The organism is Streptomyces sp. RG80 (assembly GCF_040446465.1).
In the GTDB taxonomy this organism is placed as follows: domain Bacteria; phylum Actinomycetota; class Actinomycetes; order Streptomycetales; family Streptomycetaceae; genus Streptomyces.
Map to the genome: position 1 here is coordinate 1 of NZ_JBEAAJ010000016.1, position 57,072 is coordinate 57,072.

General features: G+C 68.4%; 46 protein-coding genes and 8 pseudogenes (1 of these 54 only partly in view). 30 read left to right on the plus strand and 24 right to left on the minus strand.

The features are described from left to right. The first annotated feature begins 96 nt into the window (after positions 1–96). Positions 97–276 carry a hypothetical protein gene (locus ABKA17_RS42050; protein WP_353697704.1) on the plus strand — a complete coding sequence of 60 codons (180 nt, stop codon included), beginning with the start codon at positions 97–99 and terminating at the stop codon, positions 274–276. A gap of 74 nt (positions 277–350) precedes the next feature. Here the strand turns inward: ABKA17_RS42050 and ABKA17_RS42055 are convergent, their stop codons facing one another. After that, positions 351–1,106 (minus strand): class I SAM-dependent methyltransferase, encoded by a 756-nt coding sequence (locus ABKA17_RS42055; protein ID WP_353697846.1) that lies wholly within the window; start codon positions 1,104–1,106, stop codon positions 351–353. Positions 1,107–1,237: 131 nt separating this feature from the next. Between ABKA17_RS42055 and ABKA17_RS42060 the strand changes: the two are divergent. Continuing rightward, positions 1,238–1,527: pseudogene (locus tag ABKA17_RS42060) on the plus strand (transposase); the annotation flags it as partial. A 412-nt stretch (positions 1,528–1,939) separates the two neighbouring features. After that, positions 1,940–2,407, plus strand: coding sequence for a hypothetical protein (locus ABKA17_RS42065; RefSeq protein WP_353697705.1), 468 nt, complete (start codon positions 1,940–1,942; stop codon positions 2,405–2,407). 605 nt (positions 2,408–3,012) lie between these two features. Here the strand turns inward: ABKA17_RS42065 and katG are convergent. Continuing rightward, positions 3,013–5,205, minus strand: coding sequence for a catalase/peroxidase HPI (katG, locus tag ABKA17_RS42070; RefSeq protein ID WP_353697706.1), 2,193 nt, complete (start codon positions 5,203–5,205; stop codon positions 3,013–3,015). 437 nt (positions 5,206–5,642) lie between these two features. Further along, positions 5,643–6,293, minus strand: a complete 651-nt coding sequence (locus ABKA17_RS42075; protein WP_353697847.1) for a TetR/AcrR family transcriptional regulator — start codon at positions 6,291–6,293, stop codon at positions 5,643–5,645. A 262-nt stretch (positions 6,294–6,555) separates the two neighbouring features. On the opposite strand from ABKA17_RS42075, the gene ABKA17_RS42080 reads away from it, so the two are divergent. Continuing rightward, positions 6,556–8,016: an MFS transporter gene (locus tag ABKA17_RS42080; protein WP_353697707.1), complete on the plus strand. Its 1,461-nt coding sequence runs from the start codon at positions 6,556–6,558 to the stop codon at positions 8,014–8,016. Positions 8,017–8,204: 188 nt separating this feature from the next. Here ABKA17_RS42080 and ABKA17_RS42085 read toward each other — a convergent pair whose 3' ends face one another. Together ABKA17_RS42085 and atpF are read right to left on the minus strand one after the other, a co-directional pair. Further along, on the minus strand, positions 8,205–8,597 hold the full coding sequence (locus ABKA17_RS42085; protein ID WP_353697708.1) for a hypothetical protein: 393 nt from the start codon (positions 8,595–8,597) through the stop codon (positions 8,205–8,207). Between the two features lie 437 nt (positions 8,598–9,034). Next, the gene (gene atpF, locus ABKA17_RS42090) at positions 9,035–9,556 is read right to left on the minus strand and encodes a F0F1 ATP synthase subunit B (protein ID WP_353697709.1); all 522 of its coding nucleotides are present in this window, start codon (positions 9,554–9,556) and stop codon (positions 9,035–9,037) included. A 391-nt stretch (positions 9,557–9,947) separates the two neighbouring features. Between atpF and ABKA17_RS42095 the strand changes: the two are divergent. Continuing rightward, positions 9,948–10,122 (plus strand): annotated as a pseudogene (locus ABKA17_RS42095) (IS5 family transposase); the annotation flags it as partial. A gap of 109 nt (positions 10,123–10,231) precedes the next feature. Here the strand turns inward: ABKA17_RS42095 and ABKA17_RS42100 are convergent. Beyond that, the gene (locus ABKA17_RS42100; protein ID WP_353697710.1) at positions 10,232–11,068 is read right to left on the minus strand and encodes a class II glutamine amidotransferase; all 837 of its coding nucleotides are present in this window, start codon (positions 11,066–11,068) and stop codon (positions 10,232–10,234) included. Positions 11,069–11,513: 445 nt separating this feature from the next. Here ABKA17_RS42100 and ABKA17_RS48010 point away from each other — a divergent pair. Next, positions 11,514–11,744, plus strand: a pseudogene (locus ABKA17_RS48010) (IS110 family transposase); the annotation flags it as partial. Beyond that, a pseudogene (locus ABKA17_RS48015) lies at positions 11,743–12,334 on the plus strand (winged helix-turn-helix domain-containing protein); the annotation flags it as partial. The pseudogenes ABKA17_RS48010 and ABKA17_RS48015, both read left to right, overlap by 2 nt. 334 nt (positions 12,335–12,668) lie before the next feature. On the opposite strand, the gene ABKA17_RS42120 reads toward ABKA17_RS48015, so the two are convergent. After that, positions 12,669–13,343, minus strand: a complete 675-nt coding sequence (locus tag ABKA17_RS42120; protein ID WP_353697713.1) for a hypothetical protein — start codon at positions 13,341–13,343, stop codon at positions 12,669–12,671. A gap of 257 nt (positions 13,344–13,600) precedes the next feature. Between ABKA17_RS42120 and ABKA17_RS42125 the strand changes: the two genes are divergently transcribed. From ABKA17_RS42125 to ABKA17_RS42135, 3 genes are all read left to right on the plus strand, one after another. After that, positions 13,601–14,794 carry a PP2C family protein-serine/threonine phosphatase gene (locus ABKA17_RS42125; RefSeq protein ID WP_353697714.1) on the plus strand — a complete coding sequence of 398 codons (1,194 nt, stop codon included), beginning with the start codon at positions 13,601–13,603 and terminating at the stop codon, positions 14,792–14,794. 839 nt (positions 14,795–15,633) lie between these two features. Further along, positions 15,634–16,167: a 2,4'-dihydroxyacetophenone dioxygenase family protein gene (locus ABKA17_RS42130; RefSeq protein ID WP_353697715.1), complete on the plus strand. Its 534-nt coding sequence runs from the start codon at positions 15,634–15,636 to the stop codon at positions 16,165–16,167. Positions 16,168–16,224: 57 nt separating this feature from the next. After that, on the plus strand, positions 16,225–17,202 hold the full coding sequence (locus ABKA17_RS42135) for a helix-turn-helix domain-containing protein (protein ID WP_353697716.1): 978 nt from the start codon (positions 16,225–16,227) through the stop codon (positions 17,200–17,202). A gap of 613 nt (positions 17,203–17,815) precedes the next feature. On the opposite strand, the gene ABKA17_RS42140 is transcribed toward ABKA17_RS42135, so the two are convergent. Continuing rightward, positions 17,816–21,208 (minus strand): hypothetical protein, encoded by a 3,393-nt coding sequence (locus ABKA17_RS42140; protein WP_353697717.1) that lies wholly within the window; start codon positions 21,206–21,208, stop codon positions 17,816–17,818. Between the two features lie 454 nt (positions 21,209–21,662). Between ABKA17_RS42140 and ABKA17_RS42145 the strand changes: the two genes are divergently transcribed. Continuing rightward, positions 21,663–21,911 carry a hypothetical protein gene (locus tag ABKA17_RS42145; protein WP_353697718.1) on the plus strand — a complete coding sequence of 83 codons (249 nt, stop codon included), beginning with the start codon at positions 21,663–21,665 and terminating at the stop codon, positions 21,909–21,911. Positions 21,912–22,062: 151 nt separating this feature from the next. Here the strand turns inward: ABKA17_RS42145 and ABKA17_RS42150 are convergent, their stop codons facing one another. Next, positions 22,063–22,800, minus strand: coding sequence for a dienelactone hydrolase family protein (locus ABKA17_RS42150; RefSeq protein WP_353697719.1), 738 nt, complete (start codon positions 22,798–22,800; stop codon positions 22,063–22,065). Between the two features lie 720 nt (positions 22,801–23,520). Between ABKA17_RS42150 and ABKA17_RS42155 the strand changes: the two genes are divergently transcribed. Next, positions 23,521–23,835, plus strand: coding sequence for a hypothetical protein (locus ABKA17_RS42155; protein WP_353697720.1), 315 nt, complete (start codon positions 23,521–23,523; stop codon positions 23,833–23,835). A gap of 103 nt (positions 23,836–23,938) precedes the next feature. Here ABKA17_RS42155 and ABKA17_RS42160 read toward each other — a convergent pair whose 3' ends face one another. Continuing rightward, positions 23,939–24,268 carry a winged helix-turn-helix transcriptional regulator gene (locus ABKA17_RS42160; RefSeq protein WP_353697848.1) on the minus strand — a complete coding sequence of 110 codons (330 nt, stop codon included), beginning with the start codon at positions 24,266–24,268 and terminating at the stop codon, positions 23,939–23,941. Between the two features lie 159 nt (positions 24,269–24,427). Here ABKA17_RS42160 and ABKA17_RS42165 point away from each other — a divergent pair, with 159 nt between their 5' ends. The 4 genes and pseudogenes from ABKA17_RS42165 (at position 24,428) to ABKA17_RS42180 (ending at position 28,848) form a co-directional block, all read left to right on the plus strand. Continuing rightward, positions 24,428–25,318: an NAD(P)-dependent oxidoreductase gene (locus ABKA17_RS42165; RefSeq protein ID WP_353697849.1), complete on the plus strand. Its 891-nt coding sequence runs from the start codon at positions 24,428–24,430 to the stop codon at positions 25,316–25,318. Between the two features lie 257 nt (positions 25,319–25,575). Further along, positions 25,576–26,228 (plus strand): annotated as a pseudogene (locus ABKA17_RS42170) (transposase family protein). Positions 26,229–27,339: 1,111 nt separating this feature from the next. Beyond that, the gene (locus tag ABKA17_RS42175) at positions 27,340–27,789 is read left to right on the plus strand and encodes a hypothetical protein (RefSeq protein WP_353697721.1); all 450 of its coding nucleotides are present in this window, start codon (positions 27,340–27,342) and stop codon (positions 27,787–27,789) included. 504 nt (positions 27,790–28,293) lie between these two features. Then, positions 28,294–28,848: a hypothetical protein gene (locus ABKA17_RS42180; RefSeq protein WP_353697722.1), complete on the plus strand. Its 555-nt coding sequence runs from the start codon at positions 28,294–28,296 to the stop codon at positions 28,846–28,848. A 65-nt stretch (positions 28,849–28,913) separates the two neighbouring features. Here ABKA17_RS42180 and ABKA17_RS42185 read toward each other — a convergent pair whose 3' ends face one another. Both ABKA17_RS42185 and ABKA17_RS42190 read right to left on the minus strand, forming a co-directional pair. Beyond that, positions 28,914–29,045 (minus strand): hypothetical protein, encoded by a 132-nt coding sequence (locus ABKA17_RS42185; protein WP_353697723.1) that lies wholly within the window; start codon positions 29,043–29,045, stop codon positions 28,914–28,916. A gap of 770 nt (positions 29,046–29,815) precedes the next feature. After that, a complete protein-coding gene (locus ABKA17_RS42190) occupies positions 29,816–30,412 on the minus strand; it encodes an NADPH-dependent FMN reductase (RefSeq protein WP_353697724.1) in 597 nt (198 codons plus the stop codon). A 112-nt stretch (positions 30,413–30,524) separates the two neighbouring features. On the opposite strand from ABKA17_RS42190, the gene ABKA17_RS42195 reads away from it, so the two are divergent. Next, complete coding sequence (locus tag ABKA17_RS42195) at positions 30,525–31,364, plus strand: helix-turn-helix domain-containing protein (RefSeq protein ID WP_353697725.1); 840 nt, start codon at positions 30,525–30,527, stop codon at positions 31,362–31,364. A 557-nt stretch (positions 31,365–31,921) separates the two neighbouring features. On the opposite strand, the gene ABKA17_RS42200 is transcribed toward ABKA17_RS42195, so the two are convergent. Continuing rightward, the gene (locus ABKA17_RS42200; protein ID WP_353697726.1) at positions 31,922–32,824 is read right to left on the minus strand and encodes a LysR family transcriptional regulator; all 903 of its coding nucleotides are present in this window, start codon (positions 32,822–32,824) and stop codon (positions 31,922–31,924) included. A gap of 188 nt (positions 32,825–33,012) precedes the next feature. On the opposite strand from ABKA17_RS42200, the gene ABKA17_RS42205 reads away from it, so the two are divergent. Beyond that, the gene (locus ABKA17_RS42205) at positions 33,013–33,318 is read left to right on the plus strand and encodes a DUF1330 domain-containing protein (protein ID WP_353697727.1); all 306 of its coding nucleotides are present in this window, start codon (positions 33,013–33,015) and stop codon (positions 33,316–33,318) included. Between the two features lie 288 nt (positions 33,319–33,606). On the opposite strand, the gene ABKA17_RS42210 is transcribed toward ABKA17_RS42205, so the two are convergent. The 6 genes from ABKA17_RS42210 to ABKA17_RS42235 form a co-directional block, all read right to left on the minus strand. Continuing rightward, positions 33,607–33,993, minus strand: a complete 387-nt coding sequence (locus ABKA17_RS42210) for a fic family toxin-antitoxin system, toxin component (RefSeq protein WP_353697728.1) — start codon at positions 33,991–33,993, stop codon at positions 33,607–33,609. Beyond that, positions 33,990–34,289 (minus strand): type II toxin -antitoxin system TacA 1-like antitoxin, encoded by a 300-nt coding sequence (locus ABKA17_RS42215; protein ID WP_353697729.1) that lies wholly within the window; start codon positions 34,287–34,289, stop codon positions 33,990–33,992. Before ABKA17_RS42215 ends, ABKA17_RS42210 begins: the two co-directional genes overlap by 4 nt. Before the next feature lie 118 nt (positions 34,290–34,407). Then, positions 34,408–34,767 (minus strand): DUF6233 domain-containing protein, encoded by a 360-nt coding sequence (locus ABKA17_RS42220; RefSeq protein WP_353697730.1) that lies wholly within the window; start codon positions 34,765–34,767, stop codon positions 34,408–34,410. Positions 34,768–35,270: 503 nt separating this feature from the next. Beyond that, the gene (locus tag ABKA17_RS42225) at positions 35,271–36,305 is read right to left on the minus strand and encodes an SDR family oxidoreductase (protein ID WP_353697731.1); all 1,035 of its coding nucleotides are present in this window, start codon (positions 36,303–36,305) and stop codon (positions 35,271–35,273) included. A 10-nt stretch (positions 36,306–36,315) separates the two neighbouring features. Continuing rightward, complete coding sequence (locus ABKA17_RS42230; protein ID WP_353697732.1) at positions 36,316–37,035, minus strand: DUF998 domain-containing protein; 720 nt, start codon at positions 37,033–37,035, stop codon at positions 36,316–36,318. Beyond that, positions 37,032–38,081 (minus strand): aldo/keto reductase, encoded by a 1,050-nt coding sequence (locus ABKA17_RS42235; RefSeq protein ID WP_353697733.1) that lies wholly within the window; start codon positions 38,079–38,081, stop codon positions 37,032–37,034. Before ABKA17_RS42235 ends, ABKA17_RS42230 begins: the two co-directional genes overlap by 4 nt. A 73-nt stretch (positions 38,082–38,154) precedes the next feature. Here ABKA17_RS42235 and ABKA17_RS42240 point away from each other — a divergent pair, with 73 nt between their 5' ends. The 4 genes from ABKA17_RS42240 to ABKA17_RS42255 all read left to right on the plus strand — a co-directional run bounded on the left by ABKA17_RS42240 (position 38,155) and on the right by ABKA17_RS42255 (position 42,244). Continuing rightward, entirely contained in the window at positions 38,155–38,691 is a 537-nt protein-coding gene (locus ABKA17_RS42240; RefSeq protein ID WP_353697734.1) for a TetR/AcrR family transcriptional regulator, read from the plus strand. Between the two features lie 70 nt (positions 38,692–38,761). Then, on the plus strand, positions 38,762–39,181 hold the full coding sequence (locus tag ABKA17_RS42245; protein WP_353697735.1) for an SgcJ/EcaC family oxidoreductase: 420 nt from the start codon (positions 38,762–38,764) through the stop codon (positions 39,179–39,181). Between the two features lies 1 nt (position 39,182). Continuing rightward, on the plus strand, positions 39,183–39,677 hold the full coding sequence (locus tag ABKA17_RS42250) for a helix-turn-helix domain-containing protein (RefSeq protein WP_353697850.1): 495 nt from the start codon (positions 39,183–39,185) through the stop codon (positions 39,675–39,677). A gap of 299 nt (positions 39,678–39,976) precedes the next feature. Further along, positions 39,977–42,244, plus strand: a complete 2,268-nt coding sequence (locus tag ABKA17_RS42255) for a M4 family metallopeptidase (RefSeq protein ID WP_353697736.1) — start codon at positions 39,977–39,979, stop codon at positions 42,242–42,244. Positions 42,245–42,771: 527 nt separating this feature from the next. On the opposite strand, the pseudogene ABKA17_RS42260 reads toward ABKA17_RS42255, so the two are convergent. Next, positions 42,772–43,997: pseudogene (locus ABKA17_RS42260) on the minus strand (low temperature requirement protein A). Between the two features lie 152 nt (positions 43,998–44,149). On the opposite strand from ABKA17_RS42260, the pseudogene ABKA17_RS42265 reads away from it, so the two are divergent. Further along, positions 44,150–44,371, plus strand: a pseudogene (locus ABKA17_RS42265) (transposase family protein); the annotation flags it as partial. A gap of 33 nt (positions 44,372–44,404) precedes the next feature. Here ABKA17_RS42265 and ABKA17_RS42270 read toward each other — a convergent pair. From ABKA17_RS42270 to ABKA17_RS42280, 3 genes and pseudogenes are all read right to left on the minus strand, one after another. Further along, a complete protein-coding gene (locus tag ABKA17_RS42270; protein ID WP_353697863.1) occupies positions 44,405–44,533 on the minus strand; it encodes a hypothetical protein in 129 nt (42 codons plus the stop codon). 32 nt (positions 44,534–44,565) lie between these two features. Beyond that, positions 44,566–45,369 (minus strand): SDR family NAD(P)-dependent oxidoreductase, encoded by an 804-nt coding sequence (locus tag ABKA17_RS42275; protein WP_353697737.1) that lies wholly within the window; start codon positions 45,367–45,369, stop codon positions 44,566–44,568. Positions 45,370–45,526: 157 nt separating this feature from the next. Further along, positions 45,527–46,488 (minus strand): annotated as a pseudogene (locus tag ABKA17_RS42280) (oxidoreductase). 171 nt (positions 46,489–46,659) lie between these two features. Here ABKA17_RS42280 and ABKA17_RS42285 point away from each other — a divergent pair. Continuing rightward, on the plus strand, positions 46,660–47,577 hold the full coding sequence (locus tag ABKA17_RS42285; protein WP_353697738.1) for a helix-turn-helix transcriptional regulator: 918 nt from the start codon (positions 46,660–46,662) through the stop codon (positions 47,575–47,577). 519 nt (positions 47,578–48,096) lie between these two features. Beyond that, complete coding sequence (locus ABKA17_RS42290) at positions 48,097–48,492, plus strand: CPCC family cysteine-rich protein (protein ID WP_353697739.1); 396 nt, start codon at positions 48,097–48,099, stop codon at positions 48,490–48,492. 61 nt (positions 48,493–48,553) lie between these two features. Here the strand turns inward: ABKA17_RS42290 and ABKA17_RS42295 are convergent, their stop codons facing one another. After that, positions 48,554–48,895, minus strand: coding sequence for a hypothetical protein (locus tag ABKA17_RS42295; RefSeq protein ID WP_353697740.1), 342 nt, complete (start codon positions 48,893–48,895; stop codon positions 48,554–48,556). A 790-nt stretch (positions 48,896–49,685) separates the two neighbouring features. On the opposite strand from ABKA17_RS42295, the gene ABKA17_RS42305 reads away from it, so the two are divergent. From ABKA17_RS42305 to ABKA17_RS42325, 5 genes are all read left to right on the plus strand, one after another. Beyond that, positions 49,686–50,708 carry a LacI family DNA-binding transcriptional regulator gene (locus ABKA17_RS42305; RefSeq protein ID WP_353697741.1) on the plus strand — a complete coding sequence of 341 codons (1,023 nt, stop codon included), beginning with the start codon at positions 49,686–49,688 and terminating at the stop codon, positions 50,706–50,708. A 265-nt stretch (positions 50,709–50,973) separates the two neighbouring features. Beyond that, positions 50,974–52,107 (plus strand): glycoside hydrolase family 12 protein, encoded by a 1,134-nt coding sequence (locus ABKA17_RS42310; protein WP_353697742.1) that lies wholly within the window; start codon positions 50,974–50,976, stop codon positions 52,105–52,107. 174 nt (positions 52,108–52,281) lie between these two features. Next, entirely contained in the window at positions 52,282–54,486 is a 2,205-nt protein-coding gene (locus tag ABKA17_RS42315; RefSeq protein WP_353697743.1) for a glycoside hydrolase family 3 N-terminal domain-containing protein, read from the plus strand. 42 nt (positions 54,487–54,528) lie between these two features. Beyond that, entirely contained in the window at positions 54,529–56,730 is a 2,202-nt protein-coding gene (locus tag ABKA17_RS42320) for a glycoside hydrolase family 6 protein (protein ID WP_353697744.1), read from the plus strand. 101 nt (positions 56,731–56,831) lie between these two features. Next, on the plus strand, positions 56,832–57,072 hold the 5' portion of the coding sequence (locus ABKA17_RS42325; protein ID WP_353697745.1) for a lytic polysaccharide monooxygenase. It continues 836 nt past the right edge of the window; 241 of the gene's 1,077 nt are visible here — the first part of the coding sequence; its start codon is at positions 56,832–56,834; its stop codon lies beyond the right edge, outside the window.

The window sequence follows — 57,072 nt, forward strand, 5'->3', positions numbered from 1 at the left end:
GCCGTCGACACTCCGCCAACGGCCACCTCAGCCCCAACGAATACGAACACCGACACCACACGGCTAAGCTCACGCTCGCCGCGTGATCAACGAAGCGTGTCCACCATCACGGGGGAAGGCCCGCCGTCGAAGCTGGATCCGTTCACGCCGTTCATCGACGAGATCCTGCTCATTGATCTCGATGCGACCAGGGAGCAGCGTCACGCCGTCACCCCGGATCTACCACGGTCTTATCGGCGAACACTCCTCGTCCGAGGCGTTGCGTTGACCACTTGAACCCGCACCGATGAGAGGGCACAAGCGTCCTGCGAGCAACTGCGTGGTCCGACCAGGGGCTGAGAGTCCGGTGCTCATGCCTTGCTCGCGACCACCATGTAGTTCTCGGCCCCAAGATCGAACGTGCTCAGTTCCGTCTGGAGTCCGACCCGGCCCAGCTCGACTTCGAGTTCCTCGTACCGGTAGGGCCAGCAGGACAGTACTTCCGAGCGGACAAGAACCAACCCGGTCGCTTCAACTTGCGCGATCGCAATCTCGATATGGTGCTCCTCCTCCCAATGCGGCGCAATCTCCCAGCGGTAGACCACGACGGCATCGCGACCGTTCCGCCGGACGAGTCGGTCACTGATCTCGAGCCGGGAACCTCTGGCCCGCACAAGTTCCCAAGTGCGGGATGTGAGTACCAGGCGCCCGCCGGGGCGCAGAAGCCGTGCCATCGACTCCAGGGCAGCACCTCTGCCTGTCGCGCCCGTGGCATGGTGAAGCGAGTTGCCGACGCAGAACACCATGTCGAACGTGTTGTCCTGGAAATGGTCGGGCAACTCTTCCCAGTTCGCCCGTACGGCCCGGACGGATACCCCGAACTCCTTGGACAACTCCGCAGTCCGACGAACCATCGCCTCGCTGGCGTCAGTTGCGACAACCTGCATGCCACGACCGGCGATGCCAACCGCCAACTGTCCGGTTCCGCACGAACAGTCGAGGACGTGAGCGTTCGGCGGCAGGAGGTTTAGGACGTCGTCGAACGACGCAGCGAACTCGGATGGAGGCAACTTTGCATCCGAGATGAGCCATTCGTACACCTCGGCAAGCACGTCATAACCTGTCACCAGCACTACCTCCGTCACGCGGCAGACTCGCGGTAAAACACCAGTCCATCAGCGGAGCAAGCCGGGCACCAATGGCTTTCGCGAGGCTGGGTTTGTGCGGTCAACGGTGGATCTTGAAAGTGGAGTGACACCTGGTGACAGACGTGACTGTGTCGGCTGAGGCCGTGGAGGAAGCCAAGCCGGCGGGATTGAAGCCGGATGCTCTGGGAGACCAGTTGATCAGCCAGCTGGTCGACCAGGCGAGGCCGACGGGATCAAGCTGACCGGCGAGGGCGGGCTGTTGCAGCGGCCGACCAAGCGGATCCTTGAGTCGGACCTTGAGGGCGAGATCACCGATCACCTCGGACAGGAGAAGCACGAGAAGACGACCCCGGGCAACACCCGCAACGGCGCCCGCTCGAAGGCGGTGTTGACCGAGGTCAAGAAGCGGCAGCGTCGGCTGGATCAAACCCACACCTTCGTACGGGACTTCGCTCAGATGCTCGCCCGGCGCACCGGTCCCGACCTGCCGACCTGGATCAGCACCGCCCGCCGCGCGCAGCTGCCGGGGATGACCGGCTTCTCACGGACTCACCACTGACCTCGAAGCCGTGATCGCCGGACTCACCGTCCACTGGAGCTCCGGCGGCACGGAGGGTGCCGTGAACCGCATCAAGAAGATCAAGAGGCAGCTCTACGGCCGTGCCGGATTCGAACTCCTCCGCAATATGATCCTATTGCAATAGCGTCTCACCACAGACTCTGCAGCCAACCCTGGTCACGCCAGCGACTGTGACGGGCTGAGAAGATCACCGCGAGGCAACAGATTCCGTCGAGACCGCGAAGGGACAGGGATGTCGGGGAGACTGCCCATAGATCGGGCCCAGGAGCGACTTCGACATGAGCTGAGCCGTGGACAGCAGCCCCTCGCCGAACTGGACTTGGACGAGGTGTGGCTGCGGTTCGTGCGCTTCGGCTCACAACGCTTCGACACCGCGAACACACCCGACGCAGATGGCCTGCTCTGCCAGTACGGGACCCACACCTTCGATGGCCCGCCTGCCTTCACGCTGGACTTTGCCCGGCAGCTCGAGGTCAACGACGCTTCCGGCGAGCATGATCACTACATCCAGCTCCACTGCGAACTTCGGTACGAACCCGTCCTTCAACTACGGGCATTGGGGCACTTCGAGTCCTGGTTCTTCCATGACATGGACGAGGAACTCGACGGCTGGGCCGACGGCCTTGGGCTTCACGAATTCTGGACGATCGTCCGCAACTTCCACCTCACGGAAATCAGGGTCTACCAGGAACATGTGTGATCACAGCCGCGCATCGGCCTGCCCCGTAACGCTCAGCAACTACTCCACAAGATCTGTGCCAGAGCCCGATGAACGACGTCACACCCACCCGGGTCGGCCGAAGCGCTGCCTTTGGCGTGTGCAGCGTGGCAGCGTGATGGCTCGTCCCCAAGGGAATCGGCGGCGGCCGGGGGCTGCTCAACGGCGTGGGACCTCCACCGTTTCGGCGGTGACCGCAGGGTGGCATCGGCCTGCTCCTCGTCGGTCCCGCCGCGACGGTGGGTGAGCATCCAGACGGTGGCGAGCAGAGCGGTGGAAGAGAGGGCAGGCGTAGGCGCCACGTGTCTGATCCGGCGCTGTCCGCGGTGTGCGCGACGGGGTTTGGGCAGAGCCAGGCGGGCGAGCAGCCTGCCGAGGGCCAGACCGGAGATCAGCAGTGCTCAGGCGTTGCGCACAGTGAAGTGACTGGACACCGGCGATTGGACCGCCAAGGCAGCGCCCTGGAAGCGAGCCGTCGATGATGTGCGACGAGACCATGCGCCCCGTTGGTCCGACAGATTCGAGGGCCCCGGGTTTCGCAGGTCGGGAGCTCGGGGAGTTCCCGACCTGCGGGGCCCTGGAACCTGCTAGGGGCGGACGTCGTACCGGTCGAGGTTCATCACCTTGTCCCAGGCGGCGACGAAGTCCCGTACGAACTTCGCCTTGGCGTCATGGGAGGCGTAGACCTCGCTGAGGGCGCGGAGTTGGGAGTGCGAGCCGAAGACGAGGTCGACGGCGGTCGCCGTCCATTTCACCTCGCCGGTGTCTCGGTCCCGGCCTTCGTACACGTTCTCGTCCGTGACCGAGGTGGACCACTGCGTGCGCATGTCGAGGAGGTTGATGAAGAAGTCGTTGGTCAGGGTCTGGAGCCGGTCGGTGAGAGCGCCGTGTGCGGAGCCCTTGTAACCGGTGTCGAGCGCCCGCATGCCGCCGATCAGGACGGTCATTTCGGGTGCGGTGAGGTTGAGCATGTTCGCGCGGTCGAGCATGAGCGTCTCGGGGGAGAGCTTCTCGCCCGCCCTGAGGTAGTTGCGGAACGCGTCCGCCTTGGGTTCGAGTACGGCGAAGGACTCCACGTCGGTCTGTTCCTGCGTGGCGTCCGTGCGCCCCGGTGTGAAGGGGACGGTCACCTGATGCCCGGCGTCGGACGCGGCCTTCTCGACGGCCGCGCAGCCGCCCAGGACGATCAGGTCGGCGAGGGAGACCTGCGTGCCGCCGGTCTGTGAGTTGTTGAAGTCCTGCTGGATCTGCTCGAGTGCGCGTACCGTGTCGGTCACTTCGGGGAGGTCGTTGGCCTCCCAGTCCTTCTGCGGTGCGAGCCGGATGCGTGCCCCGTTGGCGCCGCCGCGCTTGTCGGTGCCGCGGAAGCTGGCGGCCGAGGCCCAGGCGGTGGTGACGAGCTGGGAGACGGACCGGCCGGAGGCGAGGATGGTTGTCTTGAGGGCGGCGATGTCCGTGTCGTTGATCAGGTCGTGGTCGATGGGGGGAACGGGGTCCTGCCACAGCTGCGGCTCGGGAATCCAGGGTCCGAGGTAGCGCGAACGGGGGCCCATGTCGCGGTGCAGGAGTTTGAACCACGCCTTGGCGAAGGCCAGCGCGAACTGGTCCGGGTTCTCGTGGAAGCGCTGGGCGATCGGTCCGTAGACCGGATCCATCTTCAGTGAGAGGTCCGTCGTCAGCATGATCGGGGCGTGCCGCTTGGACGGATCATGGGCGTCGGGGACCTTGTCCCGGGCGGAGGGGTCGGTGGGAGTCCACTGGTGGGCACCGGCCGGGCTCGTGGTGAGTTCCCAGTCGTAGCCGAACAGATTGTCCAGGTAGCCGTTGTCCCACTTCGTGGGCTCGTACGTCCATGCCCCTTCGAGTCCGCTCGTCAGGGCGTCGCCGCCGACTCCGCTGCCGTGGGTGTTGTGCCAGCCCAGGCCCTGCTGCTCGACGGGGGCGGCCTCGGGCTCGGGTCCGACGTGGCTGGGGTCGACCGCCCCATGACACTTGCCGAAGGTGTGGCCGCCGGCGATGAGCGCCACGGTCTCCTCGTCGTTCATCGCCATCCGCGCGAACGTCTCACGGATGTCCCGGGCGGCGGCGAGCGGGTCCGGGGTGCTGTTGGGGCCTTCGGGGTTGACGTAGATCAGCCCCATCTGTACGGCGCCGAAGGGGCCGGTGAGTTCCCGGTCCCCGCTGTAGCGTTCGTCCCCGAGCCAGGTGTCCTCGGGCCCCCAGAAGATCTCCTCCGGTTCCCACTGGTCCTCGCGCCCGAAGCCGAATCCGAACGTCTTGAACCCCATGGACTCCATGGCGCAGTCGCCGGCGAAGACGAGCAGGTCCGCCCAGGAGATCTGCTGCCCGTACTTCTGCTTGACCGGCCACAGCAGACGGCGCGCCTTGTCCAGGCTCGCGTTGTCCGGCCAGCTGTTCAGCGGAGCGAACCGCTGGGCGCCGGCACCGCCACCGCCGCGGCCGTCCGCGATGCGGTACGTTCCCGCGGAGTGCCAGCTCATACGGATGAAGAGCGGACCGTAGTGACCGTAGTCGGCGGGCCACCAGTCCTGCGATGTGGTCATCACTTCGAAGACGTCGCGCTTGAGCGCTTCCACGTCGAGGGTCGCGAACTCCTTGGCGTAGTCGAAGTCCTCGTCCATCGGGTTCGAACGCGCGGAATGCTGATGGAGGACCTGAAGGTCCAGCTGATCGGGCCACCAGTCGCGGTTGGTCCGGGGGCGATGCGCGGTGGGGGTGGGGGAGGGGATCGCCGGGTTCTCGCTCTCGCTGCCTGGCATGCGCGCAACCTGCTTCCTGGTCGGGTGCGTCCTGTTGCTGTTTGTTCCTCCTGACGTTGTTCGCTTTACCGGAATGGGGCAATCCGACACGCACGCGGAGGGAGCCATGGCGCTCACAGGAGGGAAATCTCGGCCCGTGCCGCGTGTCGGCCCGCTGCGGCTCGCTGTCTGAACGGGAGCGGCGACAGGCAACGGCAAACTCGCGCTGCGGCCGGGGGAGCAGCATGAAGCAGGTTCGGGAAGGAGGCGGCCTCTTGCCGCATGCACGTGACGTCACCGACTGCAGCAGGCAGCCCGGCCCTTGCCGACGCGGGCGTACGAGGTGCGGTTGACGTCCTGTGCCAGCCCCTGCCGAGCCGTTCCGTGCTGATCTGGGGGCGGTGTGAACGGTGTCGGTCAGGGGGCTTGTCGGCCGTCAGGCGCGGTGAGTGCGAGGATCAAGGAGTTTCCGCCTGGAGGCGCAGGCCTGCCAGGGTCAGTTCCAGTGCGGCGAGGAACTGGTCCCTGTCATCGTGCTCGGCGAACTCGTCGGCGATCTCGTGCACGAAGGGGAATTGCGCGGCATCCAGCCTGCGCCAGGACTCGGCGTAGCGGCTGAGGTACTCCACGCGGTTCACCTCGCCGTCGAGCAGTTCCTGCGGGAGTTCCGCGCCGAGGTCGGCGGCTGTGCCGACCACGACGCCCACGATCGCTGAGACGGCGTGGAAGCGCTGCCGCGGTGTGAGGTCGAGGCGCTGGGTCTGCTGGCCGAGCCTCTCGTACAGCCGCAGTGAGTGGCCTTGGACATCGGTGTTGCGCATGAAGTAGGCCGACAGCCATGGCCGGTCGATCATCGCGTCGAAGAGGGTGATGGCCATCTCGCGCAGATCGGCGATCGGGTCGTCGCTGTGCGGCTGTTCTTCGACGGCGGTCAGGATGGCGCCGACCGCGTGGTCGGTGGCGCGGTCGAACAGTTCGTCCTTGTTGGAGACGTACCAGTAGATGGTCCCGACGCCCGTGCCGAGCCGGGTGGCGAGGGCGCGGAAGGTCAGGGCCGACGCGCCCGCCTCGTCGAGCAGGGCCACGGCTGCGGTGAGGACGGCCTCCATGGAGTGCGAGGCACGTTGGCGGCCTCGGGGCGAGGTCTCGGTGGCGGTACGTGGTCGCGGGCGTGGCATGCAGCCATCCAATCACAGACTTGCGCTTTCATCGAACGGCGTTCTACTGTCGAACGTCGTTCCAGTATCGAACGTCGTTCGTTAATCGAATCCCGTTCTCACGCTTCCGCTCTCACGCTTCCGCTCTCACGCATCCCGTTCCCACGCCGCGCGTCCTTGCGACGACCGGCAACGTTCCGACAGGAGGCCGGCCATGACCGCGACCACCACCACCGAGTCAGATTCGACCCGTACCTACTCATCCCTGCGCACGGCCTGGATTCCGCTGACCGCGCTCTGCCTGGCCTTCTTCGTCGAGATGGTCGACAACACCCTGCTCTCCATCGCGCTGCCGACCATCGGCCGTGACCTCGGCAGCGGCACCACCGCCCTCCAGTGGGTCACCGGCGCCTACTCGCTCACGTTCGGCGGTCTCCTGCTGACGGCCGGCTCCCTGGCCGACCGAGTCGGACGCCGACGCGTGCTGCTGATCGGCCTCGCCGTGTTCGGCCTGCTGAGCCTGTGCGTCATCGCCGTCGACTCCGCCGGGCAGCTCATAGCCCTGCGCGCCGGACTCGGCATCGCCGCCGCAGCCATGGCACCCATCACCAACTCGCTCGTCTTCAGACTGTTCGACGAACAGGCGCTGCGGATGCGCGCGATGACCCTGATGATCGTCGTCGGCATGTCCGGGTTCGTGCTCGGCCCGCTGCTGGGCGGTACGGCGCTCGCCCACGTGAGCTGGCAGTGGCTCCTGCTGATCAACGCGCCGATCGCCCTGATCGCCGGCATCGGAGTGCGGCTCGGAGTCGCCGGCGACCGTCCTCAGGACCTGACGAACGACAAGCTCGACCTGCCGGGCGCCGCCCTGAGCGTCCTCGCCATCGGCCTGGCCTGCTACGCGCTGACCAGCGGCGTCGAGCACGGCTGGCTCTCCACGATCACGCTCGCGTCGATCGGCGGAGCCGTGGCCGCGGGCATCGGGTTCGTACGGCACGAGCGCCACAGCGCGGCGCCCATGCTGGACCTCACCATCTTCTCCAGCGGGACCGTCCGCGGCGCCGCCATCGCCCAGATCGGTACGTCCATCGCGATGGCCGGCGTGATGTTCGGGCTCATCCTCCATTTCCAGTACGCCTACGGATGGAGCCCCGTGCGGGCCGGCCTGGCGAACCTGCCGATCATCGTGACGATGATCGTCGCGACCCCCCTGTCGGAAGGGCTCGCCAAGAAGTTCGGCCACCGCATCGCCTGTCTGGTCGGCGCGGTCTGCCTGGCCGGTGCGCTCGCCGGGCTCGCCTGGGGCATCGACCGCGGGTACGCCGCCATCGCCGTCTCCATGGTCGTGATGACCATCGGGCTGCGCACCGTCATGACGATCTGCGCCATCGCCCTGGTCGACGCGATGCCCGAGAACCGCACCTCGATCGGCGCGGCGCTCAACGACACCGCCCAGGAAGTCGGCACCAGCGTCGGCACCGCCGTCGTCGGCACCTTGATCGCGGCACTGGTCACCACCCAGCTGCCTGCGGGCGCCTGGAGCAGCGGCCTCGTGCAGTCCTTCTTCCACGGTGAGCGGATCATCTACGGCGTCCTGGCCGTGCTCGTCGGTCTGATCGCGGCAGGCGGCGCACTTACCCTCACCGACTCGCACACGGTCGAGGAGCCGGCCTGAGGCATCCGGGCCGGGGCCGGACGGCCCTGCACGGCGACGAAAGAGCGCCTGCGGGCAGGAGCCGGCCGCACGTCACCGACCGGGAACTCGCGCCACGCGCAAGTCCGGCGGGGAGGGGTCCGTGCCCGCTTTTGGGAGTAATGGCGTTCGATGTGCCAATCGTCGCCCTGCGCTGAAACGCACGGCTGTCAGCTTGAGGGGCAGGCGGACTGGGTGTCGATGCGGATGCCGCTCACCCTGAAGTCGTCGTTGAAGTGGTAGGTGCTGTTCGGGGGCAGGCACCGGTAGTAGGTCACGCTGTACTTGTCGTGGACGCGCAGGTAGACCCGGTCGTCGTTGCGGGTGTTCCTGACGTAGTTGGCGCCGTAGCTCTTGGATCCGAGGTCCTGGTAGGAGCTGGTGACGTCCTGGTACGCGGCCGTGGGCTTGCTGTTGTTCCAGTCACTGTCGGTCAGGTAGAAGCAGACGCGGGGCCAGCCGCAACCGTTGTAGTCGCCGGCCGAGGCGGTGGGGGCCGTGGCCAGCCCGGCGGTGGCGAGCGCGGCGGCCGCTGTCGCCATGACCGCCATCCGCTTGGTCATCTTCACTCCAACGCGCACAACGAATCAGCTCCCCGTTTCTGTCCCAGTGGGTATGTGCCGGTTGGGCAAGCCTGACTGTCTCCTGGACGAAGGTGCTGGGGTACCTGCAACTGTTCAGGTTGCGTCGGGCAGAGTGGCGCAAGTGCGGTATAGGCGACTGCCGAGACACCCATGACACCCGGAACCGGCCTTACCCGCCACCAAGTCCTCGACGCCCTCCAGGACCTCCTGAAGTGTTGGACCGGCACCATCTGCCAGTAGCCCCTGCCCAGCGGTTACTCAAGACCAAGATCGAGAAAGACCCAAGGGAGTCCTTTAGGCGGGTGACGGGAGATGCGAAGAGCGTCGACCCGGTCGGCTCTTGGAGAACCGTTGTATGAGCCCGGACCTCGGTCAGAACCTGCTACTGAAGGCGGCATGCCAGGCCGTCGGCCTGGTCAACCTGTTGCCCCTCTGGACGAGAACTTGGTGTTCAGTTCTTCGAGATAGCGGTCGACGACCTCACTGCTGGCCAATTCATCGAGGGGCTCACCGACGATGCGACCAGCGAGCTCGATGGCAATGTGTCGTAGACCCTCGGTCAACTCGGCAGCCGCAAGAGTTCGGTCTACCTCGAGCTGAGCCTGCGCATCCGCGATCAAGGCATCGCGCTGCCGCGCGCCTTCTTCACGGGCTGTTGCAATGATCGCTGCGCCCTGTTCCAGGGCCTCCTGCCGGAGGTGAGCCAGCTCTCGGCGGGCTTCGGCGAGTTCGCTCTGGTACTCGTTATGAAGGCGCTGAGCTTTGAGCCGAGTCTCTTCAGCTCGTTCGATCGTTCCCTCAATGGCGTCCGTGCGCTCTGCAAGGACTCTCACGAGACGCGGAAGAAGAACCTTCGCGAAGAGGACAAAAACTAAGGCGAAGCAGAGAACTGCGACGATGAGGTCGGGCACCTTTGGTTCGAGAGGTCCGATGTTCATGTTCGGCAACGTACTAGACAGCGGGGGCCCCGCTGCAAGGGGGCGTAGGACTTCGCGTTGCACAGGGACCCTCCATCGCGCGGCGCACACACGGCAGTTGGGAGCCGACCTGCCATTCGGCAGGGAAGCTTGGCCTTTATCTTCCGGATAGGCAGGGTCGGTCGTGGAATGCGGTGCCGGGGTGCCCTTATGTCCTTCGTGCCGGACCTACGACGCGCTCGCCGCATCCCGCCCGGCCCGGCCCGCATGACGGAACTGCACCGTCAGGGGCGACAGCCCTGAGCGCGTTCGCCCTCTGTAGCGCCGCGTGCGGCGCGGCCCTGACATCGCGCTGCTGGTGGCGGCCCGACGGCCCAGGGCATGGCCGCCGGCTTCATGGCCCCGGAGAACTCAGCTCAACATCCTGTTACGGGAGTTGGTACGCCAGCAGGAAGGGCAAGAACCGCCACATTTCGGCCTGCGTGATCGACGCCCAGAGCGACAAGACCTCCACCTCCGTCCCCGCCAGGACACAGGGCATCGGCGCAGGCAAAAGGATCGTGGGCAGCAAGCGCAGTATCATCATGGCCCCGCACGGACCGGCCACCGAACTGCCTGCCTGCCGTACGTCACCGTCCTACCGGCTACAAAAGTTCCTTGTGTCATTCCGGGGAACTCATGCTGATGCCCAAGCCGTCATGCCGGTTCCGGGGTGAAGGAATGTAGCTCGTCGGCTCCGGCGTACACGACGCCGTAGCTGCTCTCGGGCACCTCGTTCCAGGCACCCGGCAGATCGCCAAGGGGCTCGGAGACAACGAGGCGGGTTGCGTCGGACACTTCCTGCAGGAACGTCAAATCCGGGTGCAGCTTGCGCAGTGTGTCCACGCGCGTGCTGTAGAACAACGACCGGGAAGCGCCCTGGGTCGAGTAACGGAAGGCCCACAGGCGTTCGCCGTCGGTCACGGCGATCGTCATCTGGAGCGGGAACTCCACACCGTGGTCACGGCCGTTGCGCTCCACCACTCCCACCATCCGGGCCACGGCGCCTGGCGGGTCCTGGTCCAGGCCGAAGGTGACGGCCAGGTAGAACATCATCTCTGAGTCCGTTGTTCCTTCGATGTCGTCGTACAGCCCAGGGTCGACGAGCAGGGCCAGATCGCGGCGCATGAGGTGGAAACCCGTGATGGCACCGTTGTGCATCCACATCCAGCGGCCGTGCCGGAACGGGTGGCAATTCGTCTGCTGCACCGCCGTGCCGGTCGACGCCCGTATATGGGCGAAGAACAACGGGGAGCGGACATGATCCGCGATCTCCCTCAGGTTGCGGTTGTTCCAGGCGGGCCCGATCTCCTTGAGCAGGGCCGGCGTGTCGAGGCTCTCCTGCGAATACCATCCGACGCCGAAACCGTCACCGTTGGTCGTCTCGACACCCAGCCTGGAGTGGAGGCTCTGGTCGATCAACGAATGGGCCGGTTTGTAGAGGATGGTGTCGAGCAGCAGCGGTGTACCCGAGTAGGCGAGCCATCGGCACATGAGCGATCACCTGTGTCCACCTGCACTAGCGGGAATCACCTTGATGTCCCGCCCGCGGCTTCCGGAGTCTTCGAGCGCGCTGACGCCGGCCTGACGCTTCCCCGCTCTGAAAGCAACGTCGTAGCCGCTGGTCGGGTGACTCTTATCCGGCTAGTGCCATTTTCACCTCTCTCGCCGCGCACCGCCATGCGGACGCAGATCGCACAGCCATCGCTCCGAGCGCGAGGTGATGGAACGGGCCGAGCTCTGTGTGGCTCCACCGGGATCGTGTGTGAATGTGGTGCGGCGTGACGGCTGTGAGCCACCACTCGGGCTCGGCACACCGATCATGATGTGACCGAGGCGCGGCTGGTCGCCCCGGCCGCCGGCGGCAGCATTCTCGCGGAGTGATGGGCCTCAACCAGCAGGTCGCCGAACTCGTCAAGGCCATCGAGGCCCGGTTTGGAAGACCAGCGGCAACCTGCGGCGCCCGCAGCGCTACAACCACCGCCTTCAGCGCGTCTCCTGTACCTCGGCGTTGTTCAGCATCTGACACTCCGAGGACTCACGCCGGTTCTACGACCGCAAACGCGCCGAGGGCAAGCGTCACACCCACGCCGTTTTCGCCCTTGCCCGCCGCCGCGTCGACGTCCGCTGGGCACTCCTACGCGACGGGCGGTGCTACGAGATCGCTCCAGGATCTGCGGGTGAGCGAGCGGTCGGTGGAACGCTGGCGGCGTGCCTGGCGGGAGGGCGGAATGGCAGCCCTCGCCTCCTCGGGGCCGCCGAAACTGCCCAAGCTGTCCGATGGCCAGGTCGCTGTACTGGAACAGGAATTGGCGCCGGGGCCGGCCACGCATGGCTGGGAGGTCCAGCGCTGGACCCTGGCCCGGATCAGAGAGCTGATCGCCAGGAAGTTCCGATCCGGACTGCTTGTCGGCGGCGGTGTGGCGGCTGATGCACCGGCACGGTTGGTCCTGGCAGTCGTCGGCCCTCCGGGCACTTGAGTGTGACGAGCAGGCGGAGGGCCTGTGGAAGAAGGACGTGCGGTCGCAGGCGGAATAACCGCGGTGGCGCTGGGGGGCATACATCCTCTTCGAGGACGAGGCCGGGTTCTCGATGACACCGCCGCGCGCTCGTACCTCGGGCCGGCGTGGGCGCACGCCGGTGGTGCGGGTGCGGGGCCGCCCCTGTGGCCGCTGGTCGATCGCGGCGATGCGCCGTTACAAGCCGGGCGAGACTTCCCGGCTGATCTACCGGTCGCGGCGCCACCGCAAGCATCGGGGCGGCGTGGTCAACCCGCTTGGGCGCCAGATCAGTTGGCGATGGTGTCGGTGCTGCAGTTCGTGGACGGCCTGTCGGACCGCCGGTCAGCCGCTGCGCGCAGCGTCCTGACCGGCACAGTCGCTTGCGTCTTTCGTGATAGGGCCACGTTCAGTGTACGCCGACACCATCCGACACGGGACGGAGCGTCGGCGTCCTCGCGTCGGCTGCGGAACCCCCGCCGGCGATGAAACCCCGGCTCCACCCTGCACCACCAACATCACCAGACTCCAAGCCAACATCCCCGATTCCTGGCCCTGTTGAGACTCGCGTCGCCCGGATCCACTGACCGGTGCGTTCAGTTCTCGGGGTTGATCTTCGAGGACAGAGCGAACAGCGCTGCCGCCGACACGATGAGACCTCCGGCCAGTTCTTCGTATCCCTGGAAGTAGGCGATGGGGATGGCGATGGCGCAGGCTGTTCCGACCAGGACGATGACGCGTCCGATGAGTCGCCGGAGTCTGCCCGGCTGCGGAGGGTATTGGGCGTTCGGCGGGCTTCCCCAGTAGGGAAAGGGTCCCGGCCTGGGTTTCCAGCCCTCGTCCAGGAGTCGCACGAACTCCGGGTGGTGGCGGGCGTAGCCCAGACGGTGGGGTGCCAGGCGCCGCCAGGGCAGCCCACTACGCCTGATGGCGAGCCAGGTGAGTCCCGGCAGGCAAGCCACGGCTGCCCAGATCCCTGCGACCGTCCGCTCTCCGGCTGAAGCCGGCAGAATGCCGAGGAGTCGGTCCAGTTGGCCGCTGGCTGCGTAGGCGATCAGCGCGGCTATGGAGAGCACCGCCGCGGTCTGCTCGATCTGATGTCCGGTGTGGCAGCGGGCGCAGCGTGGCACAAGTACGACTTCCCGGCGCCACGTGGTGCGCAGGACAACGATCCACGGGGTCATGGTCGTGTCGGCGTCCTGGTGCAGCCCCAGGACACGGTCGTGCCACGACGCCGGTGTGGCTTTCCCGCAGAACCAGCACTCCCGCACGACGATGTTCCTCTCCCTCTACGGCCAGTCCTGCTGGTGAGGATCGTATCGACGTCAGTCCAGGACCGGTCCCGCACAGCCGGAACGGCCCATCGCCCGTGGTCGGTTCAGATGCGGGCATGGACCGAAGACCGTATCCGAGCGACGGGACCTGCTCGTACCAACGTGGCCCGTTGTCCTGACCAGGCGAAATAGATGGATCAGGTGAGGTTGCGCAGACTCGGGGAAGAAGGTGCGGCAACCGACAGGAGGTTGTTGTGAACGGTGGAGACCTGGAACTGGGCGAGTTGCTGGCCGCTGCGGAAGCGGCCCCGCCCGGTGAGTCCGTCGATGTCGTGGCACACGACCTGCAGAAGCGGTTCGGTGCCGAGAGCGTGTCGTTCTTGTTTGTCGACCTCATCGGCCAGCGGCTGGTACGCCTCGCCGCGGCCGGCGATGAGCCCGCCGACCCTGGCGAGCCGATTGACCTGCAGGGCAGCGTCTACGACAGCGTTCTGCAGAGCCAGCGCCAGCATGTGGGTCCGGACGGCCAGGGCGGAGAGCGCGTCATCACGCCGGTCACCAACCGCGGCGACTGCATCGGCGTCCTGGAGTTGACCCTGCAGTCCGCGGACGACACGGTGCTGCGACAGGTCCGCGACGCGGCCCACGCACTGGCCTACATCATCGTCACGGACCGGCGCTTCACCGACCTTTATCACCTGGGCCGGCGCACCACCGAGACCAGCCTGGCCGCGGAGATCCAGCACCAACTCCTGCCCTCGGCCCCCTGCTGCGAGGCCGCCCAGTTCACTCTGGCCGCCGGGCTGGTCCCGGCGGACGACATCGGTGGCGACACCTACGACTACACCCTCGACCGCGACACCCTGCACCTGTCGATCACCGATGCGATGGGCCACGACACGAACTCCGCGCTGCTGGCCACCCTGTTGGTCGGCGCGCTGCGGCGTGCCCGCCGCAGCGGTTGCGACGCCCTCAAGCAGGCCCACCACGCCCACCAGGCCCTGCTGAGCCACAGCCGCGGCCTGGCCACCGGACAGCTGCTGTGCGTCGACCTCGAAACGGGACGGTGTGAACTGGTCAACGCCGGCCACCCCTGGCCGCTGCTGATGCGTGACAACGCCGTCGAAGAGGTGGAACTCGCCGTCAACCTGCCGTTCGGCGTGGCGGCACCCACCCCCTACCGCCTACAGGAACTGCAGTTGCGTCCCCGGGACCGCCTGGTCCTGCTCACCGACGGCATGCAGGAGCGCGGTGCCGCGGCCGTCGACCTGGCCTCGGTCATTCACGACACCCGCGGGCTGCACCCGCGAGAAGCTGTCCGGAGCCTGACCGCTGCGGTGCTCGACGCCTGCCATGGCAGCCTCAAGGACGACGCCACGGTTCTGATACTGGACTGGCACAGCAATCGCAGTCGGCCGGCCGAAACAAGACCCGGCCCGCAGCCATGAGCCGCAACGGCCTATTCCCTGAGAGGGCGTTACTCCGGATTTGACGAACTGCCGGTAGGGCTGTTCTTGGCGGTGTTTGTGCGAGGTGTGAGCGGCTCGTTGTATCGGTCTCGCCCAGTCGTCTGGGCTTTGTGCGGCGATGGAGTCCCATAGTCGGTGCTGGGCGCGGGCGCGTTCGAACTTCGGCCCCGACAATGTGCTGCTCGATCCCGTAACCTTCCAGGCCACCGCGGTGGTCGCCTGGGAGTTCGCCCATCTCGGGGAACTGGTCGAGGATGCACTATTCCGAGCACTGCCAGGCGCTCGTCCACTTCTTCCACGCCTACGGCGGGGGAGGTGCCGTTCTGGCCTGTCCGCCAGGAGGAGTGGGCCGCTCCACGGACGGCCCAGCGCGAGTCCGTGCTGTGAGCGAGGCGCGGCGGGGAGTGTAAGCGGGCCGCCGGCGCCGGGCCTGACCACCAACTGGTCTTCACCGCCAACTGGTGCTCGTCCGCCACCTGCTGATTACCCACGAGCCGACCCGCCAGGCCAGCACGCCCCGCCCTCGACCGGCAGCGAGTTCGCTGGGTCTGCAGCCGTGGTCTTCAGGCAGGTCATCCAGCAGATGTTTGATTCCAGCCTGGCCCTGCCACCAGCCGATCGCCTTGCGTGTGGCGTCGTGGGTGGCGGTGGGCAACGTCTGTCGACGGTTTCTCCTCGCGGTACCTGACGGCGACCGTCCTGTCATGAACCGGCATGTCCCGAATAGGCAAGACGGCCTGTCCGCCACAGGAAAGACCCGCTGTCGATCACCGATGTTCACTGGCGGCCACCCACCCACGAGACGCAGGGAGCCGCTCATGCCCGACGCCGCCGGCAACGAGTTCTGGAAGAACCTCAAGCCGATCACGAATTCCCTCAAGCCGGATGCCCTGCCCGAGGTCTACCTCTCCCAGGTCGCCACCGACGACGACCGGTACTACGTGCCGTTCACCGAGACCGTCGGCTCGCGCCCGCTGTGGATCAACGTCAAGGACAACAGCTGGGCCGACATCCTGCGCGCCAAGGAAGCGGGACTGGTCAACCGGCACTACCACCCGCACGAGGTGTTCGCGTACACGATCTCCGGGAAGTGGGGCTACCTGGAGCGCCCGTGGACCGCGCACGCGGGTGACTTCGTGTACGAGGCGCCGGGGGAGGGGCACACGCTGGTGGCGTACGAGAGCGACGAGCCGATGAAGGCGTTCTTCATCGTCAAGGGCCCGCTGATCTGGTTGGACGAGAATGGAGAGCCCGACGGCTTCTTCGACGTCCACGACTACATCGAGATGTGCCGCACGCACTACGAGAAGATGGGCATCGGCGCCGACTACGTCAACTCGCTCTTCCGGTAACTTCGGAAGGGTTCCCGCGCCGCTCGGCGACTCCGGCGGGAGCGATTGGAGGCCCTGGTGAGCGCGGCTCTCGTCTCCCGTGTGTCCACGCGGTCCGTCGTTCCCGCCGACCGGATCGGTTTCTGGGAGGAGTACAACCGACAGGCGCTGGTGGGTCTGACCTGCTCGTCCTACTCACAGGACGGTCTGCTGGCGACCCAGGCCAACTTCGGGCTGGGCGGCCTCAGGCTGGCCGGGATCACCGGAAACGAGCACGTCATCGAACGCACCCGGCGCACCTGCCAGGCCCTGCCGAAGGACTCGGTCTTCGTCAGCCTGCTGACGGCCGGCCAGGCGGTCTTCTTCCACGAGGCCGGCTGCCTCACGGTCCGGGCGGGCGACGCGGTCCTCTACGACACCCGGAGCCCGTACCTGTTCGGTTTCCCCTCGGCTATGCGCAAGCTGCTGGTGGACATCCCCCGCGAGACCTTCGCCGAGCAGTGCGCCACCGGCGACCTGTCCGCGCCCCTGCTGTTCGAGCGGGGTGCGGCGGTGTCCACCCTGGAGTCCGTGCTGACATGCTGGGCCACAGGCCGCGGCAACGATGACCCGGCCAGGACCGAGGCCACGGTGCTGGACCTGGTCCGCACACTGGCCGTCCCGCGCCTGGGCGACGCATCCGCTCCGCCCACCGACTCCTCCCGGCTTGCCATGGCCCGGGACTACATCGACCGGCACCTGACCGACCCGGCCCTCAGCGTGGAACGGGTCGCGCAGGCACTCGGAGTCTCCACGCGGCATCTCGGCCGTGTCTTCCGGCACAGCGGCGTCACACCCGCACGCGACATCCTCGACCGACGGCTGGCGAAGGCGCGCGAGCAGCTGACCGCCCAAGACTCCCGGCACCTCACGATCGCCGAGATCGCCCACCGCTGGGGCTTCGCCAGTCAGGCCCACTTCACCCGGGTCTTCCGCGACCGATACGACCAGACACCCGGCGAAGCCCGTCCACCTGGAGCCGATCGGAGTCCGGCTGCCGTACGACGACCGTGCTGAGCATGAGCCCGTCGTAGAGGTGGCTGTGGGGGAGCGTAGGTGTTTTCAGCTCGTTCTCCCACCGCCCGCGGGTCAGTTCAAAGCCGACCCGCAGCCTGTACGGCGGGGCCGCGTTGATGGCGACCATCGCCGGCCGGCCGTAGTAGGGGCGGCCCGCCTCGGAAACAAGCGAAGCAGATGGCAGGCGCGGCAATTACGGCGGTGGCAGCCGGAGGGGGCGACGCGGTTGTCGTGCCGGGCCATGGCCCGCGTCGCCTCACGCAGGACGGGTGACCGTTGATGAGTCGAGACGCCGACCGCCTCCCGCCCGCGCGGCCTGGATTGGCGCCGCGATCGCCGCCGAATCCACCGTAACTGCGTAGGGGGTCGGTGGTGTGTGGCGGTACGTCCCGGGCTGAGTGGCTGAGGATGCGCAGGTCCTCGGCGAACGGTTCGCGGTCTTCCGGCGGCAGCGGGCCAGAAAGTAGCGACGGATGTTCTTCACGTGCATGCGGGATGCACGCGGGTGCGGCACGGCTGAGCGGCACGGCTGAGCTGACGGGGCTCGAACGACTGCAGCAGGGGTGATCAGGGCCTGGCGGCCACCGGCCTGGCGCCACCGCGCAGGCCCCGGTCACCACTGGATCGTCCCTGGGACCGACGGCGGTGCCTCCCGGGCCGTGACCGTCTCGCGTGCCGACGCGCGGACGTCGGGGTGTGCGTGCCGGCGCAGGGTGCGGAGCTGGCCGCGCCACGGCTCCGTCCACCGAGAGCGGCTGCCGCCGGAGACGGTGAGCCTGACGGCGAACAGGCCCTGGGCCAGGCCAGATTCGGCACTCAGCGTGCGGGCGGTCTCCAACCACGCGTCTGGCGCGGGGCCGCTGATCGCGCTGAGCCGCGAGCTGAGCCCTTCGGCGATGTCCCGGGCGAGCAGTGGACGTTCTTCGCAGTCGGCGGCCAGTCGACGCAGGGCCGACGACAGCGCGGTGGCGTCCCTGGTCAGTTCGAGGGCGTACAGCCGGAGTTCGGCGATGGACCGCGCGAATTCCTCGTGCCCGGCGGCGGTGTCGGCGGCGCGGAGCAGCACGTCCGCCGTCGGCCGGCCCCCGCCGCGGTAGCGATGGTGGAGCAGGAGGTGGTGCAGCAGGCCGGCGGCCCGCTGCCGGGCCGGCTGGTCGCGTTCGGGCTCGGCGTCGGCCTGGTCCGGGTCTCCTGTGGCTTCCAGCATCGCCCGCAGGGCCCGAAGGTACGGACCGTCGTCGTGCGCCGCGAGCTCCACCAGTTCCTGCCCGGCCATCGCCCACACTGCCCGATCGGCAAGGTCCGTGGTGGCGGCCACCAGCATCTCGGCGATCTCCGGCTGCCACGGTGCCCACTCCGCCAGTACGGGGAACAGGGCCGCAGCCGTTTCCGGTTCGAGCGGCTCGCAGGCGTGCTGCAGCAGCCCTGCGTACCTGGCCCGATGCTCCTCGTCCACCTCGGCCACGGCCGCCCGTGCCAGCTCCTGGCGGAGCTCCCTGCGTCCCTGCGCGGCTGACTCCAGCATGGGCCAGCTGGCCGGCTCCGCCAGCATGCCCTGGGTAAACGCGACGCACACCGACTGCACGTCGTGGTGCTGCCCGGGCAGCTCGAACGCTTCCCGCAGCAGCGGCGCCGCCTGCGCCGGGGGCAGCATCGTCGCCGCGAGGCGCACCGCCTCCTTGCGGCTGGTGACCTTCACCGTCCGCGGGTCCTTCGGCGTGAGCAGCCTGCGGAGCTCCGCGGAGAGCCGCGACGGCGCGACGTACTGCGCGGCCCGCGTCGCCGCGTAGATCGCGACCCGGGCGCGGTCGCCGCCCGCGTGCTCCAGCAGCAGCGGCAGCACCTCGTCGGGGCGGTCGGTCCATGGCAGTGCGCCGAGGGCCGCCTCCGCCAGCGGGACGTTCGACGATCCCGTGTAGCGGCGGACGACTTCCAGGCCCGCCTCCGGGATCGCTGCCGCCGCCGAGAGGGCCTGGACGCGCACATGCGCCGGCTGCCCCGCGTCGCCCGCTGTGCGCGCGAGCAGCTCCGCCGCCGCCCGCTGCTGGCGCGGCACCCAGCGGTGGGCCCGGTAGGTGGGTGGCGTCCAGTGGCTGCGGGCGGTCAGGAAGCGGCCGTACGGCGGGGTGTCGGCCAGCACCGGGTCGAGCAGGTCCGTACGCCGCCCCGTCAGGACTTTCAGAACGGACGGCAGGACGGCGGCGGACGGCTCCAGCCGCACGATCCGCTCCACCCGCTCGTCGCGCCCCTTCGGCTGCTCCAACCAGAGGTCGACGGCGGTGCGGACGGACACGTCGTTTCCGAACTGGACTGCCTGCCACAGGTATTCCTGGAGTTCGACCATCCCCCACGCGCGCCGCCCGAGTGCCCGTACGAGTGCGAAGACGAGCGAGTAGTCGGCCTTGTCGGTGGCGGCCTCCAGCCAGGGCCGTAGCGCCGCCAGCACTTCGTACTCCTGGCCGCGACGCAGCACGGTGTCGAGGCGGCCGACGTTCGCGCCGCCGGTGTGGCCGGACAGCCGGGTGAGGGTGTCGAGGGCCCAGCCGATGAGCCGCGTGCCGCCCGTGACGGCGTGCTCGCGCAGCATGGACAGGGCGAGCGTGCTGAGCGCGTGACGGGTGCTCCAGGAGGAGTCGCGGGCTTCGACGGCGTCGACTGCGATTCGTCCGAGGTCCTCGGCGGCGTCCTCCGCGAACAGCGAAGGGGGCACCTCCGCCAGTGCGCTGAGGGCGGCGCTGCGGACCGGGTCCTGTTCATTGCGCAGCCGCAGCAGCGCACGCAGCAACCGGCTCACTTCCTGTGGGTCGCGGGAGCGTGCCGCGTTGCGGACGAGCAGGGGGTAGGCCGTGGCGCGGTCGTCCGCGGCGGAGCGGCGGACGGCGGTGAGAAGGTCGTCACGGACCTCGTCCGGCGGCAGATAGGCGGCTGCCGTCAGTATCTGCGCCCAGTGCGCGCCCTTGCCGCGCGCCAGCGTCGCCATCCGCTGAGCCTCGGCAGTGCGCCGCTCGTACGGCAGTACGTCGAGCAGGGCGGGGCTGAGGTCCGCGTGAGCGAGGTCCTTGCCCTCCATCGCCGCGTCGAACAGGGCGCCGCGGCGGGAGGGCGGCAGGCACGCCAGCAGCCGGGCGAGAGCGGGTGCGTTGTCGTTCCAGGCGCGGGCGAGGTCGGTGAGTTCCGCCGGGGCGTGGCGGACGAGGCGGCGCAGCACGGCGGGTTCGAGGTGGCCGCTGTTCAGCCGGGACCTCAGTTTCGGGCGTAGCAGCAGTCGCACCGTGCGGCCGGGATCCGCCTCGACCAGGAGGTGCAGCTTGCGCTGCACGGGCATCGGCAGCGTCTCGTAACGCTCGAGCACAGCCAGCACACCGAGCGGCTCGCGTTCGGCAAGGAGCGCGAGCGCGTCCGCGCGGGACGCCAGCCAGCCGTCCCGTACGACGACGGGGAGGGCGTCGAGCTGCCGCTCCATCTCGGCGAGCAGCAGAGCGGGATGGCGGGCGGCGAGCAGCCGGTAGGAGCTCAGTCCGCGGAACAGGCGGGGCAGCAGCCGGGCGGCGGTCTCCGCAGTGCAGGCGGCGAGCAGTTCCCCGGCGGCCTCGGCGCCCCATCGCCGGTACGTCGGCTCGACCAGCGCCTCGGCGAGGCCCGTACGCCCCGCCACGGCGATGGCGTGCACGAGCTGCTGCCGCACGGCGGCGGGTGCGTCCTCGAAGGCCCCGATCACGGTGGCGTCCGTGAGCCGCCCCTGCCGCAGCGCCCTGATCGCGGGGGCGCGGACGAGGCGGTCGGGGTCCGCGACGCAGCCCTCCAGATACGCGTCGTGGCGCCCCATGTCCGCCACCGTGGCGGCGAGCCGCCGCCCGTGGACGCCGTGAGCGGCGAGCCCGGTCACAAGCTCGTCGACCGCCCCCATCGCCGCGGCGCGTCGGGCAGCGGAGGCCAACTCACGCATGCGGTGGGGATAGGAGAGCCGGTCGACGGCTGTGAGCAGGTGTTCGGCGCGCTGGGACATGAGGGCGATTCTGCCTGGCGGGCGGGGGTGGCGCCTGCGGATTTAGGCCCCACGTGGCTCACAGGGACCCTGCGCCGCATTTGGTATAGCCGAGCCCCCGCAGCGGTCACAGGAACAGCCAGTTCCCCCACCCTCTGCTTGGCACGAGACCACGAGACATTCCCAACTCCCCGGTCAGAGCCAGTCGTTGCTTCTGACCCGAGACAACCCGCCGCCCCCGACCGAACCACAGACCACCAAGGTGGATTCGGAGGTCGTTGCAACACGCGGTGAGTTGATCAAGCCGCGAGCGGGGTAAGTGGCGGCGCGGCTGTGAGTTCCCAGCCAGTGGGGTGGTGTTGCTCTTCGGCGGCGGCCGGCTGACAAACTGACCGCGCTGCGTCTCGGCAGGAGGCTGGTTGCGGAAGTCCCAGCGTCGAAGCCGACCCGCCGGGCATTTGTGGACGTCCGCCCGATGAAGAGCGATCCCGATGCCCAAGCGCAGGGGGAGGGATGGGCGCGCAGCGACGCTGAACGCAGCTTCCGCCTTGAACATTGGGAGTACGACCGCGAGCGCATTGACGGTTTCGACTACGACATCGGAGCAGCTCTCGTCGGGTCCGCTGACGCCGCGGTCGAGTCCGAGCTGATCACTGTGCTCGACGTATGGGGGGTCCGGCCTGGCCTCTTCGTCTATCCCTGGGAGAGCGAGGACCCCAGGTAGTTCGATGGGGATGCCGTCAACTCGTGCAGACGATCAGCTGGCGTTGCCCATTCGAGCGTCCTGCCAGGGCGGCTGGAGTTCGAGGCAGCACCCACAGGCTCGGACGAGTGCGACGAGGTGGGGTGCGTTCACGGCTCGCCGGCGGGCGGGGTCATGCTCCCGGGTCCTCCGCCAAGGGCAGGCACTCGGCGAGTAGGTCGATGACGTCGCGCCAGGCTCGTAGGGCGTGTTGTGGGTGGTAACCGACGCCGGGGACCGTGGGGTGGTCGACCGGCGGGTGGTGAAAGGCGTGCAGGGCGCCGCCGTAGATGGCGAGGCGCCAGTCGACGCCCGCGGCCTGCATCTCAGCGGTGAACGCGTCTCGTTGCGCGGGCGGCATGATCGGGTCTTCCGACCCGACCCCGGCCCACACCGGGCAGCGGATGCGCGCCGCCTCGCCCGGTCGGCCCGTGATCGTTGCGTTGACCGTCCCGATCGCCCGCAGCTCAACACCATCGCGACCGAGTTCCAGCGCGATGGCGCCCCCGGTGCCGTAGCCGATGGCGGCGATCCGGTCGGGGTCGGTCCGGGGCTCGGTGTGCAACACGTCGAGCGCCGCATGGCCGATTGCCCGCATCCGGTCGGGATCAGCGAGCAGAGGCAGGCAACGGGCCAGCATCTCCTCGGGGTCACCCAAATAGCGCCCGCCATGAAGGTCGAAGGCCAGCGCTACATATCCCAACTCGGCGAGAGCATCGGCCCGGCGGCGCTCGACGTCGCTGAGCCCCATGCCCTCGGGCCCGACCAGTACCGCGGCCCCGCGGTCGACACCGGCCGGGAGCGCGAGATACCCGACCATCGTCAAACCATCGGCCGGGTACTCCACCGTACGCGTCGTAATCGTCGTCATGAGACTGGACTGTAGTGATCGTCGAGCCCGGTCCGGCCGGTGTTCTGCCGCTGGCAGAACAGCACGGCTGTCCATCCGAAATACGGGACGGCCCGACGCCCAGAGCTTCAAGATCATCCGTTGCGTCTTGGGCGCGTGTCTCGGTCAACATCCCGAGTCAGGTCCTGAGGGTTGACCAGGTACCCGTGGGCCCAACCGCCAGAATCAGGAGATCCACCCGCAGATTCGCGGTGATCAACCTTCAGCTTCTCTGATAACTGGTCTTTGAACCCTCTATCCGCGACTGGCGAGTCAGTAGAGTCGTCGAAAATTTGCTACACGCTTCCGACGGAGCGGACGGTACATGAGTACCTACCTGCGTTGCGGAGGACCTGCGAAGCAGTTCGAGGAAAGGCCAAGGGGCCGGATCACGAGTCATGGTTTGCGGGCCCTGTGGAACGAGGGATCTGCTGTGCGCGATCCGAAGAACGTCGAAGCACACGGCGAGAGGTGGTGAAAAGTAGAGATCACCAGCAAGGGCCCCATGAAGGGCGCGTGAACCCGGTGCAGGCTATGGTTCTTCGTCGGGTCCCGCAAGCGTGGCGCGGATCGTGCGCGCCGTCTTCCATGCCATCCACTACGGCCTGAAGATCTGGTGACCCAGAGTTGGCGATTATCAAGCGCCACCCAACCAACTGGATCAGGAGGGTGGTGGTCGAAAGTTGAAGAGGGGAGGGATCGATGGCGGTTACAAGCCGTATCGCTGCCGTGATTGCACGACAGTACGGGAGTGACGCGGATGCGGTCATCTCGCTATTGGAGGAGTCTGAGCCGAAGGTCTTTCATAAGCCCGCCCACGAGAGGATAGCGGCTGCCGTCATCATTTACGCTGATGGGGACGTGGACCGCCTATTTGGGGCTATCCGTGAGATGGAGACAGATTGGCGCGATCTGCTGATGATCGCCCATATCGGGAATTCTGGTTGGCAGTCCAGGGTGGACGATTATTTCGGTGCGGCTCAGCCCTGTGAACGGGGCTATCCAGAACGACTCTGATGCCGTGATCACTCCTGTCACGACCAGGATGATCTCACTTCAAGATCACTTACGAGGGCCCGTTGGAGCGGCAACGATCTCGACTGCCTCCTTTGCGCCCGGCTCACGGGAGGGCTTCAAGACGCTCCATGTGTTCCTCGCCCCACTGGCCGAGTGGGGCGAGAGCGGCGATGAGCGAGTGACCGAAGTCGGTCAGTGAGTACTCCACCTTCGGTGGGACCTGGTGATGGACCTCGCGGTACACCAGGCCGCTGGCCTCCAGTTCCCGCAGCTGCAGGATCAGCATCCGCTCACTGATACCGGACACTGTCCGGCGCAACTCGCCGAAGCGCAGCGGTCCTTCGCCGAGCCAGAACAGGATCAGCCCCTTCCATTTCCCTCCCATGACGTCGATAGCAGCATCCAGCCCGCACGTATAGCTCCGCCTCTGCATCAGCCCCATCTCCCTAACAAAAATGTGGGTACCAGACAAAATTGTAGGTACTTGCACAACAGTTGGTGCGCCTACAGCATGGAGCAGGCATCGCACCAAGATCGCGACAACTCCGTGCGGCTGCACATTATTTGCCGTCATCTCAGGCAGGAGCAACGAATGACAGGGCATCACCGCACTCCCGTGACCGTCGTCGGGCTGGGCTCGATGGGCAGTGCACTGGCTGAGGCACTCATCGACGCCGAACACCCGACTACCGTCTGGAACAGGACCCCATCGAAGGCCACGCCGCTCGTGTCCAAGGGTGCCGTTCACGCGCACACGATGGACGAGGCGATCGCTGCGAGTCCGCTGGTCATCGCCTGCCTGACCACTTATGACAGCACCATCGAAGCCTTGGAGTCGACCGCTGCCGCGCTCAAGGGGCGGGCCCTTGTGACGCTGAACAGCGGTTCACCGGCTGGGGCCCGGCAGATGGCCGAATGGGCGCATGGGCACGGCGCACGCTACCTCGACGGAGCGATCAAGAACGTGCCGTCCGCCGTGGGCGCCGAGGACACACTCCTGTACTACGGCGGCGACAACAGCGTCTTCGACGAGTTCGCATCGACGCTGCGGGTGCTGGGTGGCGACACCGTCTACCTCGGTACCGACGCCGACCTCGCCGCTCTGTACGAGATGGCGGTGGGCGGCACACTGCTGCCCGCGCTCGTCGGCTTCTTCCAAGGCGCGGCAGCAATGCAGGCCCGTGGACTCACGGCGGTCTCAATGGTTCGATTCAGCATCAAGTGGTTCGAGATGATCAACTCGGTACTGCCGGTCTTCGCTGAGGAGATTGACAGCGGCGACTACAGTAAGCCCGCCTCCTCCGTAAACCTGTTCCTTGCCGGAGCCGCCCACGACGAGGAATTCGGCAAGGAAGCGCACCTCGACATGGACTGGCACAAGCCCTTCCATGACCTGCTCAAGCGAGCGGTCGAAGCCGGCCACGGCGACCACAGCATCTCTGCCCTGACAGAGATCCTCAAGAACCCTGGGCAGACCGGATAGCTCGGGACGGCACACAGCTGGTGCGAAGCAGGCCAATCACCCAGCTACCCAGACCAGCCCCCGTATGGGCCGACGTCAGCGCCCGGACAGCCTCAGTGGGCAGCACGTATCCCGATAGACATCATCCTTGCCCGCCACGCTCGGCACCTAAAACGGCTCGTCGAGACGAAGGCCGTCGCCGCCGTGCACCACCGACTCAATTGCGGGCAGCCCTCAAAGCGCGTTCCGGAAGGCCGCGATCTGGGCATTTCCCTTGTATGCGTGGGGTGTTGAGGGCTGATCCGTTGTGGGTGGAGACGTTCACGGGGCTGCGGATGATGCATTTCGAGCGGTTACTGAAGGCGGTGCGGCAGCGAGGTGGCGATGGGCCGCGGATCGGCCGGCCGTGGCGTCTGCCGTTGGCCGAGCGGGTGCTGGTGGTAGCGGTCTACTACCGGACGAACCTCACCATGCGACAGCTCGCGCCGCTGTTCGGCATCTCGCCGGCGACGGTGTGCAGGGTCATCCTGCGGCTCGGGCCCCTCCTCGCGATCGCGCCGACCTCGCGTCCGGCCGATGCCGCGGACCGGTTGTGGATCGTCGACGGCACCCTGGTCCCGGTCCGCGACCGCAAGGTCGGCGCCTCGAGCCGCAACTACCGGTTTTCCGTCGGGGAGTCACAGTGCTCGTCGACGGCGCCTGCATCAACACCGGCCTGGTCGTCCCGCACCGCAAACGACCCGGCCGGGCGCTGCTGGCCGGTGAGGAAGCCGACAACGCGGAACATCGCCGGGTCCGTGCGCGGGTCGAGCATGCGATCGGCCGCCTGAAGAACTACAAGATCCTTCGTGACTGCCGACAGCACGGCGATGGCCTCCATCACGCCGTCCAAGCGGTCGCGCACATGCACAACCTCGCCCTGTCCGTGTGATCAGCACAGCCGTGACGGGCCCTGACCTGCAAACTCACAGCCTTCTGCAACGCGCTTTAGTCGGCGCGGGGAGATTCTCGAGCGCTCAGGTCACCACCGTCGTGGAGACGATCCGAAGTCTTTGCACCGGCCCGTGTTGGCCCCCAGAGCAGGCCAGCCCACGTCATCGGTGACAAGGGCCGCGTGAAGATGTCCTCAGCGATGCCGTTGTTCGTCGGCCCGGTAACGGCCCAAGCTGCTTGGACAGTTGCAGTGGGTCGTGGGGAAGAAGCATCGGCCTGGACAGCGGGGCGAGTGAGTCGGCGGGGCATGAGCGTGCTGAGTGCTCCGTCACCGGCGGCGAAGGCGGGAGCGCGCGTGCTGCGCCACCGACAGTAGCGGCAGCGCGGCCGCTGCTCTGTGGCTCTGGAGCCGTGCTCGGTGTGTGGAGGTGTGCTGTGGCCTGAGGGTGGCCCGACTACGGCCCAGACCATGGCCGTTGGGTATGCGTGTGGCGGGATTGTGATGGGTGGTCGGGGGTTGTAGTCGGGGCTGGCAGGTGAGCTGCCTGGATGGATTTCACGCCCCCTGTCTCCTCAACGTCAGACAGCGGCCGGCGGGTGTCGGTGCGCGGTGGCATCCGCCCTGGCAGCTGCGGTCATCGTGCCCGTGCGGATGCGCGATGAGCGGGGGTCGGATCCGGTGCGGGGTGATGACGAGGGATCTGTTCACGCAGATCGCGATCAGTGTGTTCCGTGACCGTCGGGTGAGTTTCAAGGCGAAAGGGATCTTCGAGTATGTCAGTACGCATCGGGCTGGCTGGCGGGTGACCGTGGCCGGTCTCGTCCGCGCCGGTCCTGACGGACGGGAAGCGGTCCGTAGCGGGCTCCAGGAGCGGACGCCGCCACTGCGCTCCAGGGTCCGTCGGCACCCAGGGACGGGGGCGGCTGGGTCGGTTTCGGCCGGGGAATTCGGCGCGGGGTAATGGCCTGCCTGTTTCACAAAGTTGAGCCAGAGCCCGTTCTCGGGGACTGGCTCAGCTTTGGCGGTCGGTGGGGCTGCGTGGTGATTGGTGATTGGGTTCGGCTGCCTGCCGGGCTCGTTGTCGTTGGTGAGTGCCATGATCGGTTGTATGGGAGCTCTCTTCGGGTACTACGCCGCTGCTGACGATGAAGACGCCGTTCGGGCTGTGGTTCGTGAGGACGGACAACCGATGGGCACGGGGTACGACTCGTTTGTCGTTAAGGGTGTCGATCCGGTGGTCGAACTGCTGCCTGCCGAGGTGCTAATCACGGGGCGGGACCCCGGTGTTATCGAGGCTGATCCGAGGCATGGGCATTTGGTGGGAATGGTGGGTTCTGGCGAGGTGGTCAGCTTGTCCCTCACTGATTCGTTTTGTGATTCGCTGGCCCACTTCGATCAAGAGCAGTTGGGCGAAGTGGCACGTGGTTGGTCCGCGTCGGGTGTCTTCAACGCTCAGTCGGACCTGAGTGGGCCCACGGGTTTCCTGGAAGATCTTGCTGCTCTGGCACAGAGGGCGGCTGCTCGCGGCCACCGGATGTACTGCTGGATCAGCATGTAACGAGGTGGGGTTCAGCCCGCCAGCAGTACTCGCTTGCGCAGCAGGCCGAAGCCGACTCGGCCGAACATCTGGCGCTTGCGTATCTTGATCCGGTTCACATGGCCTTCGGCGACGTCTGAGCTCCCGGGCAGTGTGAGGCCGGCGGTGACGGCGTCGCGGTCGCGGGGCGATTGCCTTGGCCCGGCCGGGAAGGCCGTCCTGTCCCGGGCGTCTCGATGTTCGCGTCCACCGACAGCACCACAACGTCCTCGACCGCCGGTAGCAGCAGCTCCTCTATTACTCAGCGCGCACACCACAGAAGTTGAGGTAATGCCGCATCCGACAACGTTTGCCCTGTTCGGCTGCGGCTCTGGTGCGAAGGGGCACGAACGCGGCACCGGCCTCGGGGTCGGCGTTGCTCGAGTTCAGCCGCCGCCAGGCGGATGAGGGCGTCGGCCAACGAGGTCCGCGCCAAGTTGAGAATCCCTGGACCGGCGGGCTGCTCTTGCGCCTAGGGTTTCGATCATGTTCAAGTCAGGGGTGGGGTTCCTCGCGTTGTTCGGGCTCGGCTGGTGGCTGCTGGGCTCGAGCGCATTCGACGGGTTGACGCGGCAGGTCCTGGTGGTGATTGGCTGTGTCGTCATGGTGGGGCTGATGCTCGCCGCGCGTCGTTTCCTTCCCGTGTCGGCAGGGGGACCATTCCCCGTTGACCGACGTCGGCGGTTCAATCAGATCAACGGGCTCCAGTGGCTGCTGATCATCGCCATCGCCGTAGTCTGCAGTCGCGTCGGGGTGCCGGTGCTTGTTCCCCCGCTGATCGCGGTTGTCGTTGGGCTCCACTTCCTGCCGTTGGCGGCGGTGTTCGAGCAGCCCCGGCTGCGGGTACCGGCAGTCTTGTTGATCGCTTCCGGGGCGGCGGGCATGACCGTCTGGTTCGCGAACGGACCGGACGAGAGCGTTCGCCTCGTGGTGGGCCTCATTTCTGCGCTTTCCCTGTGGGCCATGGCGATATGGACGGTTGCAGGGGCGGCATCCGCTACGGGGCAAGGGCCAGGAAATGAGGGATCTGGCGGCGCGTGACAGCCTCGTAGCGGGTCAAACCCGCCGCGGCCCGCCCATGGAGAGCGGACCGCGGCGTTGGCCGACTACTTGTAGGCGCCGGCCACAATGGCCACCGTCACGGTGTCGCCGTCGTCCGCAGCGATCGCGGTCCCGGCGCCTGCGATCGCGATGACGATCCCCGCCGCGATGGCGACGACCCGCACGATTTTGGTCATGCCTGCCTCCCGTTGGTTGAAACACGCAACGCTACCGTCGCGCGGTGACACGTCAGTGTCGTTGTCGAGCATCCGGTGCGTCGTGACGGCTACCCCGGGTCAGTGCAACGTCGAGCTTGTGGCGCTGGCCCTGTAGGGGAAGCCGGACGTGCCTCCGCAGCAGGCCATGGTCTGGGGCTGATCGGCCCCAGCCAGCGGCGCCACGGTGAGGACCGCCGCCACCGTCACCAACACGCCAAGTGCAGCCCGGCGTATCCCAACTCCTCAAAATTTCGGGTTGGGGCCGCAGCAGGCCACGGTCTGGGGCTGATCGGCGCCGACCAGGGGCGCCGCCGCGAGGACCGCGAGCACCGCTACCAACACACCAAGAATGGCCTTGCGCACCGTCTCCTCCTCTATGCGAAGTTGAACCGATCGACCCGACAGCACGCCCCCGTTACGCCTGGCCTGGCGGCACAACGCAGCAGGCGGCGCAGGGTCGTGTCCCGCTGTCGCGCCACCCGCTCGATGATCAGGACCACTGCCCGCGCAGCGATGCTCACGCACACCCCTATGAGTGGACAAGCATTTCGATCGCTCTCAAAAGCGTGCGGATCCCCTGAAGTGATGGTCGGGATCAGACGGTGAGGCTGTAGTTCTGCTGGCCAGAACTACAGGTCTGGGGTAGAGACGCCTTCGAGCCGGGCGCCGACGAGTCCACCTTTACGTGCGTGCCGCCCTGCCCGGTGCCCAGGAGGTGGCGGCCCACGCGGCATGCCGAGTCGCCGTATTCAGGCCGGGTACGGCGCAGTCTCGCGTGCCGACTTGAGCGCGCCCGCCCACCAGGCCAGCTGGTCGAGCAGTGACTTGGCGTATCCGGGGGCCTGGGGGTCGAGCGGGCTGCCGTCCTGCCAGGCCGTGAAGTAGTTGGGGAAAGAGAGACCGTCGCGGATCGTCACGGCATGGAGCTCGGTCAGCACGTTCTCCAGGTGCAGGACCGCGTGGCGGCCGCCGGCTGCGCCCCCGTAGCTGACGAAGGCGACAGGCTTGGCGGTCCACTGGGTGAAGTGCCAGTCGATGGCCGCTTTCAAGGAGGCGGGATAGCTGTGGTTGTACTCGGGTGTGATCACGACGAACGCGTCCGCGCTCTCCAGGGCGGCGGTCAGGTGCCGCATCCCGGCCGGGCGAGGGTAGTCGTCGCCGGCGTACTTCGGCGATGTGGCGGGCAGGGACAGCGGGATCTCGACGTCGGCCAGATCGACGACCTCGACGTCAAAACCGCCGTGCGAGTCGGCCTGTTCGGCCAGCCAGGACGCAACCACCGGACCGAACCGCCCCTCGCGGACGCTCGCCACGATGACCACCAACGTGTGTGTGTTCTTCTCCATGCCCACCACCCTCGGGTCGGCCCTCGGCCGCAGCCAGGCCGAGCCCAGGCTGGCCCCCGCAGGGCCACCCTGAGCTCCCCGCGACCGGCCCGGCCCGCCCTATCCTCAAGAAATGGGTACGCCGCTGGGGGACTTCATCCGGAGCAAGCGCGACAGTGTCCAGCCGGAGACACTCGGCCTGCCGGATCGAGGCCGCCGACGCTCACCAGGACTACGCCGCACGGATCTCGCGGCGCGCGCCGGCATCAGTGTCGAATACCTGACCCGTATCGAGCAGGGCCGTGACCGCAATCCCTCGGTGGCGGTGGTGAACGCTCTCGCCGACGCCCTCAGCCTCTCTCCCACCGAGCGCAGCCACCTGCGCTACCTGACGAAGATCACCGGCGGGGAATGCACCGCGCACACCCGGCCCGCGCCCCCGCCCCGGCATGTGCGAGACGCCGTTCAGCAGACACTGCGCCTCCTGGAGCCAGGCATCGCCGTGCTGACCAACCGGCTGGGTGACATCCTCGCCCACACCTGCGCGTACCGGTCGGTGACGGACGGCAGTGGACTGCTCGACACCGAAACCCCCAACCTCACCCGCTACGTCTTCACCGACCCGCGGGCCCGTACCTTCTTCGCCGACTGGGACGACGTCGCCGACGAACAGGCCTTCGACCTGTGGCTCGCCCCCTCCGCGGAGAACTCCCAATGGTTCACCACGGAACTCGCACGCCTCGCCGGCCCTGAGCTAACCCGGCGCCTGAACCGACACGTCGTACCGCAACGCGGAATCCTCCGGCTCAGCCATCCAGCCGGATGCGAACTCCGGCTGCTGCGGGAAACACTCGAACTCACTGACGATGCACAGCAATTGACCGTCTTCCTTCCCTCGGACGACGAGACCGCCGCGGCCGTCGAGCAACTCCGCCGCAGGCGCCCGCACAGCACACTGCGGGCCATCTCCTGACGTGCGGGCAGTGCCCGACCTGCCGTTCAACCCACTCCGCGTACAAGTAACTGCCAGCAACCCGGAACTCAGCGGGCGCCTGGTGCTCGAGCACCTCGGTATCCCCCTGGACGACGCAGCGCTCGCCGGGCCCTGGCCCAGCCTGACGCTCGCCCAGGACGGCGCACCAGCGCCATCGCTGGGCCATGACTACGCGGGCGAGGGACCGGTTCCGCCCGGCACCGTCCTGGATTTCGGCCCGTCAAATGGACTCTCTTGACCGATGTCATGGCCGCCGTCGACGGCGGGCGTTCCCGCCGGTTGCCCGTGCGTGTCCGGTTGGGCGCCGGCGAAGGCGCACTGTTCGCCGAGATCGCGGGTTGCGCGAGGACACGGCCCCGATGGACGACTCGGACCGGGCCCGGGGCCGTCATCGGAGGCTGATGCTCCGGCGAAGCAGGGTCGCGTCGGACATGCAGCAGGACCGCCGTCGTGGTCATCACCGGCAAGGCGTGCGGGCGCAGGGCTTTCGGCTTCGTCACCGCAGGCGTCTGACGGGCTTGACCCTTTTCTGCGTGTCAGTTCGGCAGCCAGTCCAGCTCGTGGGCCAGGGCTTTGGCGACGACGCGGATGCGGTGGTGCAGCGGTGACTGCTCGCGGGGGAGGACGAGGTGGATCGTGAGGCTGGGTGCGCCTCGCAGTGGTCGCCAGGTGAGACCGGCCGGTTGTGCTGCAAGCGCGGCTTCCCCGGCCGGGGCGAGGGTGACGCCGTCGTACAGGTCGCGCTGGGACATGTCGAAAGACACGGCGGATGTGTGGAATCGGGGGTGTGGTCGGGTGTCTTGGAACAGTGCGGACAGCTGATCGTGGATCACAGGGTTGGCCGCACGGTCCGGGAGCCGCAGCGGATATGCGGCGGCGTCGGCGATCTCGATCTCCGTTTGTTCGGCCAGCGGATGGTGCTGCGCCAGCTGGACACCGACCCGCAGACGCCGCAGCAGATACCGGCGCACACCACGGCCAGGCTGTTCACCGCGGGTGATGCCGGCATCGATGCGGCCGTCGGCGACGGCGGGGGAGATCTCCGGTGTCGCCATCGGGGCCGCGCTGACCTCGAGTCCGCTGTGGCCGCGCATCAGTCTGTCCACCAGAGCCGGTACTGTCTCGGCGCCGGTGCTGAGGCTGTATCCGATGCGCAGCGTGCCCAGTTCACCGGCCGCCGCACTTCGGGCGGCGTCCCATGCCCGGTCCAGCGCCGCCAGCGCGGGCGGCGCGGCCTCCGCCAAAACCGCACCGGCGGTGGTCAGTTGGACGCTTCGCGTGTTGCGGACCAGCAGGGCCGTACCCAATTGCGCCTCCAATCGGCGCATCCGGGCGCTGAGCGCGGGCTGTGCGATACCGATCCGGGCGGCTGCGCGGGTGAAGTTCAACTCCTGGGCCAGCACCAGGAAGTACCGCAGGCTCACCGTGTCCGGCGCCACGTGTCCTCCTTGCCAACTGATAACGATCCGTTCTGAGGCTATCCCGAACCGGTCTTTCCCTCGGCCGCGTATCAAGTCCTAGCCTGCGGATATGACGATTCCGCTGACCGCAGTTCGCGTCGCCGGGATCGATTGATCTGAGTGTCCATGCGAAGTCGGGCGTGTCCGGGCGAGCGCAGGAGGTTTGTATGGCTAAGGGTTACTGGGTCAGTGTCTACCCCGCGATATCCGACCCTGAGGGGCTCGGTGCCTACGACAGGCTGGCCGGTCTGGCTGTCCAGGCTGGGGGCGGGCGCGTCCTGTCCCGGATCCCGTCCCGTGGCGGTCGCGTCGTCGCCCACGAGGCCGGCATCACCCAACGCGTTGTTCTGATCGAGTTCGACAGCTTTGAACAGGCCGTCGCGGCATACGAGAGCGAGGCATACCAGAAGGCACTGGTGGCCCTCCCCGACGGCTTCGAGCGAGATTTCCGCATCGTCGAAGGCATCGACTGATTGGCGCGGGCCGAGCCATTGCTGAGCATCCGTCACCTGATCAGCACACGGTGCTGAACGGCGACTGACGAGATGGGTCCGAAGCGATGCATCGCGTCCAGTTCATCGACGTCTTCGACTGCCTGATCCCTGTCGAGCGGCCCGCGGCAGTTCTCTGCAACGCCCCGTCAACGCCCTCTCAGAGCGTCAATGACCGTGGGAGTGGTCTGCTGTTGGTGAGGTGTTGGGGATGGGTGATGGCGAAACGGGGTCCTCCGCGGTGGGGGAGGAGCCCGTTACGGTAGGAGATCAGGCGGTGCTCCAGGCGCGTAGCTGTCTGCCGGCCAGGCCGACGCCCAGGGTGCCGGAGGCCACGTTTCGTACCAGGGCGACCGCTTCCTTCGGCGGATACTCCAGAGGGCACCCGTTAAGTAGCAGATAGGCCTCTGTGCAGTGCCAGGCGAATGCCTCGTTGGAGTGTTCCAGGCAGGGCAGCCGCGCCAGCGTCTGCAGCAGCGCGGCTGCTTTGAGGTACAGGGATCCGTAGACGTCCCGTTCCAGTGCTCGGGCATTGACCCGGGCGGTAGCCGCGTACAGGGGACCGAGATCGTCGACCTGCGGATCACCGGGCAGCAACTCGGCAGCGTGCAGCAGGAACGTCACATCGAGCGGGTGGAGCGGTTCGCGCTGTGTCACGCGGCGTGACCCCGCTCCTGATCTGTTTCGAGATCATGGCGCGCGGTGAGTTCCGCGGCACGGCGCTCTGTGACGGGGTCGGCCGCGTCGGCTGCTTCGGCGAAGGCGTCGCCGCTGCGGGCCATCGATGCCTGGAAGGCGTCGAGGAAGTGCGTCTGTACGGCGGTGGCGCGGGCGTAGGCCGCGGACAGGATGTATTCCTGCAGACTGACGCCCTCCTGCCGTGCTGCGGCCTCGATCGCGGCACGCTGGTCTGGGTCGGGGAAACGGAGATTCATCGCTTTCGGCTGAGGCATGGTACCGATGGTATCGCCGGTACCACGCCGAGGGCAGGTGCTTCTCGGAAGGAGGTCGAGATGTCGCTGCTGGTGCCGGCGCGTGGCCGTCTCGTCGAGGGCCGTTGAACTGCGTTCCTTAAGTGTCTCGATGTGTTGAGGCTCCTGGGGGCAGGTGTTCGGTCCGTGCGCCGCGCCGACGGATGCAAGGTGTGCGGGCGAATAGGTCGAGGATGTTCAGCTGGACGTCCGGCTGGCAGTGGCTGCACCCGGGCAGGCCCGTCGCGAGCACGCGGTGGGCCTCATCGCGGCTGACGGGTCGGCGCCGTCTGCTGGCCTGGGGCAGTCGCCGGCGTGGACCTGGAGGGGCGGACGTCCGGCGCTGATGCCGAGTTCGACGAACTACTCCGGTGGCGCTGGCCGGTTGTGGCGGCCATGGTCTTGCTCGCGCTGCCTCTGCTGGACGGCTTCGATCTTCGCGTCGATGCGCCGCACCCACAGGGCGTGCCAGATCCGCCTTCTGTGGAATGAGGGTCTGTCAAGCCGTTCGGCATGCGGTGCGGGGTCGCGCTGCGGTCGCAAGCCGGTCTGCCTGGGTGGCGCCGGCGGGAGGTCGAGGGTGCGCCACAGGCAGCTCAGAGCGTGAGTCGCTGGTTACATGGGCTGCCATCACTCTGGTGACCGGGCGCCTCACTCGCTGGACCTGCCGTGGTGCCGGCCCGCAGACTTTCCGAGGGCACGAACGGAACTGATCATCATGGTCCTGCCGACGGGCAGGGCCGCCTCCCCTTGGCCGCGACGACGCCGTCACCTGGGCGACGGACGGGCGGGCTCCGGAACGTGTCGACTGCCATGACGGCTCGGAGCCTCTCGTCCCGGCTCACTCAGCGGGTAAACGGGCGCCCCCGGACCGCACGTCCGTGCGGGTCCGGGGCCGGTGGCACCTGTCGCGCCGCGTCAGCGGCTCGATGCCTCGGTGCGCGGGGTCGCCGCGTCGGTCGGCTACGAGGCGGCCTTTGTCCCGATGCCGTGGGCGAGGAGGCTCTCGGCGGTGTCCTCGATGGTGTCTTCGATGGGGCGCGCTCGCCATCCGAGGAGCTGCTCGGCCTTTGTGCTTGTGGCGTCGAGGTCCCGGCCGAGCTGGTGTTTGAGCAGTCGCAGTTCCGGGTTGACGATGCTCAGTGTGCGTGCGGCCCAGACGGGCAGTTCGCGGGTCGGGGCCTTCGCGGCGCGCTCACCGAGGCGGTCATGCAGGATGCGTGCGATGTCGATGACGCGCAGGCTGTGCCCGGCGATTGCCAGGAAGCGTTCGCCGGCGGCTGCCGGATCGGTCATCGCGCGCAGATGCAGATCCGCGACGTCGCGCACGTCGACGAAGCCCATCCCGAAGGGAGGGCACGCAGGAACCTGTCCTTCGAGCATTCGGCGGACCAGACGCAGGGATGGCGGGTCGTCCGGGCCGAGCAGGGGTCCAAGGACCCCCACGGGATGAACCGCCGCCAGTTCCAGGCCACCGCCTTCGTCCTGGACGAACTGCCAGGCGGCGCGTTCGGCGAGTGTCTTGGACCGCTGGTAGGGCGGGATGTCGCTGTCGACGTCTGTCCAGTCCTCCTCGGTGAACGGGGTCGAGCGCGGGGGGTGCCCGATTCCGATGGCGCCGAAGGCGCTGGTCAGGACGGTCCGGCGTACACCGGCGTCGCGGGCTGCGCGCAGTACTCGCAGGACGCCCTGGCGTGCCGGGACCACCAGGTCGTCGTCGTTCGCCGGCGTATGGCGCAGGGTCGGTGAGGCGACGTGCAGGACGAAGTCGCAGTCGGCGACGGCAGCGTCCCAGCCCTTGGGCTGTTCGAGGTCGGCGCGTACGACCGCGAGACGGTCGTCGTCGAACGGTGTGGCCGCGTGCAGCCAGGACCGCAGCGCCGGCTCGCGTTGCAGGTCGCGGACCGTGGTGCGGACGGTGTGTCCGGCATCCAGTAGGGCCTGGATGCACCAGCTCCCCACGAAGCCGGTTCCTCCGGTGACCAGTACTCGTGTCATCTGTCTCTCCTCAGCTCTCGGCTCGTGCGGTAAGGGGTGCCAGTGGGTGCGCTGCACGGTGGTGCTGGGCGGCGGCCACGCTGCTTCCGAGGAGGGCGTGGCCGATCATGATCGGGTAGATCACGGCGCGTTCGAGCAGGCCGATGTTCCACATCCAGCCGCTGAACACGTCGGTCATGAAGAGGGGGAACGCGATCAGTCCGGCGGTGCCGAGAGTGATGCTCGCGAGCGACCGGCCCCGGGTGAGACCGATGCGTGCGCCGCTGGTTCCGACGGCGATCGCCATGATGTTGCCGGCGAGCATGACGCCCTGTGCGCCGAAGGTGTGGAACGCGATCAGGCCGTTGTCGACGTTGGCGTTGGAGCCCTGGAAGAGGCCGACGAGCGAGACCCCTGTGCCGGCGAGGACGGCGAGGCTGAGGATGATGATCGGGCGGGTGCCCTTGCGTGGGTCGAACACGAGGAACGCACCGACGATCAGGAGGGTGCCGTAGATGACCCAGCCGGTGTCCATGACGGCGCCGAGGGGGGAGTTGGCGACTTGTCCGAACGCGGTCTGCGGCGGGCCGGTCAGGCCGAGGTGGCTGACCCAGTTGTACAGGGGCGAGTACGGCGGGTCCTGCCATGCGGCGGCGGTGATGAACTCGGCGGCCCAGGACACGAGCGGGCCGAGAAGGATGAGGAGGGCTCCGGCGCGGGCAGCGGCGCCGGAGCGGACGATGGGGTTCATGCGAGAGCCATGCCGGGGACTCGTCGGCGGATGGCCTCCATCTCGGCTTCGTCCGAGACGCCCTGCCAGTCGTAGCGGGGGGTGTACGGGGCCTCCAGGGCGCGCACGTCGTCGTCGGTGAGCTCGGTGTCGAGGGAGGCCACGGCCTCGTCGATCTGCCGGACCGAGCCGGCGCCGACCAGCGGCGCGGTGACGACCGGCTGGCGTCGCAGCCAGGCAAGCGCGACCTGAGCGCGGCCGACGCCGTGAGTATCCGCGACCTGCCCGACGGCGTCGATGATCGCGTGGTTGGATGCCTCCTCGGCCGGCGAGTAGAGCAGGTCCGCATAGGCGCCGTCCGTCTCGGAGCGCACCGTCGAGCGGGCGTCGTCCCACGCGCGGGTGAGGCGGCCGCGGGCCAGCGGCGACCAGACGATCGTGCCGACGCCCTCGTCCAGGCACAGCGGGATCATCTCGCGCTCCTCTTCACGGGCGAGGAGGTTGTAGTGGTCCTGCATCGACACGAAGCGCGCCCAGCCGTTCTCCTTCTGCAGGCGCAGCGCCTTCGCGAACTCCCACGCGTGCATGGACGACGCGCCGAGATAGCGGACCTTGCCGGCCTTCACGAGGTCGTTGAGTGCTTCGAGGGTCTCCTCCCAGGGGGTGGCGTGGTCGTTGCGGTGGATCTGGTAGAGGTCGATGTAGTCGGTGCCCAGGCGGCGCAGCGAATGGTCGACCTCGGTCATGATCGCCTTACGTGACAGCCCCCGTCCGTTGGGTCCCAGCCGCATGGGGTGGCGCAGCTTCGTGGCGATCACCACTTCGTCGCGGTCGGCGAAGTCCTTGAGCGCCCGGCCGAGGATCTCCTCGCTGGAACCGTTGGAGTACATGTTCGCGGTGTCGAAGAAGTTGATTCCCGCTTCCAGCGCGTGCTTGATGAGCGGGCGCGCGTCCTGTTCGCCCTTCGACCAGACGGGGTGCCCGCGGTCGGGTTCGCCGTAGGTCATCGCACCGATCGCGATCGGGGATACGTCGAGGCCGGTCATGCCGAGCTTGATGTAATGCATGACGCTCCTTAGGATGTGGAGAGCTCTCCATTTAACGTAGTGGAGAACTCTCCACTTAGCAAGGTGAGGTCCTGTGGTCCGCTCAGACGCCCGCGAGAACAGGGCGCGCATCCTCGCCGCCGCACGCGAAGCCCTCGCGGCGGACGGCAGCACGTCGATGAACCAGATCGCTCAGCGCGCGGGAGTCGGGGCGGGCACCCTGTACCGCAACTTCCCCACGCGTGAGTCGCTGGTTCTGGCCGTCTACCAGGACGAGGTGGCACGCATCACCGGCACCGTGCCCGACCTGCTGGCCCGGATGCCTCCCCTGGAAGCGCTCCGCCACTGGACGACCGACCTCGTCGAGGCCATGCGCAGAAAGCATGGCCTCGGCGACGCTCTCGGCCCGGGCGCGCACCAGGCGATCAGCGAGCAGAGCTACGGGCCGGTCATCGCCGCGATCACAGAACTACTCGACGCCGGCAAGAAGGACGGAAGCATCCGCCCGGACGCCGACCCAGGCGACTTCCTCCAACTCACCGGCGCACTCTGGCGCGCCGCGTCCAGCCCCGAGGACCGGGCGCCCCACATGCTCGCGCTCATCCTCGACGGACTCCGCACGCACCGGTAGCGAGCTGGGGATCGATAGGCCTTGGTCGGAGCATGACCTCAAGTGCCGTTGAGGTTCCATGATGATCGGCATGGAGACGACGGTCACTGATCAGCAGACCCAGGAAGCCGAGATCGCAGAGATCAAGCAGGTGATCGCCAGGCTTGAGCGTGCCCAGCAGAACGAGTTGCCCGAGGCGTTCGTCGGTCTGTTCCGGGCCGATGCGATCTGGACGACGGGCCATGGCAAGCGCCTCACCGGTCGCGATGAGATCTCGTCCTTCACCTACCAAGTGCTGCCACGGGCCATGGAGAACTCGACGGCCACGTACGAGGTGGTGGACGTGCTGTTCATCCGCCCCGACGTCGCCGCGGTCAAGGCGCACGCGCAGTACTGGACCCTGGAAGGGGAGCCGATCGGGAACGCGGGCACCCCGCTCTACGTGATGGCGAAAGAGGACGGGCAATGGTGCCTGGTCGCCTGCCAGAACGCTGAGGTGCGTGCCCAGTGACATGAGAGGGGCCGCACGGATCGGGGAAGTTGCGAATCAGGTCTGGGCCCGTGCAGCCTGCTCCCATCCTGCCCTGGCCGGGGTCTCCCGCGCATACTTCGGCGAGTTGCTCGACGATCTCGTCCCGAAGTGGGCGGCAGCCCATGAGTCGGCGCTGCGAGCGCGGCGCGGCGGCGATCGTCGGCGGACCGCGGGCGCCGGACCCAAGCGGCGGCTGGTCTTCGTGGACCGGCTGCTGGTGACGCTGGTTCACCTGCGATTGGGACTGCCGCATGCGGCACTCGCGGAGCTGTTCGGAGCGGACCGCTCCACCGTCTCCGGCTCGATCCGAGAGGTTCGGCCACTACTGGTAGCCCGGCCCCAACAACAAGATCACCCAACTCGAGGAGTCGGCACGCCGAACCGCCCTCCTCGGCATGTCCCGCTTCCAGGACATCGCCCCGCACGCCACGACGCGGACTCCTCTCGGTTCCCACTCGACGGAGATCACCCGTGAAGCCCTCCCCTTGAGGTGAGGCCGAAAATCGGCGCTGTCTGTGCCGATATGCCCGCTCGGCAAGCCGAATTCCGGCCGTTGCCTTGGCGTTGCCATGACAAAACAGGCTGCGCGGTGCCACTCTTCTGCGGAAGTTCACGATTCCTTGACGGAATCCCCACGTGGAGCAACCGCTCAGCCCCCACCCCCCGCCTCCTTCAACCCGCATGCCGTGCAGCGCTCCGGACCGGCGTATCCCGCCGCTCCGTCACCTCCACGACCCCCCACCACGGGCCGTCCGTTGTACGAAGGAGAATTCGTTGCCCCTGCGACGCCGCGCTCTTACCGGGCGCAGACGCACCACCGTCCTCGCCCTCACGGCCATAGGCTCCCTGCTCGCCCTCGCCGCCCCGGGTCTCGCCACCGCGGTCCCGGCGGACCCGGGCCTCACGAAGATCACCGCCACCCCCCGGGCCGGCGCCGCCCAGCCGTCCCTGACGCCCGCCCGCCGCGCCGCCCTGATCGAAAGCGCCCGTTCCGCAGCGCCCCGCACGGCCCAGCGGATCGGTCTCGGCGCCCAGGAGAAGCTCGTCGTCAAGGACCTCATCAAGGACGCCGACGGCACCACGCACACCCGTTACGAACGCACCTACGCGGGGTTGCCCGTCCTCGGCGGTGACCTGGTCGTCCACGACAAGAGCAGTCGTACGACCGTCACCAAGGCGAGCCCCGCCCGTCTCCAGATCCCCTCGCTCCGTCCGAAGATCACCGCCGCTGGTGCCGCCACCAAGGCCCTCCGCATCTCGAAGAAGACCAAGGTAAAGGGAGCCGTGACGGAGCAGGCGCCCCGCCTGGTGGTCTGGGCCGGGACCGGCAAACCCGTGCTGGCCTGGGAGACCCTCGTCAAGGGCGTACAGGACGACGGCACCCCCAGCGAACTCCAGGTCGTCACCGACGCTGCCACCGCCAAGGAGCTCCTGGCGGCCGAGCACGTCCACACCGGCTCCGGCACGGGCCAGTACGCCGGCGAGGTCCCACTCGGCACCACCCTGTCCGGATCGACGTACCAGCTCGTCGACCCCGACCGTGCCGGGCAGCGGACGTACGACCTCAACCAGGGCACCTCGGGCACCGGCACCCTGTTCACGGACGACAACGATGTCTGGGGCAACGGCCTTCCGACCAACCGTCAGACCGCAGGGGTCGACGTGGCGTTCGGCGCGGCGGCCACCTGGGACTACTACAAGGAGACGTACGGCCGCAACGGCATCCGCAACGACGGTGTCGCCGCCTACAGCCGCGCCCACTACGGCAACAACTACGTCAACGCCTTCTGGCAGGACTCCTGCTTCTGCATGACGTACGGCGACGGCTCGGGCAACACCCATCCGCTGACCGCGCTCGACGTGGCCGCCCACGAGATGAGCCACGGGGTCACGGCCGCCACCGCGGGCCTGGTCTACTCGGGAGAGTCCGGCGGGCTCAACGAGGCGACCTCCGACATCTTCGCCGCCGCCGTCGAGTTCAACGAGAACCTTCCGGCCGACCCCGGCGACTACCTCGTCGGCGAGAAGATCGACATCAACGGTGACGGCACACCGCTGCGTTACATGGACAAGCCTTCCAAGGACGGCGCATCCCGCGACAGTTGGAGCTCCACCCTCGGCGGCATCGACGTCCACTACTCCTCGGGCCCCGCGAACCACTTCTTCTACCTGCTCTCCGAGGGCAGCGGCGCCAGGACCGTCAACGGCGTGGACTACGACAGCCCGACCTACGACGGGCAGCCCGTCACCGGCATCGGCATCCAGAACGCCGCCGCGATCTGGTACCGCGCGCTGACGACGTACATGACCTCCACGACCAACTACGCCGGCGCCCGCACCGCCACCCTGTCGGCCGCCACCGACCTGTTCGGCGCCTACAGCCCGACCTACCTCGCCGTCGCCGACGCCTGGGCCGCGATCAACGTCGGCAACCGCATCGCCCTCGGCGTCAACCTCGCCCCGACCGCCGACCAGATCAGCGGCATCAACCAGAACGTCAGCCTCCAACTCGACGCCTACACCACCAACACCGGCGCCGCACTGAACTACGAGGCCACCGGACTGCCCGACGGCCTCGGCATCAGCCCGAGCGGTCTGATCAGCGGCACCCCGACGACCCTCGGCACCAGCGACGTCACGATCACCGTGACCGACAGCACCGGTGCGACCGCCTCGGACACCTTCACCTGGAAGATCGGCTACGTCTACGCCAACACGACCCGCGTCGACATCCCCGACAACGGGGCCGCCGTGGAGTCACCGCTGACCGTCACCGGCCGCGACGGCAACGCATCCGCGACCACCTCGGTCTACGTCAACATCGTCCACACCTACCGCGGCGACCTCACCGTCGACCTCGTCGGCCCCAACGGCACCGTCTACTCACTCCTCAACCGCAGCGGCAGCTCCGCCGACAACGTCGACCAGACCTTCACCGTCGACGCCTCCGCACAACCGCTCAACGGAACCTGGACCCTACGCGTGCAGGACCGGGCATCCATCGACGTCGGGTACATCGCCCGCTGGCAGCTGACTCCCTGACACCCAGACAGACCATGCGACGCCGCCCGGGTCCTGGGGACCCGGGCGGCGCCACGAGGAACATCGGCGCCCCCGGCCTCAGCAGCTCTCCGTCGATGTCTTCGCGGCATTGGCGGGAACGCGCAGTTGGCCCTCACGCGCGTGGAACCGGCGCGCCGCGGCCATGTTCCGCTCCCATGGCACGTCCTGGGACCGCCGCGTCGGCCGCACCCTCTGCCCCGCGGTGTCAGGGTCGACGCCGATCGTCTCCAGGGGTGGCGCCGTGCCGGGGGCAGTTTGTCTCCCGCCGCCGTCTGCCCGGCGATCCCCACGGCCAGGTGTTCGACCGCTGGGGTGCTGCAGAAGGACACAGTTGCTGTGCAACCTGGGCCGCTGCTGTCGGAGTGTGAAGGGGCGCCGGATGCGACCAAGGAGGAGCAGAATCAGCCACGACCTAGCCCTCTTCCAAGCCCTCGTGAGCTCCCCGCGGCTGCGGGGCGCCGCTTGGCGCTCCTCGCTGACCTGCGCAGGGCCGGCCTGCCCGGGGCTCAGTCGGCGGCGGTCACATGGGGTCGGACGGCGGTGTCCCGGACGAGGAGCAGGGCGGTCACAAGCGCGGCCAGGAGGGCCAGCGCGACGAGAGAGGGGACGAAGGTGACGGCGGGTCCTGCGACGAGGCAGACGGCTCCGCCGGCGAGGAGGTGCGGGGAGCGGTGACTCGTGGTGCGGAAGAGCAGGGCGGCCGAGGCGAGGAGGAACACACCGACGCCGCCGGGCAGGGCCCAGGCAACGACACCGTGGAGGGGTTCGGTCAGGTCGTAGTGGCCGGTGTCGGCGATCTGCGTGAGGGCCTTCTTCATGCCGAGGGCGGTGAGGACGATTCCGGCCACGAGTGGAAGGTGGAGGAAGGTGTACGCGTCACGGGCCATCCGGGTGCGGTCGTCGCCGGTCACGGTGGTCAGCCGATGCTCGACCGTCTCGGCGAGTTGACGGAAGTACAGGCGCCACAGTCCTGCGGAAACGAGCAGCCCCAGGGCGGCACCGGCCACGACCGGGGTGCTCAGCGCGAAGCCGGAGACGCCGACGCCGATGGCGACGATCGACTCGCCGAGGGCGATGATGACGATCAGGCCGTGGCGTTCGGCGAAATGGCCGGGTGAGGCGACCCGCCAGCCCGATTTTCCGGTGAGGAAGATACTCAGGTAGTCGATGATCACAGCGGCGAGCCAGATCAGGACCTGAGTGGTGCCGGTGAACGCCGCCCGATGAGGAGCAGGACGAACGGCGGGGCCACCGAGAGCAGGGCGGTGCGGCGCAAGACGCGGTGCAGTGCCTGATCGGTGGGGTCGGACAGCCAGTACGTGACCAGGTGAAGGACGCGGACGGCGCCGTAGCACAGGACGAAGACCAGAGGGGCGGGCAGTCCGCCGGGCGCGTCGTTGTAGATCTCGGGCACGGCCAGCGCCACGATCAGGACGACGGCCATGACGGACACCAGCACGGTGAACATCGCGCCGGAGTCCGCCCGTACGACGTTCCCCAGCCAGGCGAAACAGCACCAGCACCACCAAAGCAGCGCCAGCGCGACCATCCCGCCGAGCAGCCGCAACCCGCTCGGGTCGGCCGCCATCAGTGCTGTGACCTGAGTGATCGCATACACGAACACCAAGTCGAAGAAGAGCTCGGCCGGTGTCACTCGGTGGCCGCCCTCGGTCGCGACCAGCCGCGACCCTTCGCCATTCGCTACCACAACTCCCCCTCCGGGGCGCCCCACCGCCCACCGGCGGAACGATAACCCACTGGCTATGGCCAAAGATGGTCGTAGCTGGGTACGGGAGTTCGCTTCCCGCGTACACAACGGAAGAGGGAAGTGATCCTCCGTTTCGGGCGGCCGAGGCCGGCCCGGGCTCGGCGAGGTGGGCCCAAGGGGCTTGGCACGGTTACCACTGGCGGACCGTGGCTGATGTGCCGGTCGATGGGCGGCGAGTGGTGGTCCGTGTGCGGGTGCGGCGTCTGGTGTGCCCCACGCGCGGCTGCCGGCATACCTTCCGCGAGCAGGTGCCCGGAATCTTGGACCGATGCCAGCGGCGCACCACTCGTCTGACCCGGCAAGTGAGGGCCGTGGTCAAGGAGCCAGCGGGCCGGTCGGGGAACGTTTGCCTGCGATACTCGCGGCGGGCGTCACGGAGTGACCGTGTACGTCTGTACGCCGAAGGCCTGACCGAGCGAGTTCGGCGGCGCCACTGTCACCGAGGTCCCGTCCACGGTCACCTTCAAGAAGTGGTAGTCCTGCGCGTCGTCCGTGGGCACCGGCGCGGCGCCGCAGGCGGTCGAGGAGCAAGTCAATGCTCAGGGCGAGGCTTGGCCTTGGTGGCGTGGCGGGCGGCCTTGTAGGTCTCGGGCAGGAAGCGGTGTTCGATGGCGGTGCGCTTTGTGGCGGCGTCGCCGCCGACGACCTCGGCGCGTCCGTTCATCAGGGCGAGGAAGCCCTGGCGGGCGACTTCCTTGCGGTTGTTCTTCTTCATGCCGGGGCCGAAGGCGGTGTTGTTCATGCCGGCGCGGGTGTGGAAGTCGCTGTCGGTGGCTCCGGGCATGAGGCAGGTGACGCCGACGCCGTGTTCCTTGAGTTCCTCGCGCAGTCCGAGGGCGAACATCCGGGTGAAGGCGCGGGAGGGCCCGTACACGGTCTCGTAGGGGGTGGGCAGGGTCGCCGACAGCGACGAGGTGATCAGGATGCGGCCGCGGCGGCCGGCGGCCATGTGCCGGGCGACGTGCTTGGCCAGGTGGACGACGGAGGCCACGTTCAGCTGGATCAGGGAGAGTTCGTCGTCGAGGTCGGTGTCGAGAAAGGCGCCGCCGATGCTGCGTCCGGCGTTGAGGACCGCGGCGTCCAGCGGCCGGCCGGTCTCCTGCACCGCCCGCCACACCGTCTCGACGCCCTCGCTCTGGGAGAGGTCGGCGCGCACGGGTGTGACGTGGACGCCGAGCCGCGCGAGGACGGCGGCTGCCTGGTCGGTGTGCGCGCTGCGGCCGGTGGCAATCAGGTCGAAGCCGTTGAGGGCGAACAGCTTCGCGAGTTCGTAGCCGATGCCCGCGGAGGCCCCGGTCACCAGGGCGAGCGGGCGGTGGGAGGCGGTGCTGCTCATGCGAGGTGCTCCTTGGACGTGTGCTGGGGGTGGGGTTACCAGTTCTGGCGCGTGGGGTGGATGACGATGTCGTTGACGGTGACGTCGGTGGGCCCGCCGGCCTGTGACAGGACCGGGGGTCCGGCGTTGTCACAGGCCCGCGGATGCCGGTGCTGGGTCAGGCGTCGAAGTCGGCCGACTTCGTCAGGGCCTCGTTCGCGCGGATCTCGGCGAGCATGGACTCCAGCTGCTCGATTGCCATGCCGTACGCCGGAGCACCCAGCAGCAGTCGCTGGGGGTGGGTGTCGGCGGCGAGGGCGGTGATGATCGCGCGGGCGGCGGCGTGGGGGTCGCCGGGCTCTTTGCCGGTGTCCGCGCGGAACGCGGCACGCTGAGCGCCGACGGTGTCGGCGTAGTCGGCGATCTCCCGCTCGGGCAGCGTCTCGTCTGCGGACCGGCCGGCCCAGTCGGTGCGGAAGGGGCCGGGCTCCACGAGCAGCGTGGTGATGCCCAGCGGGGCGACCTCCTGGCGCAGGGCGTCGGTCAGTCCCTCGACGGCGAACTTGGTGGCGGCGTAATAGCCGACGGCCGGGAAGGCACGCAGGCCACCGATGGAGGAGAAGTTCACGATCGTCCCCGAGCGGCGTGCGCGCATGCCGGGCAGGACCGCGCGGATGACGTCGGACAGGCCGAAGACGTTGATGTCGAAGATCCGGCGGATCTCTGCCTCGGTGCTTTCCTCCACGGCGGCGAAGTAGCCGATGCCGGCGTTGTTGACCAGCACATCGATGCCGCCGAAGTGTGCTTCCGCGGTCTCGACGGCTTCCTTGACCTGCCCGCGTCGGTGACGTCGAGGGGCAGGGCGAGCGCCTGGTCGTTGCCCTCGACGAGATCCTCGACCTGAGCGACGTTGCGGGCGGTGACGACCGCCTGGTGGCCGGCGCCGAGGACCTCCTGGGCCAGGGCACGGCCGAAGCCGGTCGAGCAGCCGGTGATGAACCAGACCTTCTGCGAAGCAGTCACGATGCGGATCTCCCTCAGAACGGGCGCACCCCTCCTACGGCGATCACAAAAGGTGACGCCGGCAGGGGCGCTGTGTACGGGGTGAAGCGGCGCCCGCTCCGGGCCGGTGCGATACACACGGCAGGCGGGCCCGCGAACCCTTCGAAGGTCCCTGCGATGGCCTCCTCACCATTCATGCATGCCACAAAGCGGCAGACCAAGCCATGAACGGGGGCCAGTGCTGCCGGGGAAAGACCTTCCCCCCTTCGCCGGTGGATCCCCGCCACGAGCCGGGGAACACTGGCAGGCATGGCGAACAATGCCGAGGAGATCAAGAAGTTCCTGCGCGCCCGCCGTGACGCGGTCCGCCCCTCCCAGGTCGGCCTGGCCAACTACCCGGGCCGGCGGGTACCTGGCCTGCGTCGTGAAGAGGTCGCACAGCTCGCCGGGGCCAGCGTGGACTACTACACCCGCCTGGAACAGGGACGGCTCACCAGCGCCTCCGAAGGCGTCATCCTCTCCATCGCCGAGGCCCTGCAACTCACCCAGGCCGAGACCCAATACCTGCGCGACCTGCTGCGCCCCCAACCCCGACGCGGCACGGAGGAGGCGCCGCCCCAGCAGGTGCGGCCCGATTTGCTGCGCATGCTGAACGGGCTGCACGACCAGCCCGCCTTCGTCCTGGGCCGCCGCAACGAGGTCCTGGCCTCCAACGACCTCCTCGATGCCCTCCTCACCCCGTTCAACCACCGCCCGCCCGGCGAGCGCAACCTGCTGCGTTGGATGCTCCTCGAGCCCGCGGCCCGCTCCCTCTACCTTGACTGGGCGCAGATCACCTCCGAGGTCGTCGGCGTGCTGCGGGCCGAGGCCGGCCGCAACCCCCACGACCGGCAGATCGCCGAATTCGTCGCCGAACTACGCTCCGCATCCCCGGAGTTCCGCATCTGGTGGGCCGAGCGGACCGTCGTCGAACGCACCTGGGGCAGCAAACGGTTCAACCACCCCGTCGTCGGCCGCCTCGACATCACCTACGAAGCCCTCTCCCTGCCCGGTGACCCAGACCAGATCCTCTTCGTCTACGCCGGCAAGACCGACGACGACCTCGAAAAACTGCGCATCCTCGCCAGCTGGTACGCCCACTCCGCCCCCCACCTTGCCATCGCCGGCAAGCACACTGCCCAGACCCAACGGCACGGCACGGGCGAGCAGGATCCCCGCCGCGCGTAGGCCTGCCGTAGCGCCCCGCCCTGCCACGGCGGCCCCTCCTCGTTTCCTCCGGTCCTCAGCGCACAGACAAGGAATGATCATGCCCGCCGTGCCTGCGAACCGGCGGCCCCTCGCCTTCGTCATCGGCGCTTCCAACGGCACGGCACGGGTGAACAAGATCCCCGCCACTCGGCCCTGCTGTCCCCCCTGCCGGGCTGTCGTTCGAGGGTGGCTGCTGGCAGAAGGGGGTCAATTCGGGGCTCGAAACTGTCGGATCCGAAAGGCGGGACATCGTCTGCGAAGACTCGTGCGAACAATGAGGCTGGACGTCCTGCAGCCGCAGCGTGCGCCAGTGGCGCGGGTCAGCGGGTTCCGGAACCGCGACCTCCACCTCAGGACCGTAGGCGAAGAGCCTCTCCTGGCAGACACCGCAAGGCGCCAGGGTCCAGTACCCGCGATCGCCATCGGCGGCGGTCACGCACCCCGACACCACCACACCTCGCTGGAAACCAGTTGGTCCTCGCGGTGGAGTCGGACAGGATGACCCGCGTGATCCTGAAGTACCCCTGCGTGTGCTGCGGCCGTCTGACCATGGACGAGCCGCCGGGCTCGTACCAGATCTGTCCGGTCTGCTTCTGGGAGGACGACGCTGTCCAGCTTCGCTGGCCGGACTATTCAGGCGGAGCAAACCGGCCTTCGCTGGTCGAGGCCCAGGAGAACTACCGGGCTTTCGGAGCTTGCGAGGAACGGTCCCTGGAGCACGTCCGCCTGCCCGAGGACGACGAGCCGATGGATTCGAGCTGGCGCCTCATCGATCCCGAGCGTGACCACTTCGAGCCCAAAGGCATTCCGCTGGCCGCGTGGCCCGACGATCGCACTGTCCTGTACTGGTGGCGATATCGGGACACGGGGTTCTGGCGTCCCGCCACTGGCTGATGCCGCACCCCCGGCGTGTTCGTCGAGTCGGGCCAGGAGAGCGTCGAGATCTGCTCGCGTGCTACCTGTGCCTTGGTAGCCGCACGTCCCGCTGGCGCTCGAGCGTGGGCCGGAACTCAATCGTGATGACGAAGAACATGCAGGACTCGCAGATCGACTCGAAGTGGCAGTCCATCTCGACGGGGCGAGCGCAGTAACCGTTGCCGAGCATCCGGCGGTGCACCTCCCGGCGGAGCTTGGCCATCTCCGACCCCTCGGCGTCCGCCGGCAACTGGCGTGGGGCGTCGTAGAGGGCCTCTACCTTCTCAGAGACCGCGAAGTACTCGTCCGCGACGGTCCGGGCGGCGATCCGCACCGGTCGCTCGCTCAGCGCGCCATCGCGCCGCGGCGTGCCGATCGACACGCCACGCGAGTGTCTAGCCAGGGCCACGTCCACCTGTACGCCGACAACCAGGCCCTCGATGCCGGCTGCGCACCGCGCACGTTCGTTTCAGAGCCCATGTCTGGCCTCGCGTTTTCACGAGGTGGGCTGTCCCTATGCTTGATCAAAAGCAAGGAGTACCTCTGACCTCGGACGACGAGGTGCGTGCTGGTGGTCGAGACCGTCCTCAAGTCCGTTCTGAATCAGGCGATATCGACGGTGTTGCGCCGTTGCGAGCGGCCCGTGTGCGGTACATGGTCCGCGCAAGACCCTGGTGGATAGGGCGCTCGCGATCGCGCCGGGCAGGGGTTGGCCGGCCGCTGTCGGAATGCCGTGTCTGCTCAGGTAGACGCGGTTTGCGAGGGAGCGTACGCCTGATTGGCGCGGGCCTTGGCCAGCTGGGTTCGCGGTCGGCCCCGACCGATGTGGCGGGGCACTCGGATGCTCTCCAGGCCCGACTGGAGCTGCAACTGTCGTGCCGTGCGTCGACAGCGGCTTCGGCCCCTCCACGACCGTCAGGAGCAGCGCACGAGCGGTGCGGCGAGGAGGTGCCGGCCTGCGTCATCCCCCGCGATCCGGCCGGCCCTCCCAAGTCGGCGGACGTACGGCCTTGCTGCGCGGGGCAGTTGGCCAACTACAAGCCACTACAAGGCGACGGTGTCCGGAAAGGTGCGCGAAATCGAGCTGCGGGAGCGGTACTCCGGCTGATCCGCCGGGGTGTTCGATCACAGGGGGGACGCGGCCCGTAAGATCGGGTGCCCTGGGGGTGGTTATGGGCAGGCAGCGCCCTGGCTCGCCGACGTTGGAGGAAGTGGCGGCTCTCGCCGGTGTCGGGCGAGGCACCGTCTCACGGGTCGTCAACAACGCGGCGGGCGTGAAGGAGTCCACGCGTCGGGCCGTCGAGCGGGCCATCGACGAACTGGGCTACGTGCCCAATCTGGCGGCCCGTTCATTGGCCGCGCGGCGCGCGGACGCGGTGGCGCTCGCGCTGACCGAACAGGACTGGCGGCAGTTCGGGGAACCCTTCTTCTCCGAGATCATCCGCTCGGTCGGCGACGCCCTCGCCGACACCTCGGCGCAACTGCTGCTCACCCTGGTCCGCACGGACATCGAGCGGCAGCGTTTCGTCGAGTACGCGCGCGGCGGGCGCGTGGACGGGGTGCTGCTGCTGTCCGTACGGGCAGACGACCGGCTGCCGGACATGCTCGCCGACGCGGAGCTGCCCACGGTGCTGCTCGGCCGTCGCTCGGGCGACGAGCGCGTCACCTATGTGGACGCGGACAACGTCGGTGGGGCCCGCGGCGCGGTCGAGCACCTGCTGCGCGGGGGGCGTCGGCGGATCGCCGCCGTCACTGGACCGCTCGACATGTACGTCACCCAGTGCAGGCTGCGCGGGTACCGGGAGGCGCTGGCCGCCGCCGGTGTGGAGGCCCTTCCGTCACTGGTCGTCGAGGGTGACTTCACCGAGGACAGCGGGCGCCGGGCGACGGCCGAGCTCCTCGCCCGGCACCCGGACGTGGACGCCGTCTTCGCCGCCTCGGACACCATGGCGGCCGGAGCACTCGGGGTGCTGCGGGCGGCAGGCCGCCGGGTGCCCGAGGACGTCGCGGTGATCGGGTTCGACGACTTCCCGCTCGCCCAGCACACCGAGCCGTCGCTGACGACGGTCCGCCAGCCGCTGGAGGAGATCGGGCGGACCATGGTGCGGCTGCTGATGGAGGAGATGGAGCAGCCGGAGGTCGCCTGGCGCCATGTCATCCTGCGCACCCGCTTGGTGGTGCGCGGCTCGGCCTGAGGGCCGCCGAGGACGGGGCCGGGCGCAACCTTTCGGGAGCGCTCCCAACTCCCGGCGCACGTCGAAAGATTGCGACGTGTCCGCCTGACCTGCGACGTCGAAATCCATTCGACGCATTCGCGTGCACAGGGTTGTCAGGGACATGGGCGGATATCTACAGTCCCACCCGAACCGGTGGTTTGGGAGCGCTCCCATCAGTGGGGAGATGGGAGCGCTCCCGTACCGGCCCCGACCCAGCCGAGCCACGTTCGAGAGAGGCACCCGCATGCGACCGTTACCGCACCGTCCCCGCCCCGTGCGCGGCCTGTTCGCCGCGCTGCTCTCCGCCTTCGCCGCGCTCGCGGCTCTCCTCGTCGCCACACCGCCGGCCCAGGCCGACACCACGATCTGCGAGCAGTACGGCACGACCGTCATCCAGAGCCGCTACGTCGTGCAGAACAACCGCTGGGGCATCAGCGCCACCCAGTGCGTCACCGCCACCGACACCGGCTTCCGCCTCACCCAGGCCGACGGCTCGGTGCCCACCAGCGGCGCCCCGAAGTCGTACCCGTCCGTGTTCAACGGCTGCCACTACACGAACTGTTCACCGGGCACCAACCTTCCGGCGCAGCTCAGCACCATCTCCAGCGCGCCCAGCAGCATCTCCTACGGCTATGTCTCGGGCGCCGTGTACAACGCCTCGTACGACATCTGGCTGGACCCGACGCCCCGCACCGACGGCGTCAACCGCACCGAGATCATGATCTGGTTGAACCGGGTGGGCCCGATCCAGCCGATCGGCTCGCCGGTGGGCAACACCACCGTCGGGGGCCGCACCTTCGAGGTGTGGACCGGCAGCAACGGCTCCAACGACGTGATCTCCTTCGTCGCTCCCTCGGCGATCAGCAGCTGGAGCTTCGACGTCATGGACTTCGTCGACCAGACCGTGGCCCGGGGCCTGGCACAGAACAACTGGTACCTGACGAGCGTCCAGGCCGGGTTCGAGCCGTGGCAGAACGGCGCCGGACTCGCGGTGAACTCCTTCTCCTCCGCCGTCAACCTCGGTGGTGGCGGAGGCCCGGGCGGCCCCGGGGGGCCGGCCACGGCCTGCCAGGTGACCTACGCGACCAACGTCTGGCAGGGCGGCTACACCGCCGACGTGACGGTCAAGAACACCGGTGCCACCGCCCTGAACAGCTGGCAGCTCGGCTTCACTCTGCCCTCCGGACAGCGTGTCACCAGCTCCTGGAACGCCACCCTGTCCGGCTCCTCCGGCGCGGTGACGGCGAGCCCCGTGGCGCACAACGCGCAGATCGCCGCCGGCGGCAGCCAGACCTTCGGCTTCCAGGGCACCTACAGCGGCACCTTCGCCAAGCCCGGCACCTTCACCCTGAACGGCACGGCCTGCACCAGCGCCTGACCGAAGCCGGCTGCACCGCACCGGCCTTCTCCGGGGCCCGCCCCGCCTTCCGCACCGACGGGGGCGGGCCCCGGCCCCACATCCCGCCCCTCCGGCCCGCACCCGGAAAGGCCGCACCCCATGAGCCCGAGCCGCACCGTGCCCGCACACCGCACGCCGTCCTCACCCCCGAGCGTGCCCTTACGTTTACGAACCCGCCGCCCCGCCCTCGTCGCCGCGCTGTGCGCCGTGACCCTCGCGCTGACCGGTCTCGCCGCCGCCCCGCCCGCCCAGGTCCCCACGGCCGCCGTCGCCCTGCCGTACCAGGACCCCTCCCTCCCGGTGCCCCAGCGGGTCACCGATCTGCTCTCCCGGATGACGCTCGACGACAAGCTCGGGCAGATGACCCAGATCGAGAAGGACGCGCTCGTCCCGCAGTCCGACCTCGCCACCTACCGCATCGGCGCGGTGCTCTCCGGCGGCGACTCGACGGTCAGCCCCAACAACGCCCAGACCTGGGCCGACACCTACGACTCCCTCCAGCGCACCGCCCTCGCCACCCCGCTCGGCATCCCGATGATCTACGGCATCGACGCGGTGCACGGCCACAACGCGGTGCGCGGCGCCACCCTCTTCCCGCACAACATCGGCCTCGGTGCCACCCGTGACCCGGCGCTGGTGCAGCGCGTCGGACGGGCGGTGGCCGAGGAGGTGGCCGGTACCGGCATCGACTGGTCCTTCGCGCCGTGTCTGTGCGTGGCCCGCAACGACCGGTGGGGCCGCACCTACGAGTCGTTCGGCGAGAAGCCCGAACTGCCCACCTCCATGGCCACGTTCGTCACCGGCATGCAGGGCACAGCCCTAGGTGGCGAGACGGCGTCGGTACTGGCCACCGCCAAGCACTACATCGGCGACGGTGGCACCACCGGAGGCGTCGACCAGGGCAACACCGAGCTGTCCGAGGCCGAGCTGCGCGCGATCCACCTGCCGCCCTTCCAGGAGGCGGTACGGCGGGGCGTGGGCTCGGTGATGCTGTCCTACAGCAGCTGGAACGGTGTGCGCTCGCACGGGCACAAATACCTGGTCACCGACGTGCTCAAGGGCGAGCTGGGCTTCACCGGCTTCGTCGTCTCGGACTGGGCCGCGGTCGACCAGCTGGACGGGCAGAGCGGCTTCACCGGCGCCGAGATCACCACGGCCGTCAACGCCGGCGTCGACATGGTGATGGTCCCGCACGACTACAAGAAGTTCCTCACCCTGCTGCGCGGAGAGGTGAACGCCGGGCGGATCACCCAAGCGCGCGTCGACGACGCCAACCGCCGCATCCTCACCAAGAAGTTCCAGCTCGGCCTGTTCGAAAAGCCCCTCACCGACCGGGCGTTGACCCCGACCGTGGGCTCCACCGAGCACCGGGCCCTGGCCCGGCAGGCGGTGCGGCAGTCGCAGGTGCTGCTGAAGAACGACGGCGCGATCCTGCCGCTGGCGAAGAACGCCAAGCTGTTCGTGGCCGGCAAGTCCGCCGACGACATCGGCAACCAGAGCGGCGGCTGGACCCTGGGCTGGCAGGGCCGCAGCGGGCCCGTCACCGAGGGCACGACCGTACTCAAGGGCATCCGCGCCGCCGCGGTCGACCCGTACCGGATCACCTACGACCGCTACGGCAACGGCATCGACGCCAGCTACACCGCCGCCGTCGCGGTGGTCGGGGAGACGCCCTATGCCGAGATGCACGGCGACCGGCCCGGCGGTATGGGCCTGGACCAGGAGGACCTGCAGACCCTCAGCCGGCTCAAGGCCAGCGGGGTGCCCGTCGTGGTGGTCCTGGTCTCCGGGCGCCCGCTCGACATCGCCGCCCAACTGCCCGACTGGCGCGCCCTGTTGGCGGCCTGGCTGCCCGGCACCGAGGGCGGCGGAGTCGCCGACGTGCTCTTCGGCGACCACGCCCCGACCGGCAAGCTCCCCATGACGTGGATGCGCAGCGCCTCCCAGCAGCCCATCAACGACGGCGACGGCAAGAGCCCGCTCTTCGCGTACGGGCACGGCCTGACCTACGGCACCGGTCCCGACCCAGACCCCGACCCGGACCCGGACCCGGAGCCCCAACCCACTTCCTGCACCGCCCAGTTCAAGGTCGTCTCGGCTTGGTCCGGCGGCTACCAGGCGGAGATGACCGTCAAGAACTCCGGCAGCGCCCAGCTCACCGGCTGGACCGTCGCATGGGACCTGAACGGCTCCACCGTCACCAGCCTGTGGAACGGCTCCCTGACCGTGTCCCAGGGCCGCGCGACCGTCCGCAACGCCGCCCACAACGGCGCCCTGTCACCCGGCGCCATCACCTCGTTCGGCTTCACCGCCAACGGCGGCGCGGGCACGCCCGCCCCGCAGTGCACCGGCTCCTGACGTACGACCGGCACACCCGCACGTACTACCGAGGAGGGCACGATGACCCACCCGACCAGAGCAGACGGCGCCTCGCTGCCGCGCACGCGCCGACGACGGTCGGCAGCCCTGGCCACCGCCCTGGCCACCCTGATGCTCGGGGTGGCCGGCCAGATCGCGGAACAGCCCGCGGCAGCGGCAGAAGCACATGTCGACAACCCCTTCGCGGGGGCGACCTTCTACGTCAACCCCGACTACGCCGAGCTCGTGAACACGTCCATCGCGCAGACCTCCGACGCCACGCTCAAGGCGAAGATGGAGAAGGTCAAGAGCTATCCGACCGCCGTCTGGCTGGACCGGATCGCGGCCGTACACGGCGGTGCGGCCAACGCAGGACGCAAGAGCCTGGCCGACCACCTCGACCTGGCGCTCGCCCAGAAGAAGCCCGGACAGCCCATCACCGCCACCTTCGTGGTGTACGACCTGCCGGGACGGGACTGCGCCGCCCTCGCCTCCAGCGGCGAACTCCCTCTCACCCAGGCCGGGTTGACTCGCTACAAGAGCGAGTACATCGACGTCATCGCGAACGTCCTGAAGAACCCCAAGTACCAGGACATCCGTATCACCACGGTCGTCGAGCCCGACAGCCTGCCCAACCTGGTCACCAACACCTCCGACCCCGAATGCGCCCAGGCCAAGAGCAGCGGCATATACGTCGAGGGCATCCGGTACGCCCTGGACAAGCTGCACGCCATCCCGAACGTGTACACCTACCTGGACTACGCGCACTCCGGCTGGCTCGGCTGGGACAACAACCTCACCCAGACCGTGCAGCAGTACACCGAGGTGGCCAGGGGGACCGCGGCCGGGCTGAGCAGCGTCGACGGGCTGATCACCAACGTCGCCAACGCCACGCCACTGGAGGAGCCTTTCCTTACCAACCCGGACAAGAGCGTCGGCGGCAACCCGGTCAAGTCCGGCAAGTACTACGAGTGGAACCCGAACTTCGACGAGTCCGACTTCACGAAGAACGTGCACCGGGCGCTGGTCTCGGCGGGCTGGCCCGCCTCCACCGGCATGGTGGTCGACACCTCCCGCAATGGCTGGGGCGGCTCGGCCCGGCCCACCGCCGAGAGCACCAGCACCACCCTCGACACCTATGTCACGGAGTCCAAGGTCGACCGGCGCGCCCACCGCGGACTGTGGTGCAACGTGAGCGGAGCCGGACTCGGACAGCCGCCGCAGGCCACACCCTCCGGATACCCGGACTCGCACCTCGACGCCTTCCTGTGGGTGAAGCCGCCGGGGGAGTCCGACGGGGCCAGCAAGGACATCCCCAACGAGGAGGGCAAGAAGGCGGACCCGATGTGCGACCCGGACTACACCGCGCCCAACGCGGGCAACAACAAGACCGGGGCGCTCCCCGACGCGCCGCTGGCCGGGCACTGGTTCCACAACCAGTTCCAGATGCTGGTGCGCAACGCCTACCCCGCCGTGCCGACCGGCGGCACCGACCCGGGCGACACCACCGCCCCGACCGGACTGCGGGCCACCGCGAAGACCGCGAGCAGCGTCTCGCTGGCCTGGACCGCGGCCACCGACGACGTAGGCGTGACCGGGTACGACGTGTACCGCAACGACACCCGGGTCGGCTCGCCGGCCGCCGGCACCACGTACACGGACACCGGACTGAGCGCCGCCACGGCCTACAGCTACACCGTGCGGGCCCGTGACGCGGCCGGGAACGTCTCCGCCGCCTCCGCCGCGCTGAGCGTCACCACCGAGACGGGCGGCGGCGGCCCCGACCCGGCGGGCGGTCTCAAGGTCGCCTACAAGAACAACGACTCCTCGGCCACCGACAACGCCATCCGCCCCGGCCTGCGGATCATCAACACCGGCAGCGCCGCCCTCGACCTGACCGGGGTGACCGCCCGCTACTACTTCACCCGGGACGACGGCTCGCCGACCGTGAACGCCTACTGCGACTACGCCGCGGTCGGCTGCTCCAACGTCAAGCTCAGGGTCGTCCCGCTGAGCACCCCGGTCGCGGGCGCGGACGCCTACCTGGAGGTCGGCTTCTCGGCCGGCTCGCTGGCCGCGGGCCGGGACACCGGTGACGTCCAGCTGCGTATGGCCAAGTCCGACTGGTCCGCGTTCAACGAGGTCGGCGACTACAGCCGCACCACCGCCACCTCCTACACCGACGCCCCGGAGATCCCCGGCTACCTCGGCACCACCCTGGCCTGGGGTGCACCGCCCGCCTGATCCGCCCTTCTCCCCACACTCCCTCGCCCGCCCGGAGCGACCTCTTCCCCGGGCGGGCGGGGGCTCCACAGCGGACAGCCACGCAACGAACAGGAGGCACCATGGTTCGACGCAGAAACCGGCTCCTCTCCTGGGCGGCGGTGCTCGCCACCCTGCTGAGCGGTCTCGGTCTGGCCCTGCTCGGCCAGGGCAACGCGCAGGCCCACGGGGTGGCGATGATGCCCGGGTCGCGGACGTATCTCTGCTATCTGGACGCCAAGACCGGAACCGGCGCCCTGGACCCGACGAACCCGGCGTGCAAGGCCGCGCTGGCCGAGAGCGGATCGACGGCGCTCTACAACT

What these genes read in the sequence shown, in the direction of transcription:
- ABKA17_RS42065 (WP_353697705.1), top strand. Translation starts at nt 1,940, where the DNA reads ATGTCGGGGAGACTGCCCATAGATCGGGCCCAGGAGCGACTTCGACAT.
- katG (WP_353697706.1), bottom strand. Translation starts at nt 5,205, where the DNA reads ATGCCAGGCAGCGAGAGCGAGAACCCGGCGATCCCCTCCCCCACCCCC.
- ABKA17_RS42075 (WP_353697847.1), bottom strand. Translation starts at nt 6,293, where the DNA reads ATGGAGGCCGTCCTCACCGCAGCCGTGGCCCTGCTCGACGAGGCGGGC.
- ABKA17_RS42080 (WP_353697707.1), top strand. Translation starts at nt 6,556, where the DNA reads ATGACCGCGACCACCACCACCGAGTCAGATTCGACCCGTACCTACTCA.
- ABKA17_RS42085 (WP_353697708.1), bottom strand. Translation starts at nt 8,597, where the DNA reads ATGACCAAGCGGATGGCGGTCATGGCGACAGCGGCCGCCGCGCTCGCC.
- atpF (WP_353697709.1), bottom strand. Translation starts at nt 9,556, where the DNA reads ATGAACATCGGACCTCTCGAACCAAAGGTGCCCGACCTCATCGTCGCA.
- ABKA17_RS42100 (WP_353697710.1), bottom strand. Translation starts at nt 11,068, where the DNA reads ATGTGCCGATGGCTCGCCTACTCGGGTACACCGCTGCTGCTCGACACC.
- ABKA17_RS42130 (WP_353697715.1), top strand. Translation starts at nt 15,634, where the DNA reads ATGCCCGACGCCGCCGGCAACGAGTTCTGGAAGAACCTCAAGCCGATC.
- ABKA17_RS42140 (WP_353697717.1), bottom strand. Translation starts at nt 21,208, where the DNA reads ATGTCCCAGCGCGCCGAACACCTGCTCACAGCCGTCGACCGGCTCTCC.
- ABKA17_RS42145 (WP_353697718.1), top strand. Translation starts at nt 21,663, where the DNA reads ATGAAGAGCGATCCCGATGCCCAAGCGCAGGGGGAGGGATGGGCGCGC.
- ABKA17_RS42150 (WP_353697719.1), bottom strand. Translation starts at nt 22,800, where the DNA reads ATGACGACGATTACGACGCGTACGGTGGAGTACCCGGCCGATGGTTTG.
- ABKA17_RS42155 (WP_353697720.1), top strand. Translation starts at nt 23,521, where the DNA reads ATGGCGGTTACAAGCCGTATCGCTGCCGTGATTGCACGACAGTACGGG.
- ABKA17_RS42160 (WP_353697848.1), bottom strand. Translation starts at nt 24,268, where the DNA reads ATGCAGAGGCGGAGCTATACGTGCGGGCTGGATGCTGCTATCGACGTC.
- ABKA17_RS42165 (WP_353697849.1), top strand. Translation starts at nt 24,428, where the DNA reads ATGACAGGGCATCACCGCACTCCCGTGACCGTCGTCGGGCTGGGCTCG.
- ABKA17_RS42175 (WP_353697721.1), top strand. Translation starts at nt 27,340, where the DNA reads ATGGGAGCTCTCTTCGGGTACTACGCCGCTGCTGACGATGAAGACGCC.
- ABKA17_RS42180 (WP_353697722.1), top strand. Translation starts at nt 28,294, where the DNA reads ATGTTCAAGTCAGGGGTGGGGTTCCTCGCGTTGTTCGGGCTCGGCTGG.
- ABKA17_RS42185 (WP_353697723.1), bottom strand. Translation starts at nt 29,045, where the DNA reads ATGACCAAAATCGTGCGGGTCGTCGCCATCGCGGCGGGGATCGTCATC.
- ABKA17_RS42190 (WP_353697724.1), bottom strand. Translation starts at nt 30,412, where the DNA reads ATGGAGAAGAACACACACACGTTGGTGGTCATCGTGGCGAGCGTCCGC.
- ABKA17_RS42195 (WP_353697725.1), top strand. Translation starts at nt 30,525, where the DNA reads ATGGGTACGCCGCTGGGGGACTTCATCCGGAGCAAGCGCGACAGTGTC.
- ABKA17_RS42205 (WP_353697727.1), top strand. Translation starts at nt 33,013, where the DNA reads ATGGCTAAGGGTTACTGGGTCAGTGTCTACCCCGCGATATCCGACCCT.
- ABKA17_RS42215 (WP_353697729.1), bottom strand. Translation starts at nt 34,289, where the DNA reads ATGCCTCAGCCGAAAGCGATGAATCTCCGTTTCCCCGACCCAGACCAG.
- ABKA17_RS42225 (WP_353697731.1), bottom strand. Translation starts at nt 36,305, where the DNA reads ATGACACGAGTACTGGTCACCGGAGGAACCGGCTTCGTGGGGAGCTGG.
- ABKA17_RS42230 (WP_353697732.1), bottom strand. Translation starts at nt 37,035, where the DNA reads ATGAACCCCATCGTCCGCTCCGGCGCCGCTGCCCGCGCCGGAGCCCTC.
- ABKA17_RS42235 (WP_353697733.1), bottom strand. Translation starts at nt 38,081, where the DNA reads ATGCATTACATCAAGCTCGGCATGACCGGCCTCGACGTATCCCCGATC.
- ABKA17_RS42245 (WP_353697735.1), top strand. Translation starts at nt 38,762, where the DNA reads ATGGAGACGACGGTCACTGATCAGCAGACCCAGGAAGCCGAGATCGCA.
- ABKA17_RS42250 (WP_353697850.1), top strand. Translation starts at nt 39,183, where the DNA reads ATGAGAGGGGCCGCACGGATCGGGGAAGTTGCGAATCAGGTCTGGGCC.
- ABKA17_RS42275 (WP_353697737.1), bottom strand. Translation starts at nt 45,369, where the DNA reads ATGAGCAGCACCGCCTCCCACCGCCCGCTCGCCCTGGTGACCGGGGCC.
- ABKA17_RS42285 (WP_353697738.1), top strand. Translation starts at nt 46,660, where the DNA reads ATGGCGAACAATGCCGAGGAGATCAAGAAGTTCCTGCGCGCCCGCCGT.
- ABKA17_RS42290 (WP_353697739.1), top strand. Translation starts at nt 48,097, where the DNA reads ATGACCCGCGTGATCCTGAAGTACCCCTGCGTGTGCTGCGGCCGTCTG.
- ABKA17_RS42305 (WP_353697741.1), top strand. Translation starts at nt 49,686, where the DNA reads ATGGGCAGGCAGCGCCCTGGCTCGCCGACGTTGGAGGAAGTGGCGGCT.
- ABKA17_RS42310 (WP_353697742.1), top strand. Translation starts at nt 50,974, where the DNA reads ATGCGACCGTTACCGCACCGTCCCCGCCCCGTGCGCGGCCTGTTCGCC.
- ABKA17_RS42320 (WP_353697744.1), top strand. Translation starts at nt 54,529, where the DNA reads ATGACCCACCCGACCAGAGCAGACGGCGCCTCGCTGCCGCGCACGCGC.